Genomic DNA, 57,671 nt, shown 5'->3' with positions numbered 1-57,671 from the left:
AAAAAGATTAAAAAAACCGCTTCTAAGCCCATGGCTGCCAACCAGCCTATCTGTAAAAACCAAGCGATGGTCGGTATGCTAATGAAAATAAGTCCCCCTTCAAATCCAAAGGTATGCAGTATTCGGGTTTTTAAAGTGCGTTGCTCTCGATTTGCCCCAAATACTCTGTCGAATCCTAGGTTGTAGAAGTAGTTCCACACCACGGTATAAAGACTCAAAGCGATACCGACTATGACAAGCTCACTGGTTCCCTTGCCTGATATGAGGGCAGAAACCGGGATTATAATCGCGAGTGCAATCGCTTCAAAGAGTAAGGCGTTAAAGATACGTTCTGTCGTTTTCATGGCTAATCCCATTCATTCAATGTGACTATGGCCATATTTTTATCTAGTATAGGGATAAGTAATAGTTAGATAGTATCGGTAAAAGCGATATGTTTAGTCTCGAACAACTCGAAGCCTTTATGGAAACCGTAGAATCGGGTTCATTTTCGAATGCCGCAAGGCAACTTAAGAAAGCACAGTCCGTGATTAGCCAGCATGTGATGAATCTTGAAATTGACTGTGGGGTCGAGTTATTTGACCGTTCGGGTCGTTACCCAGTATTAACGGCTGAAGGCAGTAAATTATTGCCCTACGCAAGAGCGACGATTCTTCAACATAGAAGGCTTAAACATACCGCCTTATCGCTTTTTAGTCGTCAATCTTCAGAAGTGTGCCTTGCGATGGATGAAGGCATTCCTATACAGAGAATATCGGAAATTATTCAGTTGTTAGAAAGTGATTTCCCTAATATCGAACTCGAGTTTCTCAGTGCCTCAAGTATAGACATTATCGACATGGTGCATTCGGGAAGAGCATCTACAGGACTGATTTTTAGCGAATTATCTATGCCAAGTAGTATAGATTTTGAGAGTATTGGTGTGATTGAATTCGATCTGTATGTGGCGAGTTCGCATCCCTTAGCGAAATCAGTTGCACCGAACATGGACTCATTGCGACTGTATCGACAATTATGCATCCGCTCACGTAATACTAAAACCAGCAGTTTTCAGCAGGCGTTCAGTCCTGATGTTTGGTATGCCGATAACTATTACGTGTTATTGGAGCTCGCATTACAGGGCCATGGTTGGTGTCTGTTACCAGAGCACATGGCATCCAGCTCAGTTTTATCGGGCAACTTGACTCGGGTCCCTATAGAGTTTGAGCAGATAGGCTGGTATGCAAACGTCGATGTGATCCAGCATCAAGATAAAAGCAGCTTGCCATTATTGAAACGACTCAGGCAACTGTTTAGAGAACTCTTGGTTGTGCAGAAGTAAATGGTTGGACAGAAATAAATGGTTGGACGGAAATAAAGCAAAGCATAAATAAAACCCCAGTTAAGTGAGGACTCAACTGGGGTTTATTGTTTGTGCGCATTAGGATTTGTGCATTAGAGTTTATGGGTCAGGACTCATCATTGCGCGGAAAGTTAGCGAGCACTAGCTCGGCGACTTTGCGTAATTCATTCGGGCAAATCCCACTGGTCGCTTGTACGGCCATGCCTTGCAATACTGTGCCGACATAACGGGCAAGCAGTAACGGCTCGGCATCTGCTGGCAAATCCCCTTCATCTTTGGCGCGTTGCAATCTTTCGCACAGGGCGATTTCACCGTCGCGGCGACGATTAATCAAAGTGTCTTTAATCGCTTGCCCTGCTTCACTGCAGGTTAATGCCCCTTGAACAATCAAACATCCCTGCGGATGGCTTTTATCCACCAAAGAGCTCGCGGCCCCGAGCAGCATTGACTCGACCACTAGATAGGCGGTTTTCTGCTCCAGCGCGGGATAGAAAAACGCACAGGGGCGTTGTTCATATAATTCTATCGCTTTGAGAAATAACTGTTCTTTATTGCCGAAGGCGGCATAAAGGCTTGGCTTATTAATGCCCATAGCTTGGGTCAAATCGGTTAACGATGTACCTTCAAAACCTTTGCGCCAGAAGACCTCTAAGGCTTTGGCTAATGCATCGTCAGTGTCGAAGGCACGTGGGCGACCTACACAGGGCGTCTGGGTGACGGTTGACATCATTAGGCTCCTCAATTCTCAATTGCCCCTAGGATAGACATGGGTTTAGTCCGTGTCCAGCCACACTTGCTGACTGATGACCGACTAAGGGGATTTGTCTACTTAGTCATCCAAGGTGTCACCTAAGTTCAGCATTCAATCCGTGTCAGTCAGCGTTCGCCTCAATATTCAAAAAAATGCTTTGAAGATCAAATTAGTGGCTTTCCGCCTAAGGGCGCATTGCAAAGTAAAGATCAGTGCGCGCCTTTAATTTAATACCAATCGGTACATAAATTTGTTGACAGAGTCATTTTACGCTATATATTACCGTCCAGTACAGAATATTTTTTACCAGTCGGTATTTAAATGTGTGTGGTTCGAACAGCGTGACATGCCCGCCACTTTGAGGATAGTAATATGAAGAGCAATAAACCCTTACGAATAATGATGTTAACGGCTGTGGCCGCTTTCGTTCTGTCAGCTTGTGGTGAGCAAACAGCGCAGCAGGGACCAGCACCAAGTGCGCCTATGGTGGATGTAGCCCAAGTATTGCATGAGCGAGTGACCGAATGGGATGAGTTTACCGGCCGTTTACAGGCGCCAGAAAGTGTCACCCTTATCCCGCGTGTATCTGGATATATCGACTCAGTGAATTTTAAAGAAGGCGCCTTAGTGAAAAAAGGCGACGTGTTATTCCGCATCGACCCGAGCGTATTTGAAGTGGAAGTGGCCCGGTTAAAAGCAGATCTTGCTAGCGCACTCTCTGCTGAGCAACTGGCCACAAATGACTTTGAACGAGCCCATAAACTGTTTGACCAAAAAGCGGTGTCTGCCGAGTTACTCGATACCCGTGAGTCAAACAAACGCCAGACCGCGGCTGCAGTGGCCTCGGTGAAAGCGGCCCTGATGCGCGCCGAGCTTGATTTAGCTTATACCCAAGTGCAAGCACCAATTGATGGCCGCGTGTCCTACGCGAATGTCACCGCGGGCAATTATGTCACCGCAGGGCAGAGTGTGCTGACCAGCTTAGTCTCTACCGCCAGCATGTATGCCTATTTCGATGTGGATGAGCAAACCTATCTTAAATACGTGAAATTAACGGCCGAGAAGAAACGTAACGATCCCCGCGCTGGCGACAACCCTGTGTACATGGCTTTAGCTAATGAACGTGATTATCAACATATCGGTATGGTCGACTTTGTGGATAATGCGATGGATAAGCAAACCGGCACCATTCGCGTGAGAGCTTCTTTTGACAATGAAGACAATAGCTTATTGCCTGGCTTGTTTGCTCGCCTTCGCACTGCAGGTAGTGGCGCTTATGAAGGTATCTTGATTGACGATAAAGCCGTTGGCACAGATCTGAATAATAAGTTTGTGTTAGTGGTGGGCGCCGATGGTTTAGTTGAATATCGCGGCGTGACCTTAGGCGAGAAAGTCCAAGGACTGCGCATCGTGACCCAAGGTTTGAAGGCCGAAGACAAGATTGTAGTCAACGGTATGCAGCGTGTGCGGCCTAAGATGCAAATTGATCCGCACATGGTTGAAATGGTTGATAGCGACAAGCTTGAAGCATTACGCCAAGCCCAGTTATTGCTCGATAAAAACCAAGATACTTTGACGGCGCAAGCGGTCGAAACGGCTAGCCGCGGTTAAGGAATAGAACACCATGTTGTCGCAGTTTTTCATTAAAAGACCGATATTTGCAGCCGTACTCTCACTGCTGTTCTTTATCACAGGGGCGATTGCCGTTTGGCAACTGCCGATCACTGAATACCCTGAAGTTGTGCCGCCCACAGTCGTAGTTACCGCTAACTACCCAGGCGCTAACCCTAAAGTGATTGCCGAAACCGTGGCTTCGCCACTGGAGCAGGAAATCAACGGCGTCGAAGACATGTTGTACATGTCATCCCAAGCGACGTCCGATGGACGCATGACCTTGACCATCACCTTTGCCATTGGCACAGATGTAGACAGGGCGCAAACCCAAGTGCAGAGCCGAGTCGATCGCGCTATGCCGCGTCTGCCGCAGGAAGTGCAACGCTTAGGCATAGTCACCGAAAAGTCATCGCCAGACTTGACCATGGTGGTGCATTTGCTGTCACCGGATAACCGTTATGACATGTTGTATTTGTCTAACTATGCGGCGCTGAACGTTAAAGATGAGCTCGCACGGATTAAAGGTGTGGGCGCGGTACGCTTGTTTGGCGCTGGGGAATACAGCCTGCGTATTTGGCTCGACCCGAATAAAGTTTCTGCTCTGGGTTTATCACCTGCGGACATTATTGCTGCCGTGCGTGAGCAAAACCAACAGGCGGCAGCGGGCAGTTTAGGCGCTCAGCCAAGTGGTAGTGCTGACTTCCAACTCTTGATTAACGTGAAAGGCCGTTTAACTGAACTGTCTGAATTTGAAGATATCATCATCAAAGTCGGTCAAAACGGTGAAGTGAATCGTTTGAAGGATGTGGCTCGTATCGAGCTGGGTGCGACGAGTTATGCGCTGCGCTCTTTACTCGATAATAAGGATGCGGTCGCTATTCCTGTATTCCAAGCATCGGGCTCTAATGCGATTCAGATTTCCGACGATGTACGCGCCAAAATGGCAGAGCTGTCTAAAGGATTCCCTGAAGGACTCGAATACGAAATCGTATACGATCCAACCGTCTTCGTGCGTGGCTCGATTGAGGCTGTGGTAAAAACCTTGCTCGAAGCCGTGTTGTTGGTGGTGTTAGTGGTAGTGCTGTTTTTGCAAACCTGGCGCGCTTCAATTATTCCGCTGGTTGCTGTGCCTGTATCGTTAGTTGGTACCTTTGCCTTTATGCATTTGCTCGGCTTCTCACTTAACGCCCTGTCGCTGTTTGGACTCGTGCTCGCCATCGGGATTGTGGTGGACGATGCAATTGTGGTGGTCGAAAACGTCGAGCGTAATATTGCCGCTGGTTTAAGCCCAGTTGCGGCAACGCAAAAGGCGATGAAAGAAGTGACAGGCCCGATTGTGGCAACCACCTTAGTGCTTGCGGCGGTGTTTATTCCGACGGCGTTTATGAGTGGCTTAACTGGGCAGTTTTATAAACAGTTTGCCTTGACTATTACAATCTCGACTTTTATCTCGGCGATTAACTCACTGACTTTGAGCCCAGCGTTATCGGCGTTATTACTCAAGAGCCATGATGCGCCAAAGGATGGTTTAACTCGTCTAATGGACAAGTTGTTCGGTGCTTGGTTGTTCACGCCTTTTAACCGCTTATTTAGCCGAGCATCCGATGGCTATGGTTGGTTAGTGCGTAAAGTGATCCGTTTTGGCGGCATTATCGGCCTAGTGTATTTAGGCATGGTAGCGCTAACGGGCGTGCAATTTGCTCATACACCAACGGGTTATGTACCGGGTCAAGATAAACAGTATTTAGTGGCGTTTGCTCAGTTGCCCGATGCGGCATCCCTCGAACGTACCGATACCGTGATCAAAAAGATGTCTGAGATTGCCCTTAATCACCCTGGTGTGGCGCACTCGATTGCCTTCCCTGGCCTTAGCATCAACGGTTTTACTAATAGTCCTAACTCAGGCGTGGTGTTTGTCGCGCTTGATGATTTTGAATTGCGTAAGAGTCCAGAGCTGTCGGCGAATGCCATTGCTGGGCAATTGAATAAAGAGTTTGCTGGTATTCAAGACGCATTTATTGCCATCTTCCCGCCGCCACCTGTGCAAGGCCTCGGCACTATAGGAGGGTTCCGTCTGCAAATTCAAGACAGAGCCAACCTTGGTTATGAGGCCTTGTATCAGGTGACCCAACAAGTGATGTACAAGGCGTGGGCCGATCCTCAGTTAGCCGGAATTTTCTCTAGCTATCAGGTGAACGTGCCACAACTTGAACTAGATATTGATCGAACTAAAGCGAAACAGCAGGCAGTGTCGCTCGATCAAATCTTCCAGACATTACAAACCTATATGGGCTCGACCTATGTCAACGATTTCAATCGTTTCGGTCGAACCTATCAGGTGAACATGCAAGCCGATGAGGCGTTCCGTCAAAGCCCGCAGCAAATAAGTCAGCTGAAGGTGCCGAATCTGAATGGTGACATGATCCCGCTAGGGTCGTTCATCAACGTCAGCCAAAGCTCAGGCCCAGACAGAGTGATGCACTATAACGGCTTTACGACCGCTGAAATCAACGGTGGCCCAGCAGCTGGTGTGAGTACCGGCCAAGCGCAGGCAGCGATTGAGAAAATCCTCGCCGAGACGCTCCCAAATGGTATGACCTACGAGTGGACTGAGTTGACCTATCAGCAAATCTTAGCAGGCAATACGGGCTTGTTAGTCTTCCCGCTGGTGATCTTGCTGGTGTTCATGGTGCTCGCAGCCCAGTACGAGAGCTTAAGCTTGCCATTGGCGATTATCTTAATCATTCCAATGACCTTGCTCTCAGCCCTCAGTGGAGTGTTAATTTACGGTGGTGACAACAATATCTTCACCCAAATTGGCCTGATAGTGCTGGTGGGACTCGCGACTAAGAACGCGATTCTGATTGTGGAATTTGCCAAAGAAAAACAAGACCATGGTATGGAAGTCATGGAGTCGATTCTCGAGGCGGCGCGCTTACGTTTACGCCCCATCTTGATGACCTCTATCGCCTTTATCATGGGGGTGGTACCCATGGTGTTTTCAACAGGCGCGGGCGCCGAGATGCGTCAAGCCATGGGCGTGGCAGTATTCGCCGGTATGATTGGTGTGACAGTGTTCGGCCTTATCCTAACGCCTTTGTTCTACTACGCACTGGCAAAACGAGGCAGTAAAAAAGTCGAAGAGCATAAAGAGCTAACCATCAGTTAAGTTGGTTTCTCGCAATGGACTAATGCATAGAAAAGGCCTACATCATGTAGGCCTTTTGTTTGATCTCGGCGAAAATCAATAGTGTTGACTATAGTTTAATCAGAGTAAAAGGATGATTGGATAATTGCAATGGAAACTTTTCAACCCCATGAACTAAAAGTGAAAATTGATGTAAGACATGCTTTATTAGCCGTAGCTAAAGCATTAGATTTTGTGGGCGTTGATGACTTACACCATGGGCACAGAGTCGCGTATATGGCCTATGAATGTGCCTCGGTGTTAAATTGGCCCGATGATAAGAAGCAGTTTGCCTATTTTGCTGGGCTAATTCATGACTGTGGCGTGTCCTCATCGGAGGAACATTTGCGCCTACTCAAGCTGATGCAGCCCGAGGATGCCAACTCCCATTGCGAACGTGGCTATCAAGCTCTAGTAAAGTGTCCACTATTGGATAAGTTTGCAGCCTCTGTGCGCTATCATCATACCCCATGGATAGAGAATCAGAGCCTCGTGTTGCCAGCGTTTGAGCGAGATATTGCTGCACTGATTTTTCTGGCAGACCGTACAGACTTTTTACGCGCTCGATATACTCAAGGTTGTCATGAGGAGCTCATAACTTTGCATGAGAGCTTAGTGGCTGAAAATTTAAGAGTGCACAGTGGCAGTTTATTTGAACCGAATATGGTTGACGCTATGTGCCAACTGGTTAATAAAGATGGCTTTTGGTACAGCATGGACGTCAATAGCATAGAACAGATGGTTGTTGATTTTGAGATAAACCATTTTTATGACAAAGAGTTAGATCTCGACGGCGTTATTCAACTGGCTAGATTTCTTGCAAAAATAGTCGATGCTAAAAGTCCTTTCACTTTCCATCATTCCGATAAAGTGGCCTTGCTCGCAAAACTGGTAGCCCTCGATTGTGGCGTGCCAGCTCTCGATGCCGAGTTGTTATATGTCGCTGGTTTATTACACGATGTCGGCAAACTTAAAACCCCCGATGCGTTATTACACAAAGAAGGCAAGTTAACGAAAGAAGAATATTCCATCGTAAAACGTCACACAGTCGATACCGAAAACACCCTGAAATGTTTTTTCCCAAAATCTGTGATTGGTGAATGGGCTTCAAACCACCATGAACGTCTCGATGGTTCAGGTTATCCCTTTAGCAAGCGACAGGAAGAGTTAGATTTGCCATCACGAGTTTTGGCTATCGTTGATGTATTCCAAGCACTCACACAGAAACGGCCTTATCGGGGCTCATTGAAACTGACAGAAGTCTTTGAAATTATGACTCTTATGGTTGAGCAAGGTAAGTTGGACTCGTATGTCTATGGTGTGTTGCAAGCTGATGCTGATAATTTTTATCAGTTATCTACCCAAGAATATAATGAAACGGAAGTGCCAGCGTTGAGCCAGTATGGTTCGATTTAAACGTCGTGGTTATCCGTGCTTGAAATGTGTGTATGATGTTGTTTATCCATTATTTGTGGTCACTTTCGTGCGTAATGGCAGTTGGACGATTAGAATGATTACTGTTTTGGCGCTCTTCTATAGGTTCCAATGGAATATTCGATATATTAGTGATGTACAATGCTACACGAATAAAAATAGTTTGTTTTACGCCGTACTCAGCTAAGGTACTTGTTGACCTTGCATCACTATGCCCGAGGTAACTGATGATCTTAAATCGCGCTTTATTTGCTCTAGTTTTGAGTGTTTCTGCCTCTCTGACGCCTCAAATCATGGCTGCTGAGCTCAATATTAAGCTGGTGGATCTACAGCAGCAGGCGATTGCCGATACTGTCGTGGAGTTGATCCCGGCAGTGATGCCCGATAAGGCTATGCCTGTTGGACATTATGAAATGTCACAAAAAAATCGAACCTTTATCCCTTTTGTGTTGGCGGTCCCTAAGGGCGCCAAGGTGGATTTTCCTAACCTAGATCGCACTCGTCACCATGTGTATTCCTTTTCCGAGGCGAAACCTTTCGAACTTAAACTGTATGTGGGTCAAGCCGAAGCGCCGATCCTGTTCGATAAACCCGGCTTAGTCGCACTTGGCTGCAATATTCACGATTATATGCAGGCATTTATCTATGTGGCGGATAGCCCAATTGTTGCAGTGACGGACGAAAAAGGTGAGATCCAGTTTAAGGATCTTACGGCCGGTCAATATAAAGTCAAACTCTGGCATCCATGGCAGAAGGTGGCCTCAGAGCCGACTGAGCTAGTGTTAACCACTGGCGCGAATCAACTCAGTTTGTCCTTAGACATTGAGCGCCAAGCTAAACCGTCAGCCCCGCCAGCGGGATTTGGCCACTACGATGCTCAAGGCAAGCCATTACATGCTAAATAGTTTTCGCGCACGGCTGATTTTAGTTTTCTTTATTGTGCTGACTCTAGTGCAGTTTGCCACGGCATTTTCTGTATTGACGGCGACCGAAAGGGACAACTTTTTACAGCAACAAAAAAGTTTAGATATTGGTGCCAATGTGTTTCTCGAAGTCCTTTCGAATCGCGGTATTCAGCTCAGCCAAAGTTTGTCCGTGCTCAGTGCCGATTTTGGTTTTAAGCGCGCGATTGCCACCGGCGAGCAAGAAACCATTGAGTCAGTGTTATCCAATCACGGCTCTCGTATCGGCGCCGACGCTGCAGTATTGTTGTCTCCAAAAGGAGAGCTGTTGACCTCGAGTCTGCCCGGACTCACTCAGGATGACATTCAATCCTTATTCGATATGACCACCAGCAATAACAATGCTTTAGCTATCCTCAATTTTGATCATGCCAGCTATCAGTTTGTGTTGCAGCCCGTGAAGGCGCCGACCTTGATTGCTTGGGTCGGAATGGGGTTCCTATTGGATGAGAAAGTCGCCCAACAAGCTAAAGCCATTACCGGTATCGATGTCAGCTTTGTCAATCAAGCCACGGGTCGTACCGAAATCGCGTCAACTTTATCCGACGATGAAAAACGCAGTGTGGTAGAGCAGGCGAGCCTATTCCCCAGCCTACTGAAAATGCCCAGTGAGAACATTCCCGTGGATTATCTATCCATGGCGATCAAACTTTATGATCATAACGGCAGCCAATTAGCCCTACTGCATCAGTCAAACCTTAAGTGGCAGCAAAGTTATCAGCATCTACGCAATAATATGTTGCTGATTTTTGCTTTGACCTTAGCGCTGGCGATTGTAATTGCGATTTGGTTGTCGGGCAGTTTGACTGAGCCTGTGCATCAACTGGTGACCTATGCCCGTAAAATTGGTCAAGGTAAGCAGCCTGGCAATATTCAAGGTGCGCCAGCAGAACTGCGGGTGTTGGCCAAAAGTTTGTCCTTGATGCGCGACGATATTGAAGCGCGGGAAAAGGATTTAGTCTATCAATCCCACCACGACAGTTTGACGGGATTGCTCAATCGTTTTGCGGCTAAACAGTATTTAGCGGATCTTAAACATGAGCTAGCCGGCGCTATGGTATTGCTGGATATTAAACATTTTCGCCATATCAACGACATTATCGGTTTTGCTAACGCCGATACTTTATTGGTGCTTTTTGCCCGCCGTTTAGAGCAATTAGCCCCCACTCCAGATTTACTCGCGCGATTAGACGGCGACTCATTTTTACTCCTGTATAGCCAAGGTATTCGTCCCGAGCACTTGCTGAAATCATTGGATATGTTGGAGTCGCCATTTCCAATCCAAGGCTCAAATATCTCTCTTACCGTGCGGGCGGGATTACTTGAAATCGATGGCAACGGTGCCGATATCGATGTGTTAGTACGCCGCGCCGAAATTGCCCTCAATCAAGCCTGTCTCGAAGAGCAACGTATTGTCAGTTATCGTCAGGGCGCCGATGAAAAGTATCAGCGTGAGCTGACGATTATCCGTGATTTGCCTATAGGTTTAGCGCAAAACCAATTGTATTTAGTGTTCCAACCTAAAGTGGATTTACGCCTAAACCAGTGCACTGGCGCCGAGGCATTGATCCGCTGGCAACATCCTACGCTAGGGTTTATTCCGCCCGATGAGTTTATTCAACTCGCTGAAAACTCTGGCAACATTGATATAGTCAGCCAATGGGTGTTGCAGCAGGCGATTAAACAATTAGTCGCATGGCAGCAGCGGGGTATGCTGCTAAAACTGGCCATTAACCTGTCGGCCCATGATTTAGTCGATACCCGCTTGCCGAATCAAATTGCTAGTTTATTAAAAGACAATAATCTGCCAAGCGGCGCACTCTGCATCGAAGTCACCGAAGGCGCTGTGATGAAAGATGCACAGACAGTAGTGAGTGTGTTGCAGCGATTCCGTGACATGGGCGTGTCGGTCGCCATCGATGACTTTGGCACAGGGCATTCATCCTTAGCTTATTTGAAAATTTTGCCGGTCAATGAAGTGAAGATTGATCGTAGCTTTATCAAAGACATGCTCACGAATAGTCAAGATGTGATGATAGTGAACACGAGCATTCAGTTGATCCACGGCCTAGGGTTTACCGTTGTGGCCGAAGGGGTTGAGGAACCAGAAGGCGTTGAAATTCTGCGTAACCTCAATTGCGACATCATCCAAGGCTATGTGTTTTCAAAACCCTTAAAAGCGGCTGAATTTGATCTGTGGTTTGAAGCGTTTAACCATAAAAATCCCTCTGGCGCATAAGTTAATTTGCCCAAGAAAGCGCACAAAAAACCTTAGACTTAGTCGTGTTTGAAAGAATAAAGCGGAGTAGCGAGTGAACATTGCCATGAATGCATTGAAGTTGAATTCATTAGCTTGGAATTGTGCTAAGGCTTTGCCTTGTCTGTGTTTACTATTGGGCACAGTTCCTGCGTTTGCCGAAGGTAGCCGCGTGGTTGCGACTGGCGGCGGGACGACGATTGAGGGCAGTGCTGGCGGTGGCATAGTGCCGTGGGCGGTGATCAACGGTTATGGTAGTAGCGATGAATGGTCCGCTACGGCGATGGCGACAGGCGTTTATGTCGATGACTTTTCGCTGAAAGTGATTGGCGCTTCCTTGAGTTTTGATAATCGATTCGAGCTCAGCGTTGCGCGGCAAACCTTTGATTTAGATACTATGGGCGGCGAGTTAGGCCAAGATATCTTTGGGGTAAAATACAAGCTTGCCGGCGAGTTACTTTATACGGCTATGCCGCAAATCACCTTAGGTGCTCAGTATAAAAGAGTCGATGACTTTGCGATTCCTCAGGCGGTTGGGGCGCGGGATGATTGGGGGTTAGATGTGTATATTGCTGCCAGCAAAGTGTTTTTTGATGCGGTGGCGGGGCGCAATTTATTACTTAATGGTACCGTGCGCGCGACCAAGGCGAATCAAACGGGTTTATTGGGTTTTGGTACCCAAGCCAGTAATGATTATCAGTTTGTGCTCGAAGCGTCTGTGGCGGTATTACTAACGGATAATGTGGCGCTGGGTATCGAATATCGCCAGAAACCCAATGAGTTAGCTTTTGCCCGTGAAGATGATTGGCAGGATGTGTTTTTAGCGTGGTTTATCAATAAGCATCTTTCCGTGGTCACGGCTTATGCGAATTTAGGCAGTATTGCGGGTTTTGCCGATCAGCAAGGTTGGTATGTGTCGGTGGAGGGAGCACTATGAGTCGTTTATTGCTGAAGCTATTACCTGTCGCCGCTTTGTTTTTTTTCACTGGCTGCGCAGTGCAAACGGCTGAATCATCGGCGCCACAGGTTAACTCAAATAATGGCAACTCAAGCCAGCAAACCTTATATCAAGAGTTAGGTGGTGAAGCTGGTTTATCAGCGATTGTCGATGGCTTACTTGCCCGTATAGCAACCGATCCACGCATAGTGCATCACTTCCAAGAGACGGATATTGCGTTATTTCGTGAGCGCGCCATTGAGCATTTTTGTCTGATTGCTGATGGCGGTTGTGTGTATCACGGTGAAAATATGGCACTGAGTCACCAAGGGTTGAATATTACTCAGGCGGATTTTGATGCCTTAGTGGGCCATTTAATTGAATCGATGAAGGAGCAACACATACCATTATCGACCCGCAATGCCCTCCTAAAACGTCTCGCACCTATGTATTCGGACATTACCTATCATTAGATGTGTTGTAACTTTGATGGCTAAAATAGTGAATTTAAGATGCTGTTGCCGTGATCGATAGCAGCATTTTTTATGGGTACTAGAGCAAGAGTGCGGCATCTATGGGGTGAAATTGAGACGCTGCATCCCTTAAGGATTTAGCCGTCAGGGTAGGGACGCCATAGACTTGGGTTTCAACGCCATATTTTTGATGGATTTTTTGCAGCAATAAATCGAAATCGCCATCACCAGACAATAAGATCACAGTATCCACTTCACTCGCCGCTTCCATAATATCGATAGTGATCCCCACATCCCAGTCGCCTTTGGCCGAGCCATCGCTGCGCTGAATGAAAGGTTTTAACTTCACTTCAAAGCCTATGTGCTTTAACGCGTCCTGGAATTTTAACTGCCCATCGTCCCCCTTGTGGATGGCATAAGCTACGGCCAACGCTATGTCCCCCTCGTAACCTAAGTGTTGCCATAATTTACGGTAATTAAATTGGCGGCCATAGGCTTCACGGCAGGTGTAATAAATGTTTTGTACATCCACAAATAAAGCGATTTTTTTCAAGGGATTCGTATTTTTCGATCTGGGAAAAGACTTCTCGCACTATAACACAGCAAGTCGCCAACGGGCGCTAAATGGAAAGTACAGCTCTCGGTTGAGCGGGGAAATTGCCTCACCAGAGTTGTACTCGCGGGATTGGATATTTGGCTAAATGTTAGGGGATTTAAAATATTGCGCCGGAGTGGTGCCGGTATATTGCTTAAAAAAGCTGATAAAGGCACTGTCACTGGAAAATTGTAAATTAAAGCCCACCTGCGCCACCGATTTCCCCGCCGCCAATTGTTCAATGGCCGAGAGTAAACGCCATTGCTGGCGCCATGCTTGATAAGCCATTCCCGTCTGTGCGCTAAAAATACGGCTAATTGTGCGTTCACTGGCTCCGATTTCTACTGCCATATCCTTAAGATTGGCTGGCGGTTTTTGGTGTTGTTGCAGTTGCGCAAGCCAGGTTTTTAAACGTTTATCCTGTGGGAGGGGTAAAGCCAGATTTTCTTCCGCGGCATGGCCCAATTCTTCGCAGAGCAGCAAAAAGGCATTGTGTTGAGTGCTTCTTGGTTTGTCCCAAGGCCAAAACGACATAGTGTCGATTAACGCTTTGAGTAGCGGGTTTACATGGAAAATAGTGACTTTATCGGGCAATGAAGTGACGGTTTCTGGTTCAAAGTAGAGTGAGCGATAGGCAACCACATTACGCATGGTAACGCTGTGCTTAACGCTAGCTGGCAACCAAGCCGCACGCGTTGGCGGTAACACCATTTGAGTATCGGCTAGGGTGAATCTCATCACGCCTGTGGGAGCGTACAGCAGTTGTGCTTTTCTGTGGTAATGCACTCCCGAGTCGTGTTCGCCCATATCTGCGGCAATGCCAATGACCAGATTATCCAGCTGGTCTGGATTAAATTGCTGTTCAGGTAGAATAAAGGCCATTTTGTCCTATTTTTGATGTTTTTTGTCTAAGTGTTGCTAATGGACACATTTGGATTTTATCTATACTGCGCCATCTTTGACAAGTATGGAGCGACATTTCGGTAAACCAACTCATTTGGATGACTGAAATGGACTAAAAATCATGAATATAAAACCACCATTAGGGCTCGTTGTGCTGCTAATGATGTTTCCGCAAATTATGGAAACCATTTATAGCCCTGCTTTGCCTAATATTGCAGAAAACTTTGCGGTGTCGGTTGCCGCTGCATCGCAAACCTTATCTGTGTACTTTATGGCCTTTGCCATCGGCGTATTTTGCTGGGGCCGCTTAGCTGACATTATTGGTCGCCGTAAAGCTATGCTCGCGGGATTAGTCTGTTATGCCATTGGCTCAGCGTTAGCCTTGATGGTTAGTGACTTTAGCCTGTTGTTGATGGCCCGCATATTGTCGGCCTTTGGCGCGGCAGTGGGTTCTGTGATTACCCAAACTATGATGCGTGACAGTTATAGCGGCGAAGAATTAGCCAAAGTCTTTTCTGTGATGGGAATGTCACTTGGAATAAGCCCAGTTATCGGATTGCTATTGGGCAGTGTTCTCAGTGCGTATTGGGGATATCAAGGGGTGTTTGTCGCACTCATGGTCTCTGCAATCGTGTTGTTATTTTTGTCGGTAAGATCTTTACCCGAAACTAAACCCGTACATACTCAGAAAATCGCCATAGGCGAGTTAGCGATTAAGATGCTTAGTGACAGCGGGATTATTAAGAACACCTTGTTGGTGGCGGCGTTTAATCTGATGTGGTTTAGCTACTTTTCACTGGCGCCATTTATGTTTGAGGCGCAAGGGTTATCGACGCTTGCCTTTGGTACCAGTGGCTTACTGTTAGGCTTTGGTACATTCCTTGGCAGTTATGTTAATAAAATAATGCTGGGTCGAGGCCACACTGGTGCACGACTGATTCGCTTAGCCAGTGCTATTGCACTTGTCGGTGGACTAGGTATTTGGCTGATCCAATCGACCTTTATGGGGCTGAATAATGTTTACTTTTTAGCGCCTATGCTCTTGATCGTGATTGCTTACGGGATAGCGATTCCGAACATACTCAGCTCGGCTCTGGCAAACTACCGCGCCTATGCGGGCTCTGCTGGCGCACTCTTCGGACTGTTTTATTACATTTTGTTGGGACTAGGTTTAGGCGGCGCAGGAATCATTCACCATTTAGGTATAGTGATTACGTTAAGTGCACTGCTTTGTGTTGGATTAGGTGTAAATGTGGGCTTAGCCCATAAAGCAAAAAACGCTTAAATATAAATAGAAAAAGCCAAGGCACTGATTGCCTTGGCTTTTTGTTATGTGATTATTTACATTGATGAGTAGGCGTGAAGCGCTAGGCTTTAGGCGCAAGCTCCTGCTGCTTTGTCGCCGCCTCTTGTGCCGCTAACTCTTGTGCTTTAATTGCCGCTTCGAGCTTAGCTTCAACATATCCCGGTGAATGGGTCGCTGCCGAGATTAATCGATACATGGCAGGGATGACGAGTAGTGTCACAAAGGTGGCGAATGCCATACCGAAGAACACTACAGTACCCACAGCGATACGACTTTCTGAACCTGCGCCCGTCGAGAAAATTAACGGCACAGCGCCAACTAAAGTGGTGAAGGCTGTCATTAGGATTGGCCGCAAACGACGGGATGACGCATCGATAATAGCTTTATCGAGTTCAAAACCGCGGTCACGCAATTGGTTAGCAAACTCTACGATAAGGATACCGTTTTTGGTCACCATACCAATCAACATGATCATGCCGATCTGGCTGTAAATATTAATCCCTTGACTGGTGAGCAGTAGACCCAAGAAGCCACCAAATACACCCATAGGCACAGTAAACATCACCACTAACGGGTTGATAAAACTTTCAAACTGCGCGGCTAAGACTAAGTAAGCAACCAGTAAAGCTAAACCAAATACGATAAAGATACTGCTTTGGTTTTCCTTAAAGTCTTTGGATTCGCCGGTGTAACCAATGGAAATATCCTTAGGTAATAATTCAATGGCTTTAGCATCAAGAAACTTTAAGCCCTCACCTAAGGTGTAGCCTTCACTGACGTTTGCCTTAAGGGTGATCGATTTTTGCTTATTGGTGTGGCTTAATCTTTGTGCCGAGGCTATTTCTTCGATATGGGTCACGGTATCAAGCGTCACTAACTCGCCCTTACCGGAACGCATGTAGATTTGGCTAAGATCGCCAACGTTGTTAAAACTGTTCTCATCGCCGCGCAAGTACACATCGTATTCTTCGCCGCGATCCACATAGGTGGTTTCGGTGCGACCGCCGAGCATGACTTCTAAGGTTTGCGACACTTCATCGACACTGATACCCAATTCAGCTGCGCGTTCTTTATCAACAGTCACGATAAGCTCAGGCGTGGTTTCGGCGTAATCTAAGTCGGCGCCTTCCATCATAGGGCTGGCGTTGGCTTCTTCTTTGAGCACCTGCGCCCACTTAAACAGTTCGGCATAGTCCGAACCACCAAGCACAAATTGCACCGGTTCGCTCGATTGGCCCCTAAAGCCTGGCATCATAGGGCGAACCATCACATCGGGAATGTCTTTCAATGCTTTGCTAATAATCCCAAGCGCTTGCTGTGCGGATTCGGTGCGTGTGCCCCAATCTTCAAGCTGCATGATCACAAAGCCCGTTTGATCGCCCGCACGGCCACCAAACGCGGGGGCTTGCACGCTGAAGGAGCGCAGCACACCTTGACCCAGCAAGGGCATAAGTCTGTCTTCGACGATATCCATATTGGCTGTCATACGGTTATAACTGGTGCCTTCGGCGCCTTTAACAAAGGCGAACAACACACCGCGGTCTTCCTGCGGCGCCAGCTGTGACGGCACTTGTTGCATTAACCAAGCACTGCCGCCGATACAGGCGAGAATAACTAAGGGCGCGAGTAGACGAAGTTTAATCGCCCGAGTAACGGCGACGCGATAGACGCTTTCCATGCGGGCAAAACCGCGATCGACCCAACGATTAAAGCGATTCGGTTTGACGTTGGCTTTAAGTAACTTGCTGCTCAGCACGGGCGTAAGTGTCAGTGCTACTAAGGAGGAAAACAGCACCGACACCGCCAGCATCACGGAGAACTCGGTAAATAAGAGTCCGACCATACCCTCCATAAAGGAAATCGGCAGGAATACCATAACTAATACCGCCGTGGTGGCGACAACGGCAAAGCCCACTTCGCGGGTGCCTTTATAGGCGGCGAGTAAGGGCTCTTCGCCTTTTTCTATATGGTGGAAAATGTTCTCGACCACCACAATCGCATCATCGACCACTAGACCGATTGAGAGGATTAACGCCATCAATGTCAGTAGGTTAATCGAATAACCTAGCATGTTAGCGGCGATAAATGCCGAGATTAACGATACCGGAACCGTTACCGCAGGGATGAGTGTCGCCCGCGCTTGTCCGATGAAGATATACAGCACGAGTACCACTAAGGCGCCCGTGACATAAAGGGTGCTATACACCTCGTTAATCGAGCGGTCGATAAATACGGTAGAGTCGAAGTCGACCACTAGGCTAGTGCCTTCGGGCAGGAAGTCTTGTACGCGGTCGACTTCTTGGTGCACTTCTTTGGCAACGAGCAATGGGTTGGCATCGGACTGGGCAATAATGCCTAAGCTGATGTTAACGATACCGTCGCTTTTGAAGGTCGAGTTTTCATTTTGTGCACCGACAGCCACATCGGCCACATCTTTTAAGTAGATAGGCGTGCCATCGCTGGCGGTACGCACCACTAGGTAGTCAAAATCCTTTGGCGTGTAGTACAAGCGTTTGGTACGCACCGACATCACTGTGGTGTCGTTTCGCACTTGGCCGCCGGGTGTTTCGATGTTTTCTTTACGCAGCGCGTTCGTTATGTCTGTGACTGTGACATTGCGTCCCGCCATTTGCTCGGGTCTGAGCTTAACGTACATCACCTTGTACAAGCCGCCGGAAATACTGATAGAACTCACGCCGCTGATAAGGCTAAATCTGTCCTCTAACACGCGCTGGGCGTAATCCGTTAACTGAGTGCGGTCCATCACACTCGAACTTAAATTCACATAGACTGAGGGTTCGCCCGAGCCATTGTCTTTTGAGACGACAGGATCTTTCGCATCCTCAGGCAGCCTGCGTTGTGCGCGTGCCACCGCATCACGCACATCACTCACGCCTTCGGTTAAGTTCCACCCGAGGAGGAATTTCACTGTGATACGCGAGCTACCATTACGTGTGGTCGAAGTGATTTCGTCGATACCACTGATCCCCGTCAGTTCATCTTCTAGGGTTTTAGTGATCTGGCTTTCCATAATGGCCGCCGACGCACCCGAGTAACTGGTGCTAATGGTGACCACAGGGCTTTCGACGTCGGGCATTTCCCGTATCGACAATTTAGAGAAGGAGACTATGCCGAATACGCACAGCAGTAAGCTTAAAACGATGGCAACGACGGGGCGTTTAACCGAAACATCGGATAACCACATTATTTAGTCTCCGTAGCTTTTGGGCTTGAAAGCTCAGTCGCACGGGCTGATGCCTTGGCATCGAGCGTCACTTCATTGATTTGCAGGCCATCGCGCATATTCACTAAGCCTTGTACGACGACTTTGTCACCTATGCTCAAACCGTTTTCAATCAAGACTTGGTTATCGATACGGGCACCTAACTGCACTTCGGTGCGGTTGGCGATGTGATCGGCGTTAACTACGTATACGTAACGTTTAGTGCCTGAATATTCAAGGGCTTGTACTGGCACCATAGGTGCTGAAATCGCAGGAAAAGTGATAGTGGATGACATCATCATGCCGGGTTTTAAGCGATTTTTTGGGTTGTCGAATTGCACCCGCACTTTAAGGTTTAAGGTTTCTTCATTGACGCGGGGATCGATAGCGACAACTTTGCCGGTAAAGGTTTCATCCGGCCAAGCACGGCTGGTGGCCGCCACTTGCATACCTATGCTCAATTGCGACAGGAAATGCTCTGGCACTTGTAAGTCGAGGCGCATGCTAGATAAATCATCCAGCGACATTAATTCAGTGCCTATGCTGACCATCTTGCCTTCGCTGAAATTAATCAGTCCCGTATTGCCCGCAAACGGCGCAATCAGCGAGTGGTAATGTAAATCGGCTTGGGCTGAAGCTAAGCGTGCTTGGGCGATATCCACACTGGCTTTTTGTGCGTCAATCTCGGTTTGGGTGATGGCGTTACGGCTGATCAGTTTTTCAAATTCTTTGAGTTTACGTTTTTCATCGTTGAGAAACGCATTAGCCTCGGCGACGGCGGCTTGGGTTTTCATATCATCGAGTTCGATGAGCAACTGGCCTTTTTTCACCGCTTGGTTTGAGGTCACGGCGACTTGCTTAATCTTACCTGTGACTTGCGGCGCGATGATCACTGCGCGTTCGGCAGCGAGTTTGCCGATAAGCGAGATAGATTGTGCTAACGGATATTCAACGACTTCACCCGTGACCACTGGAACGGTACGCATAAGGTGGGGAGCGCTTTCGGGTTTGGCTGCTTGAAGGACATCACTAAAACTCACCGCTGTGGCGATAACCGCAAGCAGGGCAATGGCAATAATGGTTTTTTTCATTGTAATTATTATCTCGCGCAAAGGCAGTTGAAAAAGGTGATAGCTCTAATGGGGCTATTCTAGTGAATAACCTACCTGAGTTGGGTAAAAGTTTGTAAAGGTAAGCAAACGAAAATGAAAGAAATTGTGTTTTTTGAGCCTTGAACACAATTCAACGCGGCTTTTGCGGTTTTTTTGTGCAAAGGGCCAGTGCGAGAAGACTCTAGTGCCCTAGGGATGGATCTCAGTACGCGTTTTTTCGACTGGGGCTTGAGTCGTTTCAACCTGAGGATATTGGCTTAAAATGGAAGCTAATCGACCATCGCTGCGCATACTTTCTAAGCCTTGATTAAAATCCGTTACCAACTGCTGATGATCTGTCACGGCCAGAGACACCCCTAAGTGAAATACCTCAGTCGCTATGGGTTGACCGACTTGTTCAAAGGCATCGTCATATTCAGCTGGGCCTTTCTTGATTAAGTATCTGGCTAAGTTATGGCCAATCAAGACTAAATCGATACGCTTTAAAAAAAGCTTCTTGAGGTTCATTTCATCCGAATTACCTTCTTCGGTGGTGAGCCCTGCGGCGAAGATTTCGGGTGGATTAGCGTAACCGCGACCTATGCCAATCGTGTAGGGCTTGAGCTCAGAGAGCTGACTAAAGCTCAGCGGCGCATCTTTACGTTTATAAAACACGATTTGTACGGGTTGGATTGGCGCAGAATATTGAGCCCATTGCTCACGCTCTTTGCGATACCAGAGTCCAATAATGCCATCGGCTTGGCCCGTTTTAACGAGTAAGGCTGCGCGAGCGAAGGGATAAAACTTAAGGTTGGCATTGTAACCTTGGCGTTTAAAGGCTTCTTTGACCACTTGGGCGACGCCGCCCTGTTCGGGTAAAGCATCGGCATAAAAAGGAGGGTAGTTTGTGGCGACTAAATGGAGTTCTCGACCCGCAAATGCGGGGTGGATGAAGCCGAGCATAAACAAGCAAAAGCCAGATAATGTGAGTAATTTGTTCCCCATTTCTACTCCAGCACTGAGGTGAGTCGCACTTGGCTTGAGTATAGTCAGAGTTAATAAAAACTGGCGAACTTATGAATACTAAGATGCGTGCATGTTTGCCCTTACTCATTTACACATTCGCGCCCTAGCTTATTCATGCATTAGGGCGCTAGGGCATTCACATATTATGCTGAAGAGATTAGCGAGGTGTCTTATGTCTTATAGCGAAACCTGCTCACCCTGATACAGACCGCGGCTGAGTTTGCCTGCGTCGATAAGCAAGAGTTCACCGGATTGACCATTCTTAATACTGCTGTCTATCGCAATGATTTTATTGTGATAGAGGCCAAGCACTTGCTCCTGCGATGTGTGTCCAACGACAATATGCTCTACCTTGAAATAGTTCAGTATGCTATCGATATCCGACTCTTTCAGTTCATCTTTAAAGTATCCGCGATACCAAGTCGGGCCATTGGTAAAAAACAGAAAGTTGAGTAAATCATCCTTTTTCAAATCGGCTTTTTTATCATCTAAATGCTGACGAAAGAGTTGGTTAGCCTCGCCGATATGTAATTTACGCTCGATCCATTCAGGGCTGATGCCGCCGTGCATAAACAAGATATTATTGATTTTGACTAAGGTATGTTTGCTGCGAAGCCATTGGCCGATTTCGGTGTCTTTGTTGTAGAGCGCATCGTAGCTGCGTTTGAGTAAATCGGCCGCGACTTGATAGCGTTCGTTGACATAGCGTAAGTCGCCGCGAAACACCATTTGCTCGTGATTGCCCATGAGTAGATGTAAGCGTCCGCCCGCAGCTTGAGCTTCTTGGTCTAAGGTATATAAAAACCACAATACTTCATTGACTTGATGGCCACGGTCAAACATGTCGCCCGTCATCACCATATGGCCATCACCAAAGGCCCAGTGGTTATCTTTGTCGATAATCTTATGGGCTTTTAGTAAGTTAATCATCACATCAAATTGGCCGTGCACATCGCTAAGGGCGACAATTTTGCTGACATGAGTAAAGGTATCGGGCTCAACGGTGGCAGCTAGTGTGTGAAGATGGGGCTCTGGTAATTCACCGCAACTGGCAGGGCGAGTTAACTGCGCCTTCGCAATCGGCGTTTGTTTTAGCTCACTCTGGCAAATCCAATAGGCAGTGTCTTTTTGAGCATCGTTTAAAAACACATAAGGGCCATCGGTGACGCTGCTTTCTTGAATCTTTAGCTCTGGCTCGGCCTCACTGGTATTGGCCGCTAATGAGTTAAAGGAGAGTGTGACAAAAGGGAGTGCGGTGACAAACCATAACAGTGGCGTGAATTTTCTATGTCGCTTGAGTATCCATTGGCTGGCTCGACTCAGTCGGGTGATAGAGAGTGTGATTGGGTGAGCCCCGACTGGCATCGAATTGATTCGCATTAGACCGCATCCTTGTTCTTGTTTTAGTTATTCATTCTGTCATTTTAGACACTTGAGTTGAGGAGTATTCGAATGTGTAACTTTGCGAAGTTAATCTCAAGTGTTCAATTTCAAACGCTTAATCTTAAGTACTTAATGTCAAGTGCTCAACATATTGAAAACACTAAATCATACGGATAAGGCTTAGGGTCGACAAGTCACGAGGCGGGCTAAATGAAACTTGCCCGCCTCATTATTCAGTTATTTCACACTTGTATGTCTATAGCTGATGACTGTCGTTGCATGGTATTAAACGTTGCATGCATTGACACTTACATGGCATTGACGACGGTATGACTATCGACAAACTGTTCGAAACTGACGATTTTGCCGCTGTGTATCTTCCATAAATGGGCGACTCGGGCGCTAAAATACTTGCCCGTTTTGACATAGGTACCTGAATAAGTGCCGAAGGCAAAAACCTTATCGCCTTGGGCGACATAGTCTTCGATATCGACGCGATAGTTATCCCATTCAGTTTCGAGGCGAGCGAACACCTTGGTGGCTATCGCGCTAAAGCCTACGTAAGTGCCCGCATAGGGAAAACCTGCCGCCTCTGTCCAGCGTGCGTCACTCGCTAAGGCATGCTGAAGATTTTTGGCGTTCTCGGCTGAGCTACTTCCCTCATAGGTGCTTTTAACCAGTGCAAGATTCGCATCAGTCTGCCTTGCTGTTTCTATAAGACTTAACTGAGCTGGTTCACTCATTAATGAACCTGTTGAAACACCATTAAGCATTGGCATAATTATGACTCAAATTGCGCTTCAAGATGGCTTAACCACTGGGCAGGTTGGCCGTAGAAGCGGTTGATATTAATGGCGGTGATGTTGCCGTCATCATCCTCTATAGCCATCGAAGGGAAACCTTGGGCACCTATCAGATTCAATAATGCTCTGGATTCAACGATATGCTCATACAGCTTGTCTTCACCTTGGGCATAATGCTGCGCAAAGCTCATAGGGTCGAGCCCAAGTTCAGCGGCTAACCTTGCGAGATTACCTTCATCACTGGCGCTGTGACCATCGCGGTAATGGGCCAGTTGTACTGAGTGCAGATAGGCCAAACTGTCGCCGCCCATGGCCTCGACTGCGAGCATGGCTTTAATGGGGGGCGCTGAGTCGAGTACGACTGTGGTATCGCGCAGCAGACCATCAAAGTAGTTTTCACCAAAAGGCTGTCCGGTTAAATCGGCAATGCGCAGATCGTGGGGCATAACATAGTCGCGCCAGTTGGCATCGATTTGTTTGCGTCTTGGGCCTGTGAGCATACCGCCGCCGTGGAGCTTAATGGTAAAGCCTGCTTTGGCTGCAGCATCGAGTAACGGCGCTGCGGCATAACACCAACCACATAAAGGGTCGATAATCGCGTGCAGAGTACGCACTTTGGCCGCTGGTGTGCTGTTGGCCGTGCTAGCAGAATGAGTTGTTGGGTGAGTCATAGTATTAAACCTTTTGGCTTAAGTTCGTCGCTACATTAGCGACTTAAGCCCTTTGATATCATCGATTAAAATCGTTAGTTTGGTACCGTTATTTAGGTGCAGTCATTTAGCTAAAAAAATGGCACGCAATCGCTCACGTGCCTGTCTTTAACTGTTTGCACTTAACTATCTTTTACACCTAACTAGCTGTACCTCATCGCCGAGATAGGTATGGCTGGACTTACATAGGCCAGGTCATTTCGCCCATGTAAACTTTGGCGCTGATTTCAAGCCCTGCATCGGCTGGCATTTGTGGGTATAGCGCCAGCATCTTTTGGATTAATTCGGCTGAATCTTTCGAGGCTTTTGCTGCGACTTCAAAGGCTTTTACATAGTCACGGGTAAAACCGATGGCACGGGTATCAAATCGCACTTCGCCTAAATAGTGCCCTGGGATCACTGTGGTCGGCAGCAGTTTTTCCATCGCATCTAAATGAGTTAACCATTCCTGACGCTCTGCGGTAGTTTGAGTGTCAGCCATCCAAACATGCGTGTTATCAAATACTTCTACGCCACCTGTAATGGTTTTTGCCGATGGCACCCACAGGAAAGTGTGTTTAGGGTGTTTATCATTGAAACCTTCGATAATCACTTGCTCACCGTCGATGGTGAAAGTGTCGCTGTGAATCGCCTTAGGTAACACTAATTCACTTGGCGCATTGTCCTTTAAAATCGGACCCCAGTAGGCGAGCTTGCCTTCCATTGAGGCTTTAATGGCATCGACTGTGGTTTGAGTCGCGACAATTTGTGCATCGGGGAAATTCTTTTTAATCACGGCTAAGCCGAAATAAAAGTCAGGGTCACTATGGCTGATATATACCTGAGTCAGCTTTTTACCGCTGGCCTTAATCGTATCAACCAAGGTTTGGGCATCGTTATTTTGAAATTGCGCATCGACTAACATCATTTCGTGTTCGCCGCTGATAAAGCTCGATGACACGGCAAAGATGCTGTTTTCGCCCGGATTAAAATGGCTCACTTGCAATGGTGCCGCATTGACCGCGCCGAGTCCCGCTAGCAGTAAGGTAGCGGCTAGGCTGATTTTAGACGAGGCCTTCAATGTGGCGTTAACTGTGTTGCGTATAGCATAGGTCGATGTGTTCATTTTTGGCTCACTTATAGTCACAGGATGAAAGAGTAAAAAGGTTCGATTTAGCATTCATTGATTTGCAGCTGCTGCAAAAAGTGAGTTAAGTATAGGTTGCAATAATCAATAGATAAATGCGAGTATCTGCCCATATTTGTTGCATAAATCGGACGAATTACCGCGTGCGTCCTTGGACTCTGACTTACCTTGAACTCTGAGTTATTGTTATGCGGGTACGCGAAAATGTGAGTGGAGATAAATCATGGATAGACTCGAAGCGGCTAAAGTGTTCGTCACTATTGTCGAGCGCGGCAGCATGGTAAGCGCCGCTAATGCTTTAGATATGTCGCGTTCTATGGTGACCCGTTACTTGAGCGAAATGGAAGAATGGTCCGGTGCTAGATTGTTGCATCGTTCGACGCGCAGCCTCAGCTTAACGCCAGCGGGTGAGCAAGTGCTGGATTACTGCCATCGACTGCTCGAACTGGCGAACGAAGTGCCAGCGGTGAGTCATGCTTCGGTGGCGATTCCGCGCGGATTATTGCGCATTAGCTGCTCCCAGTTTTTGGCGCATCAGATTTTAGCGCCCATAGTGCACCAATACTTAGCCAGTTATCCGCAGGCGAGTGTGAATATCCACGTGAGTAGCCAAACTGTCGATCTGGTCGCCGAGCGGATTGATCTGGCGATTCGCATCACCAATGAACTCGATCCTAACCTTATCGCAAGGCGCTTGGGGGAATGTGAATCTGTGGTGTGCGCTGCACCGAGTTATCTTGCCGCGCGCGCCGCCGTGCTGCATCCCGAAGATTTGACCCAGCATAATTGCTTAACCTATTCCTACTTTGGCGATGTGATGTGGCGGTTTTATCAAAGCGATGTAGCAGATAAACTGGCTCAAGCGTTGAACTCCGAGCCTAAGTTAAACCAAGGTCAGGCTGCAAACCAAGTGTTGAACATGAGCCAAGGTCAGGCGTTTAATGTGCCTGTGAATGGGAATTTTAGTGCTAATGATTCCATGGTGGTGCTCAATGCCACGCTGGCAGGTGAGGGAATTGCTATGCAACCGCTATGGGCGGCGAAACCCTATTTAGATTCGGGTCAGTTAGTGCCTTTGTTAACTGAGTTCATGCCGCAGTCACTGGGTGTGTATGGCGTATATCAATCCCGCAAACACATGCAGCCTGCACTTAGGGTGATGATGGACATGCTGGTGGCTTATTTTGCCAGTTTGAAATAGTGCCAGTTTAAAATAGTGTTAGCTTGAAATAGTGCCAAAGCTTGCGGCACTTATAGCGTAAGGGGATGCCATAAAAAAGGAGCTTAACCCTTTCGAGTTAAACTCCTCAGATACATGCTTGACTAGATTCTAGATCTACTTAATCATGCGCTTGTATTTCAAGCGGTGTGGCTCAACCACATCGGCGCCATAGGTGTTCTTCAACCATGCCGAGTATTCTGTGTAGTTACCTTCGTAGAAGTTCACTTGGCCTTCGTCACGGTAATCCAGAATGTGGGTCGCGATACGGTCGAGGAACCAACGGTCATGCGAAATCACCATAGCGCAACCTGGGAATTCCAGAATCGCTTCTTCCAGTGCGCGCAGGGTTTCAACGTCTAAGTCGTTGGTGGGTTCGTCGAGTAATAAGACGTTACCGCCCGCTTGCAGCAGTTTGGCTAAATGCACGCGGTTACGTTCACCACCAGACAAGGTGCCGATAACTTTTTGCTGATCGCCACCACGGAAGTTGAAGCGGCCTACATAAGCGCGGCTCGGGATTTCCATGTTGTTGATACGCATGATGTCTTGACCACCGGAGATTTCTTCCCAAATGGTGTTCTTATCATTCATCGAATCGCGGAACTGCTCAACCGATGCCAATTGCACAGTATCACCCAGCTCAATGCTGCCGCTGTCTGGCGTTTCAGCGCCGGATAACATGCGGAACAGGGTCGATTTACCCGCGCCGTTGGCACCGATAATACCGACGATCGCGCCCTTAGGCACAGAGAACGACAGGTTGTCGATGAGTACGCGGTCACCGTAAGACTTGGTCAGGTTATTTACTTCAATAACCTTGTCACCTAAACGTGGTCCGGGCGGAATAAACAGCTCGTTGGTTTCGTTACGTTTTTGGTAATCGTTAGTGTTCAGTTCTTCAAAGCGTGCCATACGGGCTTTACCCTTAGACTGACGGCCTTTCGCACCTTGGCGTACCCATTCCAATTCCTTGGCAATGGTTTTTTGGCGAGCACTTTCGGTGGCAGATTCTTGTTTCAGACGGGCGTCTTTCTGCTCAAGCCATGAAGAATAGTTACCTTCCCACGGAATTCCTTCACCGCGGTCGAGTTCTAAAATCCAGCCAGCGGCATTGTCGAGGAAGTATCTGTCATGGGTAATCGCGACCACAGTACCAGCATATTCCTGCAGGAAGTGCTCAAGCCACGCCACAGATTCAGCATCCAAGTGGTTGGTGGGTTCGTCCAGTAACAGCATTTCTGGTTTTTCAAGCAGCAAGCGACAAATCGCCACGCGGCGACGTTCACCACCGGATAATACTTCGATTTTCTCATCCCAATCTGGCAGACGCAGGGCGTTGGCGGCGCGCTCAAGGACGTACTCTAAGTTATGGGCATCTTGGGCTTGAATAATGGCTTCGAGTTCGCCTTGCTCTTTTGCAAGGGCGTCGAAATCGGCGTCCGGCTCGGCGTAGGCAGCATAAACGGCATCGAGGCGAGTTAGGGCATTTTTTGCCTCTGCAACCGCTTCTTCAATCGCTTCACGCACGGTTTGATTCGGATCGAGTTTAGGTTCCTGCGGCAGGTAACCGATTTTCAATCCCGGCATGGGGCGCGCTTCACCTTCAATTTCGGTGTCGATACCCGCCATAATGCGCAGTAGTGTCGACTTACCTGAACCGTTGAGGCCGAGTACGCCAATTTTGGCGCCGGGGAAAAAGCTTAAAGAAATATCTTTAAGGATCTGCTTCTTAGGCGGAACAATTTTACCCACCCGCAGCATGCTGTAAACAAACTGAGCCATTTTTCTCTATCTTAAGTGACTAATGATGCGGCTAATTCTACTCGATTGCGCGCCGAACTCAACTCGACAATGAGCCAAGTTCAAGCACTATCCACAGGAATTTCATGTTTCAAATACTGGGATTGTGGTCGCGATCCGAGTAGAATACCGCGCAACCCTACCTATAAGAATTGGCAGCTGGAGTAAGCAATGCTGAAAAAAGATATGAATATCGCAGATTATGATCCGGAACTGTTTAAGGCAATTCAGAATGAAACTCTGCGTCAAGAAGAGCATATTGAGCTGATTGCTTCTGAAAACTACACCAGTCCACGCGTGATGGAAGCGCAAGGTTCACAGTTAACCAATAAGTACGCTGAAGGCTATCCAGGCAAGCGTTACTACGGTGGTTGTGAGTATGTGGACGTAGTTGAAACCTTAGCGATTGAACGTGCTAAAGAACTGTTTGGCGCAACTTACGCTAACGTACAACCTCATTCAGGTTCACAGGCAAACAGCGCTGTTTACATGGCATTGTTAAAACCTGGCGATACCGTACTGGGCATGAACTTAGCCCACGGTGGTCACTTGACCCACGGTTCACCCGTTAACTTCTCTGGCAAACTGTACAACATCATTCCTTACGGTATCGACGAGTCAGGTAAAATTGATTACGACGAAATGGAACGTCTGGCCGTAGAACATAAGCCTAAGATGATGATAGGCGGTTTCTCTGCCTATTCTGGTATCGTTGACTGGGCAAAAATGCGTGAAATCGCAGACAAAATAGGTGCTTACCTATTTGTCGACATGGCGCACGTTGCCGGTCTTATCGCTGCTGGCGTTTATCCAAACCCAGTACCACACGCACACGTTGTGACGTCAACGACTCACAAAACCTTAGCCGGTCCTCGTGGTGGCGTGATCCTGTCTGCTACTGATGATGAAGACTTGTATAAGAAGTTGAATTCTGCGGTATTCCCAGGCGGTCAAGGTGGCCCATTAATGCACGTTATCGCTGGTAAAGCGGTTGCGTTCAAAGAAGCCCTAGAGCCAGAATTTAAAGTGTACCAACAGCAAGTGGTTAATAACGCTAAAGCTATGGTTGAAGTGTTCCTTGAGCGCGGTTACAAAATCGTCTCTGGCGGAACCAGCAACCACTTAATGTTAGTTGACCTGATTGGTCGTGACTTAACGGGTAAAGAAGCCGATGCCGCCTTAGGTAGCGCTAACATTACCGTGAACAAAAACTCAGTACCAAACGATCCACGTTCACCTTTTGTGACCTCAGGTGTGCGTATCGGTACGCCAGCCATTACGCGCCGCGGCTTTAAAGAAGCGGAATCGAAAGAGCTGACTGGCTGGATTTGTGACATCCTTGATGATGCAAGCAATCCTGCTGTGATTGAGCGTGTGAAGGGCCAAGTATTGGCACTGTGTGAACGTTTCCCTGTTTACGGCTAATTTGCTGACGCATCTAGGTTTAAGTGCGTATGTGCTTAAGTAGATGATTGGCTGAGAGTGATCGCTTGCTGACTAGGTACTTACATGAGCTACTTACATCAGTTACTAACATCAGGTACTTAGCATCCGGTAGTTAACCTCAGCCCATAAATAGGATAAAATCCCATGGCCGCATTAAGCGGCCATTTTTATTGGTAAAATCTTAGGCTTAAATCCATTGCGTTTAGCTGAGATTTAACAGGTAAAGCCATCGCTTTACTCGCATTCACTGGCAGGAGGCTCAATGCATTGTCCATTTTGCAGCGCGACAGATACTAAAGTCATCGATTCTCGATTAGTGGCGGAAGGCCATCAAGTGCGCCGTCGCAGAGAATGCACCGAATGCCATGAAAGATTTACTACCTTCGAAGGCGCCGAATTAGTCATGCCTAGGGTGATTAAACGTGATGGTTCACGCCAACCCTTCGATGAAGAAAAACTCCAAGGTGGCATGTTGCGCGCCGTTGAAAAACGCCCCGTGTCTATGGATGAAATCGAGCAAGCGCTCAGCAAAATCAAATCTACCCTGCGCGCCACTGGCGAGCGGGAAGTGCCCTCAGAAATGGTCGGTAACTTGATGATGGAGCAATTGATGAGCCTAGATAAAGTCGCCTACATACGTTTTGCTTCTGTGTACCGCGCCTTTGAAGACGTGTCTGAATTTGGTGAAGCCATCGCTAAACTGCAAAAGTAGTTATTCGATTTTTGTGGCCTGTCGTTCAGTCTTCTGGTTGCGCTAGCTTTAATAGAGGCTTTGATTAATAGCTTCTGCAAGACAGGTTTTAAACACAGATTTACAAGACTGGTGAAAGCCGAAACCTTTAACAACAGGGTTGAACATGAGCTTGAACATAAGTTGGTCCGTACTCGATACCCAAATGATGAGCCGCGCTATTCAATTGGCGCGCAAAGGCTTTTACACCACGAGACCCAATCCCAGTGTGGGCTGCGTTATCGTTAAAGATAATCAGATTGTCGGCGAAGGTTATCATCAAAAAGCGGGTGAGCCCCACGCCGAAGTGCATGCGCTACGCATGGCTGGCGAACACGCCCGCGGCGCAACAGCCTATGTCACCTTAGAGCCATGCAGTCATTATGGCCGCACGCCGCCCTGCGCCTTGGCACTGATCAATATTGGCGTTAAGCGTGTGGTGGTGGCGGTTGAAGATCCTAATCCGCAAGTGGCTGGTCGCGGTATTCAAATGCTGCGCGACGCCGGTATTGAAGTGGATGTGGGGTTACACCGCGATGAAGCTTATGCCTTGAATTTAGGCTTTATGAAGCGCATGGAATCGGGTTTACCCAGAGTTACAGTCAAATTAGCTGCGAGTCTTGATGGTAAAACCGCGCTGTCTAACGGTGTGTCTAAATGGATTACCGGGCCTGAATCTCGCCGCGACGTTCAGCGCTTACGCTTACGTTCCTGCGCGTTGGTGACTGGAATTGAAACCATACTGGCTGACGATCCCTCGCTCAATGTGCGATATCAAGAACTTGGCGACATAAAAGACAGCGTAACCGAGGCGCAATTACTGCAGCCATTAAGAGTGATACTCGACAGTCGCGCCCGTTTGCCGTTATCGGCTGCCTGTTTGGCTATCGTATCGCCGATACTCTTGGTCTCGACCGTGGCTTATCCAGCAGAGTTTCAAGCACAATTGCCCTCCCATGTGAGTTGCCTCGTGTTACCTGCAATTGCAGGTCGCGTATCCTTAACTGAACTATTAAGCTATTTAGGTCAAAGTTGTAATCACGTGCTGGTGGAAGCGGGTGCAACCTTAGCGGGCGCTTTTTTAGCAGGGGGGCTGGCCGATGAGTTAGTGCTATACCAAGCGATGAAAATCCTCGGTGGGCAAGGGCGTAATCTATTGCAGCTACCCGATTATCAAACCATGGCGCAAATTCCTGCATTAATGTTGGTCGATGAGCGCAAATTAGGGCCAGATACCCGTTTAATCTTGAGCGTTAAGCTTGATACTTCTTTATTTAATTAAGTGAGTTAACCATGTTTACTGGGATTATTGAAGCCGTTGGCACCCTGCGCAAACTGGAGCGTAAAGGCGATGATATTCGTCTTACCGTGGCGAGCGGCAAACTGGATTTAAACGATGTGCGTTTAGGCGACAGTATTGCCACTAACGGTGTGTGCTTAACGGTTGTGCAGCAATTAGCCGACGGTTATGTGGCTGATGTCTCTGCCGAAACAGTGAGTCTCACCGGCTTTGCTCACTACAAAGTGGGCACTAAGGTGAATCTTGAAAAAGCCGTCACCCCAACGACACGCTTAGGCGGGCACATGGTCAGCGGCCATGTAGACGGCATTGCTATGGTTGAGCAACGCCTAGTGCGTGGTCAAGCCATCGAGTTTTGGTTAGCCTCACCTGCAGAACTTGGGCGTTACATTGCCCATAAAGGTTCCATTACCATTGATGGCGTGAGTTTGACGGTTAACGAAGTGGACGGCAGTCGATTCCGCCTTACCATAGTGCCGCATACCGCAGGGGAAACCACGTTAATCGACCTGCAAGCGGGCGATATGGTGAATATCGAAGTGGATTTGATCGCCCGTTATCTTGAACGCTTGATGAATTATGATGGCAAAGACAGTAAGAGCGGTGGCGTTACCATGGAAATGTTAGCCCGTGCCGGCTTTGTGCGTTAGTGCACAGGAGCAGATTATTTAATTTAAGCTTATCGGCAGCTTAGGTTATTTAGGTATAGAATTTCATAATAACAGCAAAATCATAAGGTCCTACAATGGCGCTGCACAGTATAGAAGAGATCATCGAAGATATTCGTCAAGGCAAAATGGTTATTTTGATGGATGACGAAGACAGAGAAAACGAAGGTGATTTGATCATGGCGGCCGAAATGGTAACGCCAGAAGCGATTAACTTTATGGCGAAATATGGCCGTGGGCTCATTTGCCAGACCATGACCAAAGCCCGTTGTCAGCAGTTAAATCTGCCCTTAATGGTGACGAATAACAACGCCCAGTTCTCGACTAACTTTACGGTTTCTATTGAAGCAGCCGAAGGCGTGACTACCGGTATTTCGGCCCACGACCGCGCGGTAACGGTAAAAGCGGCCGTGGCTAAAGAGGCTAAAGCGTCTGATTTAGTGCAACCTGGGCATATCTTCCCGTTAATGGCACAGGACGGCGGCGTATTAACCCGCGCAGGCCACACTGAAGCTGGTTGTGATTTAGCCCGTCTTGCGGGACTTGAGCCATCGGGCGTTATCGTTGAGATTTTGAACGAAGACGGCACTATGGCACGCCGCCCAGATTTAGAGATTTTCTCCGAGTTGCACGGTATCAAAATCGGCACTATCGCGGCATTGATCGAGTATCGCAACACCAAAGAAACCACGGTTGTGCGTGAAGCTAAATGCAAACTACCGACCCGTTTCGGCGAGTTCGACATGGTGACTTTCAGAGACACTATCGACAATCAACTGCATTTTGCCTTGGTCAAAGGTGAGGTGAAGAGCGATTGTTTGGTGCGCGTGCATCTGCAAAACACCTTCAACGATTTACTCCATTCAGAGCGCGATCAGCAACGCAGCTGGCCACTCGAAAAGGCGATGGAGCGTATTTCTGCAGAAGGTGGCGTATTGGTTTTACTAGGGAATCAAGAACATCCCTGTGAAATCCTCTCTAAGGTGAAAGCCTTTGAAGCTGAAGATCAAGGCCAAGCGCCTGCTTCTGCAAAATGGCAGGGGACGTCGCGCCGTGTGGGTGTGGGTTCGCAAATCCTCGCTAGCCTTGGCGTGACTAAGATGCGCCTGCTCAGCTCGCCTAAACGTTACCATTCACTTTCGGGCTTTGGCCTTGAAGTGACTGAGTATGTGGCGGACTAAAACCCAAAGTTACACTGAAGTAAAATTAACAATTTCTGATAATTTGCATAGGGCTCTGGGCAATTGGCTGTGATATCATGTCGCCACTTTTCGCCCCGAGCTGGGTGCTTTAGCTAAATTAGGTAAGATAATGAACGTAGTTCAAGGTAATATCGAAGCGAAAAATGCCAAAGTTGCGATTGTAATTTCGCGTTTCAACAGCTTTTTAGTTGAGAGCTTGCTTGAAGGTGCACTTGACACGCTGAAACGTTTTGGCCAAGTCAGCGACGACAATATCACTGTTGTCCGTGTACCAGGTGCGGTTGAGTTGCCGCTAGCTGCGCGTCGCGTAGCTGCCAGTGGTAAATTCGACGGTATTATCGCATTAGGTGCGGTGATCCGTGGTGGTACTCCTCATTTTGATTTTGTTGCAGGCGAATGTAATAAAGGTCTAGCTCAAGTTGCTTTAGAATTTGATCTGCCTGTTGCTTTCGGTGTTTTGACCACAGATACCATTGAACAAGCTATTGAACGTTCAGGTACCAAAGCGGGTAACAAAGGCGGCGAAGCTGCTTTAAGTCTGCTTGAAATGGTCAATGTTCTGCAAGAACTTGAACAACAGTTGTTATAGTAGGAAAAATAATGAAGCCTTCTGAGCGCCGCAAGGCCCGCCGTTTAGCCGTTCAAGCCATCTATTCATGGCAACTAAGCGGGAATAATATTGCCGATGTCGAGCATGAGTTTTTAACTGAACAAAGTCTCGACGGTGTTGATGTAGCTTATTTTCGTGAGCTATTTTCAGGCGTTGCAACGAAGAAAACCCAATTGGATGAGCTGATCATCCCGCATCTGGAACGCCCGATTGATGAAGTGTCTCCAGTAGAGAAAGCCATAGTTCGTTTAGCGACCTATGAGCTGACTTTCCGTAAAGATGTGCCATACAAGGTCGCGATTAACGAAGCGATTGAGTTGGCAAAAGCTTTCGGTGCGGACGAGAGTCATAAGTTTGTGAACGGACTGCTCGACAAACTGGTTGCACGCAAGTAATAAAGACAAACGGTATCTTAGGATACCGTTTTTCATTGCTAACAAAGGTGGCCGATGTAAGTCGTGCCAAACTGTACAGTGAAAGAATTCCAATTAATTGAATGTTATTTTAGCAACCGCGGCCCCACTCGCCGTGATGTGAAGCTTGGCATCGGTGACGATTGCGCTTTAGTGCAACCAGCAGAAAACAAGTCGATTGCTATCTCCTGTGACACCTTAGTCGAAAATGCCCATTTTTTCCCCGATATGCCTCCTGCTGCCTTAGGTTACAAAGCCTTAGCGGTAAATTTATCTGATCTGGCTGCCATGGGCGCTGAACCCGCGTGGATGACGCTTGCCTTAACGCTACCTGAAGTCGATGAAACTTGGCTCAGCGGTTTTAGCGAAGGTTTATTTGAAGCGGCCGATTACTATGGCATCGCCTTAATTGGCGGCGATACGACTCGTGGCCCACGGGCGATTAATATCACAGTGCACGGCCAAGTCCCACAGGGTAAAGCACTCACGCGTCATGGTGCTAAAGCTGGTGATTGGATTTATGTCACGGGCACGCTCGGAGATTCGGCCTTAGGTCTGGATATCATTCGCGGTGCGCAGCAAGCCAGAGCTGAGCATAAAGAATTCCTGATCAATCGCCATTATCGTCCAACACCAAGAGTCTTAGCGGGCCAAGCATTGCGTTCGCTTGCCTCCAGTGCTATCGACCTTTCCGACGGGTTTATCTCGGATATCGGTCATGTACTTAAGGCTTCTGCAGTTGGTGCGGTTGTAGATGTTAATTGCATCCCGCTTTCGCGCGCGATGCAAGATACCGTCAGCGAGGAGCATGCCTTAGGTTATGCGCTGACAGGCGGCGAAGATTACGAATTGCTGTTCACCGTTCCTGAGGCGCAAAAAGGCGCGCTTGAGACAGCGCTGAGCCATGCAGGGGCCAAGTTTGTTCGTGTTGGGCAAATTTGTGCGGGCAGTAAGCTCAAGTTACAACTCAATGGTGAGCCGTTTACGCCTCCGTATCACGGTTTCGAGCACTTCTAATGAAATGGTTGTCAAAGGATCAGGCGTTAACGCGCCTGTCATTAAAAAATCCTGTCCACTTTTTGGCACTCGGTTTCGGTAGCGGACTCGCCGCTAAAGCGCCCGGTACTTTCGGTACCATAGCTGCTATTCCCCTCTATTTACTGATGGCGCCATTACCGTTTGCTTGGTATCTCGGCTTAACTTTAGTCAGTGTATTTGCAGGATTTTATATCTGTGGTAAAGCGGCACATGACATGGGCGTACACGACCATGGCGCGATTGTGTGGGATGAAGTGGCTGGACTGTTGATCACTATGATAGCGGCACCAGCGGGCTGGATTTGGCTATTAGTGGGCTTTGGTTTATTTCGCTTTTTTGACATCATCAAACCTTGGCCAATCCGTTGGCTCGATGCCAAAGTCGAAGGTGGTTTTGGCATTATGATTGACGATGTTTTAGCGGGTGTATTTGCCTTTATCTGTCTGCAAGGGCTAGTCTGGTGTGTTAGCTAACATGATAGCTAAATTGGCATGATAGTTAACATGGCCAACAACTAACCCTTAGCTTTTGATTTCGCATTTTTCTGATTGAAGCTTGATTGAAGGGATGAAGGGATTAGCTGAATATCCCTTATCCCTTTTCTGCTTGATTCTACTATTGCAGCAGTTCCCTTGCGTTCGCTAGGGTATTGCTGGTGATAGTATCGCCACCTAACAGTCTTGCTAGTTCTTGAATGCGTTGCTCACGATCGAGCGACTTCATTGTAGTTTCTGTACTGCCCGCCTTATTAAACTTATCGACGAACATGTGTTGATGACCATTGCCCGCAACTTGCGGCAAGTGAGTCACGCACAGTACTTGGGTCGATTCCCCTAAGCTGCGTAACATGCGGCCAACCACTGCGGCGGTGGGGCCGGAAATCCCGACATCCACCTCATCGAAAATCAATGTTGGCGTGGCAACTTTCTTCGCGGTAATCACTTGGATCCCTAAGCCTATCCGTGAAAGCTCACCGCCAGACGCGACTTTCGAAATCGGTTGTAAGGGTTGGCCAGGGTTAGTGGTGACCATAAATTCGATGTTGTCACTGCCGTTGGCTGACATTTGCTCTGGGTGGAAATTGACTTCGATAGTAAATTTACCCTTAGGCATATTCAGTTCGTGGATTGACTGAGTCACGAGTTTGTCGAGTTCTTTGGCATATCTAGCGCGGCTTTGGCTGAGTTTTTGTGCGTTGCTAAGGTAAGCGGCTCTGCTGGCATCGACCTGTAGTTGAATTTCTTCGAGCTTACTTTCGTCACTGTCTAAGGTGCTCAGCTCTGCCTTTAATGCTAGATGATGTTCGGCCAGTTTATTTGGGCTGACATGGTGCTTACGCGCCAGTTGCATGGCTTTTGATAGCCGTTCTTCTAAATAGGCAAAGTGGGTTGGATCGAGTTCAAGCTTACTCAAATAGTGCTGTAATTCGCCTGCGCTTTCTTGCACTTGGATTAAGGCATCATTGAGCATAGTGTTGATATTGTTTAATGCAGGATCGTAGCTTTGCAGATCTTCGGCGAGGGAAACGACTCGATTAAGCAGCGACTCTATATTGTTCTCTTCGCCTTCAGTGAGTATATCTAGACTCGCCTGACAGGTATCAATCAACTCAGTGCCATTGGCCAGACGCTTGTGCTCTTGCTCAATTTCATCGAACTCATCGACTTTAAGATCAAACTCATCGAGTTCTTCTACTTGATATTGCACTAATTGCTTACGGGCAATACGTTCATGTTGGGAGGCTTCGAGGTGCTTTAGATCGGCCTCAATTTGTTTGCAGCGTTGAAAGCTGGCGGCAACCGTATCGATAAGTAATCTGTGGTTGGCATAACTGTCGAGCAGAGTGAGTTGGTGTTCACTCTTCAACATTGCATGGTGCGCATGTTGGCCGTGAATACCGATAAGCAACTGACCCAGTAATTTGAGCTGCGTCAGCGGTACTGGATTACCATTGATATAGGCGCGCGAGCGGCCATCGCTACCAATAGTTCGACGTAGGATGCACTCATCATCGAGTTCAAGATCGTTATCTTCTAACCAACGTTTTGCCAGTGGAATATCGTCCAAGGAAAAGCGGGCGCTGACCTCGGTTTTATTGGCTCCGGGGCGAACACTGCTGGCATCGGCACGATTGCCTAGGCACAGGCCTAGCGCATCGATGGCGATCGATTTACCCGCACCGGTTTCACCTGTGATGCTGGTCATACCGGGACGAAAATCCAGTTCTAAAAAACGGACGATTGCGAAGTTATTAATGCTGAGTTGGCAAAGCATAGTGAATTCCTGTCGAAAAACATACCAAACCACTGTATTGATAAACAGTATATACTGATTTTATATACAGTAAAGTGGCTTGGGTAAATAATCGGCATTATCGGCAGTAAATATTTTTAATTGACTGATTATGCATGGGTTCTTACTAAGCTTTCTAAGATAGGCAAACTAAAAAAAGTGACTAAGGTGCCAAATAGAATGCCCTGAGCACTGGTTGAAGCTTGAGTGTTATAGCGCTGGGCGAGCAAGTACACGCTAGCGGCTGTGGGCAGTGCGCTCAAGATCACGCCCATGATCAGGTAGTCGCCGCTCACGCCAAAACGGCTAAGCATAAAGTAGACGAGTGCCGGTTGGACAACTAGCTTGAAGAGGTTGATAAGGCTCAGTTCGATAAAATTCTTGGGGCTAAATACGCTGCTATCTTTCTGGTAGCGCATCGCTTTGGCGAGCACCATACCGATGGCAAACAGCGCGCACGGGCTTGAGGTATTGCCAATTTGCTGAATCATGAGCGCCAGCCCTGAGGGCAGTTTTATCTCTAGCGCCGAAATGCCGACGCCAATTAAGCTACCAATAACAATAGGGTTTTTACCGACTGCCATCATCATTATGACTAAGGCGTGGTGTTGTCTTTGGGTGTTAGTGGCCAGTTCCATCGAGACTAAGGCGACGGCAAACATCAGCACGGATAATAAGCTGGCAATCGCGGCAGCGACTAACGCACTTTGCTGCTGCGGAAAGAGGATTATGAGCAGTGGAATACCAATAAATGCCGTATTACCAAAGGTGGCATTGAGGGCTCGAATGGCGGCAACCGCATGCTGTTTAGGGTTAGCAAGCAGCGAGAGCCCAAGGCAGACAAGATAAGTAATCACCATAGCCGTGCTGTAGCCTGCAATAAATCCCCATTGCAAAATCTCGCCAATCGGCTGCTGGGCGAGGGCGATAAGCATGATCGCAGGGAACGCAATATAGTACACATATTGGTTTAGTACTTGATCCGTATCGACGGGCAAGAGTTTTAATTTTTGCACTAGTGTGCCGAGCAACATGATCCCGAAGACGGCAAACAGAGGGGTTAAAATGGTCATTTCCCTCACTCATCCTTACGATTAAATTTGAATAAACTCAGCCACCACCGTCATTTCTACTATCGCTCTGATTTTAGGTGGGCGCTTGCCTTTTTATGTCACGTTAGAACCAGAACTAGCGCCAGCGCAGTAAAACTCGCCACAAAATAACATATCATTTCAGTCTAAGGCTATTGCGCTATGGTCGTATAAGTGGATTAATTGATGTTTAAAACACAATGACTTAGCGTACGCTGTGATTGTTGATGACTTTATATAGTGCCTAAAGTGGGCAGCTAGAACAGAATTAGGACATGCAATGAGTGATGATTTAGGCGCTGAACTACAACTTGTCTACCTTTTTGTGCATTTAGTCAATGCGGGCAGTTTTTCACAGGCGGCGAAGGAGCTTGATATGCCCATTGCCACAGTGAGCCGCAAGTTAGCGAAGTTGGAAGAGAAGCTCGATAAGCAGCTTTTTATGCGCAGCACCCGCAAGTTACGATTGACGGAGGAAGGGTTGGCACTCTTTCAACGCTACCAGAGTGTGGTTGCCCAATTTGATGAACTGAGTGGTGCGGGCAGCGATAAACCCGAGGGCACCCTGCGCATCGCCGCGCCAATTTCGATTATTTCCATCGTGTTTATTCAAGCATTGAATGAATTTGGCCGCCTGTATCCCGATATCCGTTTACACATTTCCCAGAGCAATGAGTTAGTCGATTTGATCGACAAGGGCATAGATGTGGCGATTGTCGGCGGGGCTCAGCCTGATTCTTCTTGGGTGTCGAGTACCTTAGGTGAGCTGGATTATTGCCTGTTTGCCACACCAGAATATTTGGCTCAGGCACCTAAACTTGAGCATCCCGATGATCTCGAAGCCCATCAGCTGATAAAAGTCTGGCCGCTGTTTAATTGGCATTTAAAGCATCCGAGCGGCGAGTCTTTCTATTTTAATGGCCCAACTAAGTTGACCCTCACGGATTTACACGGTGCGATTCAGGCGACCTTAGGCCATGGCGGGATCTTGTATGGTCCCGAACTATTTGTAAAACAGCAGATTAAAGAAGGGAAACTTAAAGTATTATTGCCAGAATGGATTGGCGAGCAGAGGCGGATTTCGATTTTATATCATCAGCGCAGCCAGCAGCCGCTAAAGGTAAGAGTCTTTATTGAGTTTATGCAGTCAAAGGCGCCAGAGTTATTCTCTATGCGTTGATTTAACGAGGGGAACGGATGCTTAACGTCTTTTAGGTTTTACCGTGTTTTTGCTCATGGTATTTTGCGTTTGTTTCGCGTCCTGCAGGCTGGAGCGTGTCGCAGGTAATATGCCGAGTTCCAAGAAGTATCCCACTAAACGCCGCAGTTCGAATAAAGAGCCGATACGCTGTTGATCTTTGATGGTCAGTTTCCAACTGTCGGTTCGTCCTTCGCTATTGGTTAAGACAAATCCTTGATAAACAATCTTTTTCATTGGAATAACTCAATATTGGCTGATGGAACTTGCTAGCTTTGGTCTTACTCGTTTTGGGCTTGCTTGAAAGTGATTGCAGTCGAGACTAGAGGCTTATTGTTTAGAAACATTATTTAGAAACATTATTTAGAAACATTGTTTAGAAACATTGTTTAGAAACATTGTTTAGACATATTGTTTAGACATATTGTTTAGGAATAAGGGTGCTTGAGTTACCCCAAGCACCCCATCAATTAAGCGACGCTGATGCCGATATTTGATACGCCCGCTTCGATAATGTCTTTGCGTAAACCTTTGACCAGTTCCGCAGTGATCTTTGGATTTTCTTCGATAATTTCCAGCAGAGAATTTTGTAACTCTTTCTCTTCTTCCATAACTTCATGGGCAAAAACAAAATCATCTAATGCTTCATCGACTAAATCGACATCGCTGATGGCTTCGATATAGTTAGCCACTGTGCTCGATGACAGTTTGCTGATATTGACGATATCTTCTTCAATCTTGCCTTGAATCGCACCCAATAAGGTTGATATGGCGACCACAGCGTCCATGGCTGGATAGACGCCATAGGCTTCAAAATCAGCGGGTTCTGGGGTGTTATCTTCAAGACGTTGCAGATGCACATCGATATTGAATTTAAGCTTAGGATCGTACAGGGATTGCCACAGTAGCTCTAATGCAGTGCTCAACACAGCAGGGTCACCAAACTCACAGACTTCGGAAAACAGTTGATAGTTGGGCAACATGCGTTGGCAAAGTGCAGTGGCGAAGAGTTGTTTTTGTGGCAATGTTAACGCCTTAAGACGTTTAAAGAAGCCCGTTTTTTTGGTCATCTGTTATTTCCGCTGATAGCTGTGATATCACTTGATTTGCCGCAGATTCTACCTTAGTTAACTCATCAAGTAACTCTAGTATTTCGGGTTCGAGATCTTCGACCGCTGTTTCACGTTTTAGCGCCGATTCTATTTCTTGGCATAATCTTTGGGTTGTTGGCACGCCGCAGTAGCAGCTCGCACCATGCAGTTTATGGATAGTACTGAGCATGACGGGATGATCGTTTTGACTCAGCGCCGTCTGAATTGTCGTCACGGTTTGCGGCAAGGAGTCGAGCAACATTCTCAGCATGTCTAAGGCGAGGTCTGCCTTGTGATTAGCTTGGGTTAAGCATAAATCCCAGTTCAGCGTATGCAGGTCAAAATGGGTGAATTTAGGCCGAGTGATCCAGCGATGGATAACGTCTTTGAGCGCCGCTTCATCAATAGGTTTAGGCAAATATCCATCCATGCCACTGCCTAAAATCAACTCGCGTTCTTCGGCAATCGCATGGGCCGTCACGGCAATAATTGGCGTGTTACGGTTCATCGAGCCTTGGCGAATTTGCTTCGTGGCGCTGATTCCATCTGTGCCTGGCATCTGAATATCCATAAAAATCAAATCGAAGGTGCGCGTCTTCGCCTGTTTAACCGCTTCATCGCCACTGTTGACTGCAACTACCGTTGTCACTAACTCGCTGAGCAAGGTGTCGATTAGCTTTAAGTTGGCAAAGTTATCATCCACCGCCAGTACAGTTAATGATTGGCGCGCCGCCGGCGTGGCTATGGTCACTGGGGCTATGATGTCGTATTCCATCGGTGGATAGAGTAAGTTGCGGGCAAGCTGGTGCTCACTCACGGGCAGAGACAACACCACATCGGCATTCGGGCGGATAAATTGGGTCAAGGCGTCTTGTTCTTGGCAATCGTATAGCACTACAAGGCAATCGGTTTTGGTCTTTGCCAAGTTAAGTATGCTTACCAGTTGTCCTGCATCGCTAAACCCATGGCAACTCAAGAGAACATAGTCGTATGGCGCTTCAGTCGTGGTGAGCGTAGTCAACAAGCTTGGGATATGCTGATGGTGAGTCACTTTGGTATCCCATTGATTCAATTGGCGACTCAAGACTGCATGAGTTAACACGCGTGGCTCATAAAACAGTATGGTTTTGTCTTTGAGTTTTTCGAGCGGCAGTGAGTCACCGATTTGGAACTGACCTAAGCCGAGCGGCAAACTGAACCAGAAGTTTGAGCCTTTCTCCGGGGATGAGGTAAAGCCGATTTGGCCGCCCATTTGATTCACTAAACGCTTAGTGATCACTAAACCTAAGCCTGTGCCACCAAAGCGGCGGGAAATCGACGAATCGGCTTGGCCAAAGGCTTGGAATAAAAAGTCCTGCTGGCTTTCATCGATACCAATACCGGTATCGACCACATCACAACGCAGTACCACTTGTTCTTCCGACTGGCTTTGCAGTTCGATTTTGACCATCACGCTGCCAGAGTCGGTGAATTTAATCGCGTTACCGACCAAGTTATTGATGATTTGGCATACGCGCATGGCATCGCCATTCACATTGTCGGGCACGTTAGGAGCGATATCGACAACCAGTTCTAGGCCCTTCGCCTGAGCACTGCCCGAGATCAAGGTGATGGTATCGCCTATGGTTTCCCTTAGACCGAAGGGCATGTTTTCCAACACCATTTTACCGGCTTCGAGTTTAGAAAAATCGAGAATGTCGTTGATGATGCCCAGCAGGTTAGTGGCGCTGCGCTCAATGGTCTTGATGTAATCCACTTGGCTCGAATGCAAAGGGGTTTTCACCAATTGCCGCGCAAAACCAATAACCCCATTGAGCGGCGTACGTAACTCGTGTGACATGTTGGCTAAGAATTCAGATTTAATTCGGCTGGCTTCTAAGGCGCGTTTTTTGGCTAAATCTAACTCGACGTTTTGGATTTCAATCTGTTCTAAGGTTTCCCGCAGATCCGACGTGGCTTGGTCGATATTTTGCTGCATCTCATCATGGTATTCCGATAGCGATCCTGCCATGGCATTGATGCCGCGTTTGAGTAAGTCGAGCTCACCAATCAAGTTGCCATCTAAGCGGGCGTCCAATTTACCTTCACGGATTTTAGCGACGACGCGCACCATTTCAGTAATGGGCTGAGTGACGTTTTTCACCAGCCGGAAAGTGAACAGCAGGTTTAACTGTACCCCGATCAATACAATAATAAAGGCGGCGACGGCGGCTCTATGTTGCTCGAGTAAGGCACGTTCTTTATTGATTATGATGGAGATATAACCTAAGAGCTGACCTCCGTCTGTCTGAATATCGTAATTGGCGGGGGCAGCGCTGGGCCCGGTGGAGAAAATCGGTGTCCGTAAAATCAGACTGTCGCCCACATGCTCAATTTCGGTTTTATGCAGTGTGTTAAGCGCTTCTTTGTAGCGCATAATTTCAAAGTCTTTGTGGTAGTGCGAGGTCACAAAGAGCTGATTGTTGGCATCGAAAATCGCGATGGATTTCACTAAGGTGGACTTGTTGAGCTGCGCCGCGGCGAGTAAGCGTTTGGTCGCCTCGCGATCATTGGCCACTAAACCGATTTCACTGGCAATCGACAGCGGCTCGATAATATTGCTGCCCTGTTCGACGAGCGTATCTTCGAGCTCATAAAAACGGTTTATGGTAAAGTAGCTGCCCAGAAGGATACCGACCAAGATTGTTGGCGCGAGCGCCAGTACAAGAACCCAAGAACGTAGGCTGTATTTGGTCATGTTGTTGACTGGGTTCATAGCAGCGGCGGTGTTTCCTGTGACAGAGACTAAGATAATTTTATAAGACTGCCAGAAAGAGGGCGGTCTTTGCCAGTATTTTATTGATTTAGAGGCCGAAATGGCGCAATTTTTTAAAGTAAAACCAAATAGTTCCAAACAGTTGTCGGCTAAGTTATCGCTGAGTGTCAATCAGCTCGATCACTTAGGGGCAGGTATAGCACAACATCAGGGTAAAGTCGTGTTTATCCCCGGCGCACTGCCCGATGAAACCGTGACGGTACAGCTCACCGAGCAAAAGAAAAATTATGCCCGCGCCAAGTTAATTAAAGTCGATACACCTAGCTCTGAGCGCGTCGAGCCCGAGTGTCCACACTATCACACCTGCGGCGGCTGCGACTTACAGCATATGTCATTATCGGGCCAGCGTGAGCATAAAGAAGCGGCGCTGCTGGATATTATGGCTAAGTTTGCCGGCGCCGAAGGCGGCGCGTTATCGCCCGCATTAACGGGTGAAGGTTGGCATTATCGTCGCCGCGCCCGTCTTGCGACTTTATTTGATAAAAATACCAAACACTTAAGCTTAGGTTTTCGTGCCGCTAGTAGCAGCAATGTGGTGCCTATCAGCCAGTGTCAGGTGTTAGCTAAGCCGTTATCGGACTTAATCGTCCCCTTTGCTAAGTTGCTGAATCAATTGTCGGCTAAAGCCAGCTTAGGCCACCTTGAGTTGATTGCCGCCGATAATGGTCACTTTGCCGTGCTGCGTATCACTAAGGCGCTCAACGATAAAGATCTCGCTAAGCTGTCAGCCTTTGCCGAGCAGCATCAAATTCACATTTGTCTGCAGGACAACGAAGGCCAATTCCAAGGCGTTGGCGCTGAGTTAGTGTTACCGGTTTATCAGCTGTTAGGTGACAAAGCTGAGTCGGATGCGGTGAGTTTAAGCTTCACCCCTGGTAACTTTGTGCAAGTGAACGGACAGATTAATAAGGCCATGGTCGCTCAAGCGATGGATTGGTTAGCGCCTGCTCCAGATGAGCGCATTTTGGATTTGTTCTGCGGCATGGGGAATTTCAGTTTGCCCTTAGCGAAAATGGGCGCTGATGTGATTGGCGTCGAAGGGGTTGCCGAGATGGTAACTCAGGCACGGGTGAACGCGAAAGCCAACAATCTTGATAAACTGACCTTTTACCATGGCGACTTAAGCGCGGATTTATCCCTTGAGCCTTGGATGGGCAAAATTGATAAATTACTGCTCGATCCTGCCCGTGCTGGGGCATTTGAAAGCTTGCAATGGCTGAAGAAAATGAAGCCGCGCAAAGTCGTGTATGTTTCGTGTAATCCTGCGAGCTTGGCCCGCGATAGCGCTGTACTGTTAGAGCGCGGTTACCGCTTACAGCAATTGGGACTTATCGACATGTTCCCACAAACACACCATATCGAAGCCATGGCACTGTTTGAATTAACCAAGTAATTTGCGCTGGCAAAGTAAGCAAAGCGTTTGAATAACGTAAAAAATGTGATTATTACGTCGGTTGGGTTTGACAAGTTCGCGCCAATGCTGAAGATAGGAGAGCTGAAGTGGTGCCCACTTTCTCTCTGAGCACGGATAAGGAAATAAATTAGATGGTCTCTGTTCGCGAAGCGCACTTTAATGATCCCGATTTTCAGTTAGAAGATTGGGTGGCTCGCTATGTCGGTCATGCCGATGAAGCGCAGATGCTGCTCTCCTTGATAGGGCAGATTGACGCCTTACCAGCCAAGAGTCCTGCGGCGAAGAGAGAACTGCTCGAACGTGCTCGAGAGATGATCGAAATCCTCGCACCGCTGAACATGGACATTGAAACTCTGCAAGCGGCGATTCTGTTTGTGGTGTTCGATGCTGGGTTACTGACCGAAGACGCCATCAAAGAAAAATTTGGTGAGTCGCTGGCGCGTTTAGTGGCGAGTGTCGTGACCATGAATGCGATTGGCGCCTTAAAAATCAATCCCAACAGTCGCTCCACCGAGCCGCAAATCGACAACATCCGCCGCATGTTATTGGCGATGGTTGAAGATGTGCGCGCTGTGGTGATTAAGCTGGCTGAGCGTGTGTGTTTGCTGCGGGCGGTGAAAAATGCCGATGAAGAAACTCGCGTACTACTGGCCCGCGAAATTGCCGATATTTATGCGCCGCTGGCCAACCGTTTAGGTATAGGTCAATTAAAGTGGGAGCTGGAAGACATTTCTTTTCGCTACCTGCATCCAGATACCTATAAAGACATCGCTAAGCAATTAGATGGTAAACGACTGGATCGTGAAGTCTTTATCGACAAGTTTGTCAGTCAGTTACAACAAAGATTAGATGAAGACCAAATTCGCGCTAAGGTCTACGGCCGGCCGAAACATATCTACAGTATCTGGCGCAAGATGAAGGGCAAACACCTTAAATTTGATGAGTTGTTTGACGTGCGCGCCGTGCGTATCGTGACTGAGCGTTTGCAGGATTGTTATGGTGCATTAGGCGTAGTGCATACGCTTTGGCACCATATTCCGCGGGAATTTGACGACTATGTCGCTAACCCTAAACCTAACGGTTATCAATCGATTCATACGGTTGTTGTGGGGCCTGAGGGCAAAACCGTTGAAATTCAAATTCGTACCCAAGACATGCATGAAGATGCAGAGCTGGGTGTGGCTGCGCATTGGAAATACAAAGAAGGAAATAATCAATCCGGTAAGCAAAGCGGCTACGAAGAAAAAATTAACTGGCTGCGTAAAATTCTGCAATGGCAGGAAGACGTGGTCGAAAGTGGCAACTTGGTCGAAGAAGTGCGCAGCCAAGTGTTTGAGGATAGAGTGTATGTGTTCACCCCAAGCGGTGAAGTCGTCGACTTGCCACTGGGCTCAACCGTGCTCGACTTTGCCTATTACATTCACTCCCAAGTGGGACATAAATGTATTGGTGCTAAGGTCGATGGCCGTATTGTGCCGTTTACTTATCAGGTCGAAACGGGCGAGCGTATCGAGATCATCACCTCGAAACAGCCCAATCCTAAGCGCGACTGGCTTAACCCTAACTTAGGTTATATCCGTACCTCGCGGGCGCGTTCGAAAATCCAGCATTGGTTTAAGCAGCAGGACAGAGACAAGAATATTGTCGCTGGCAAAGAAATGCTTGAATCAGAACTCGCGCGGGTGAGCCTTAAAATTAAAGACGCGGCCATCGCGGTCGAGCGCTTTAATATGGCGAGCATGGATGACTTACTGGCGGCCATTGGCGGCGGTGATGTGCGTCTGCATCAAGTGGTTAACCATATTCAAAGCCGTCTGCGACTCGACGAAGTGTCAGAAGAAGATGCCGTCGAAGAATTAGTTAAGAAAGGCCAGCATAAGCCGACCTCCAGTGGCCGTGGTCAGGTTGAAGTCAACGGTGTGGGTAACTTGCTTAACCATATCGCCCGTTGTTGTCAGCCAGTTCCCGGTGATGAAATCTTAGGTTTTATTACTAAAGGCCGTGGCATTTCTGTGCATCGCGCTGATTGTGAACAAGTTAAAGAGTTAATGCGGGTTCACCCAGAGCGCGGTGTCGATGTGGTCTGGGGCGAAAATTACTCCGGCGGTTATCGCATGCGTCTGCGGGTATTAGCCCACGATCGCAGTGGCTTATTGCGTGACTTAACCTCAGTGCTGGCGGCCGAAAAATCCAATGTACTGGCCATGAGTTCGTCATCGGACACTAAAAATCAGACCGCCGCGATTGAGTTGGAACTGGAGCTTTATAACCTCGATGGTTTATCGCGAGTGTTATCTAAACTGACTCAAGTCGATAGTGTGATAGAGGCAAGACGGCTTTAGGGTTCGCAATGCTTTTCGAAGCGATTAGCCTCGAAATTACTAGCAATATAAAAGATATAGAGAAGTCATCTAGAGGCTAGAAATAAAGTCATCAAGGATTAGGGCGGCAGGATGAATTTCACCTGCCGCCTTTTTTATTTGGTTTTTTATGTGCGAAGTTGCCAACGCTCTAATGCCTTAGCTTCATGCTCTTGGATGAAATCATTTTTTCCATCACAATAAACGCTAATATCGTTATTACATTCCCGTGCAACTCTTCTTTTGAGTTCTTCGTACTCAGTAAGCACCTCTGGATTAGCTTTTAAGTATTCCCGAAAAGCAATATGTCGGTGTACATTTTTGTCATCTGTAACAAAGGCATGAATTTGATAAGTTCTTTGTTCTCCACCTTTGCGATAGTAGCGTCTACCTGACATACCGAACTCACCTAAAGCTTCATAACCTAATAATTCAAATTGATCTTTGCAGCTATCTAGAATGTCTAGTGATGGGCTTTCAATTATGATGTCGATGATTGGCTTTGCTGCTAACCCTTCGATTGATGTGCTACCAATATGATGAATATTATCAATAGCATTTCCAACTACGCTAAGCAGGAGCTTCTTTTCACTTTCATACTTCTGTGGCCATACACTATTGTAATCAACAATTTCAACTTTCATTTTGAATATCTCAAATATAACAAGCTCGAACGGCGAGTAACTTGTTGCGAGTCTAGTGGCCGCAGGCCACGATGTTTAAGGCGCTTGTTAGTTTTCAAGTTCTACGACCTCAATACCAAAAGGCGATATTAGCACCAAAGTTTTTACTTTCGAGCCTAAATCAAGATTTGCATAAATGGATGCTGATAAACAGATAGGGTCGTTGATGAAAAATAGCACCTCTTGTGCAAGGATTCTTTGAATACATCTGCCTTTAAAACGGCACTTTCCATTTCAATAACCGTTAACTCAATTGTGCCGTTACTTGCATAAAATAATGCAAAAAAATGGGAAGGGCACCGAATGTAGCTGTCGCAAACCAGCCAGAAAATACTATTGGCAGAATTACAAAATGTTTGCATTTCTAGTTTTTAGAACTTCAGTAAGTGGCTTTGTTCAAAAAATAAATACGACTAACGAAAGATGTGTTAGTCCCAGCTTTTTTCTCTTTTTCCCGTTTTTGAACATTATCTGCCCGAACTTTTCTTAGTGGTGAAACTAACATTCTTCTACTACATTTGTTTCTCTTATAGGTGATCCAGACTACCTATATGATTGTGTAAACCAAATCGATGAAACATCTACCAAAAGGAAAGGGTAATGAAAACACAGATCGAGTCTAAAAATCTCACACTACGTCAGATAAATTTTATAAGTAGGGCATACAGAAACTTAGCGGTATTGGTTTTTACCCTAATTGCCTTATTTTCACCCTTCGCCATCGCGGCAACCTATCAAATGTCGACCCCTGCAAATGATGATGGTCAAGGAAACTTCCTATTCCTTGATAGGCACCATGTCGATTGCGGCGTTAATGCAATGAGTTCACTTCACTTGTTCAGACCTTCATTAACCGAAATTGCTTATGAATATCAGTGCACCGAAATGGGCAATGACAACAGCACTAACGTCTTTACTACTGACAATGATGATGGTGGGGGCAATGTTATTTACTTGGATCGACACACTATAAATTGTGAGAATAAAGGGCTTCAATATCTGCATTTAGAACGTCCGACCGCAAGCACAGCTCGTTATAATTACCGCTGTGGCAATCAAACGCTGAGTAATGTGACGGATTATTTTACTGCTGCAGATGACGATGGTGCTGGTAACGCAGTTTTTCTCGATAGACACAATGTGAGTTGTCCAAACAATAAGGTACTGAGCTACCTTCGACTGGAAAGACCCACCAGTAATACTATTCGGTATCATTACAAGTGCGGAACTTATAGTGATGCAACGGTTCATGGGTTTACAGGAGCCTTTGCCCCGGCTCATTGGAGCATATCGGGTGTTGCAGCTTCAAGCATGAGCAGCTCGGCATTGACAGCAGTAGTCAATTCCGGTGGAGGTGGTGTAACGGCATCAATCACCATACCCGTAAAGGGAACCATCAACTTTGACTGGATGATATCCATCTACTCTGCTGGTCAATATGGAGATGTCATCAAGTACCTGATAAATGGCGTGTCTTACAATCTCTCTACAGCCGGCAGTGCTTCTGGTTCAGCTCAGGGTATCGAAGTTAATACCGGTGATTTATTTGAACTTCTGACATGGGGGACTACGCGGTCTTCCAGTTATAGCGCCAAGTTCGATAATTTCAGCTTTGTACCATTAGCAGCAATTACTCCCCAATGTGCCTTTGCAGGTGACAACCAAGGTCGTAACGATGCAGGCTTTACTGGACAAACTTTTGTTTACAGTAACACAAGTTACGGTACCAACAGATTTATGTGGGACGGCATTAACAAAGGTGAAGTGCCTATAGGTACAGGCTCAGTAACCGATGAGAATGGCAACGTATTTACTTTAGGGGCGCAAGTATCACATCCATACGCAGACCTGTGGTATTACGAAATTTGCGTAAACATGCCCTGAGCCCTGCTAATTTAACCTGAACTCAGGATTAGAAAGTTAGAACTAGAGGCCCTCTTAGTGCTCGGATCTTTCGACTAAGAATCATCCAACCACAACAAAGAGGGCCTATATGCAAGTTAAAGGAAGTATTTTACGATGTCGGTATTTTCTATGAAAATAGGGCTGTCCAAGTTCTATTTTTTATGGAAATTGAGCGGGATGACCAGCCCATTTAGTCTTTGTAAGCTTCGCTGTTGCTGAAAACCTCTCATAATGGTTTGCCATGGCACTTGCTCCCCGACGCGGTGAATTGAAACCTAGGGTTTCTGAGCTTATGAACGAGAGCCATGGACGGCGAATTGGCAGTTAAACTTGGATGTTGTTCAAGTCAGCCCGTGGTGGTCGACCGCCCCGTACATGGGGCGATCATCTCGTTAATTTCTTGATTGGCAGCCTATTCCCATTCGATGTCTTGCAATAAAAAGTGTTACGGGTGTTCCCACTTTTCTCTAATTGATGTTTTATCTTTTTTCAGGGCAACGAAGGCTTGGCTATTGATATTTTCAACCGCTCATTCTCACAAACCAGCACATTTTTATCACACTGAATCTGTGCCAACTTGCTCATTCGCTCAGCTGCCTGAGCTGTTGCCCGTTGAAAGCCCAATAGGCCCAGAGCTGCAGAAGCTGCATCCGTCACGCTAATGGCATGGGCGTCTTGCACTGTCAGCAATAAGGCGTTGGTGAGCTCGGCATCACAGACGTTTTCCAGCTTACGGGTCGCGGTGTCGACGCTGTTCCAGTTTCTTAACTTGACTGTACTGCGGCCATGCGGCCATAACACTTCATCGCTATCTAGCTGGATTAATCCTTTGGCAACAGCGCCTGTAATGGCCTGGTCTACAGTGCGTTTAATTTTGGCGCCAACCCTTGTCAAGCCAGCAGCATTAGCTAAACGAGTAGCAACTAGGCTGGCGAATATTGGGTATTCGGTTTCAACAATACGCTCCACTGCATACACCAACATACTTAAAGGGATGGCGCTGAAATCATCGACATGCGGAATATTGAGCTTAGACACATCAGCTTTTTTATAGGGCGTAGTGCAGGCTTCAAATTCTGGTTGTTCTTCTTCTACCCGCATTATTGGCGTTGCAATGGCCTCTGGCACAGCTACTTTGTGTTTCACTTGTCTGGTGCTAGTGGCTTGTGCTGCCATTGTTACCATCAGTTCGTCATGTTGGGTTATGGCTTTGTCTATGAGTACTTTCAGGCGATGTAACTCTGCCTCTGGATCTCGAAACCAGTCAGTGGACCAAATGCGTTCAAAGCTCCAGCCAAGGCCTTCCAGTACACTTTGCCGCAACCTTTCGCGGTCGCGTGCCGAAGTTGCTCCATAATAGCCAGCGCCGTCATATTCCAGCGCCAATACAAATTTACTGGGGTCTTCAGGATGCTTGATGGCTAAATCGATGTAATAACCTTGACTGCCGACTCGGGTGGCTACCTGATACCCTAAACGCTGGATTGCCTGATGCAGTAGGGCGCCAAAAGCAAAGTTTTGTTCCTGCTGTTTTTCATAGGCTTTGTTCAATTGGCCTGATTCGGCAAACTGCAAAAAGATTTGCAGTGAACGCACACCAAAAGGGCTGTCTGCGCCAACTTTCAGTTCATCACCTTTGAAGTTGGCAAACACTTCCATTGCCAATCGCGCACGTGAAATCAGTACGTTTAACCGCCGTTCGCCGCCTGGTTTGTTCAGAAGGCCAAAATTCTGGCTCAGCTGGCCTGTGCTGGTTTTGCCGTAACAAATGCTGATCAAAATAACGTCGCGTTCGTCACCCTGCACGTTCTCCAGGTTCTTTACAAAAAACTCATCACCACCTGCATGTTGTACAAAGAATTCGTCAGTTTCTGGCTGTAAGCGGCGCTCTTTTTCCAGCTCAAGCAAGATAGCATCTCGCTGCGAAAGGCTAAACGCAACCACGCCTAACGATAGGTGAGGTTTAGTTAAAGCGTGATTCAGTACTGCTGCAACCACAGCTTTTACTTCGCCTGTATTAGTGCGAGAGCTGCCTTTGTCGTAATGCGTTTCAGGTAAATAATGAAACTTCAGCCCTGTTGCATCGGGGTGAAAGCCTGGGCTTGGAAAGGCCACTAACTTGTTTTTATAAAACTGGTCGTTGGACACTGCGATCAGTGAATCGTGGCGAGAGCGGTAGTGCCAGCGCAGCATTTTGCTTGCCGCACCACGGGCTTCCATTAATGCCAGAATACTTTCCATTTCTGCGGTGGCGCTGCTTTCCAGTTCCTCCTCTTCCAGTTCAACGGCTTTACCAAACAGGTTGCTTGGTGGCATTTGCTTACTGTCACCTACCACAATTACTTGCTGCCCGCGCAGCATTGCGCCTAAGGCATCGGGTGCTGGAATTTGACTCGCTTCGTCAAAAATCACCAGGTCAAAATCTAACGCACCTTGTTTTAGGTAGGTGGCGATGGACATAGGGCTCATCATAAAAATAGGTTTTACTTGCTGGATCACGTTACCTGCTTCAGCCAGCAATTTCCTAATAGGAATATGACGTTTTTTCTTACCTAGCTCACGCAGTACTAATTCCATTTCACCTTTAGCTGTTTTCTTCGGCAAGCGCTCGTACAGACTATTTACTAAAAACTCTTGGGCGAAAAATAAACTGTTACCATCAATACGTTTAAAGTCGCGTAGGCTTTGTTCATGTTTATTGCGGTCAAATTGCCGTATTGCTTCTGAGCTGTCATAGGCATTGTTAACCAGACCAGAATAATAGCTAAGTTCGAATACCGTCATTAGCATGTCAGGGGCTGCATGCCATGAGTACGCCAGTTTAGTGAAGTCCTTGATGTTATAAGGCTCAAACGCCTTAATAATCTGGTTGTAGCGCGCAAAATCGTAAAATAAGGCTGAGTTTTTCCAGCCCTCTAACAAAGCATTTAGCTGCGCAAATTGCATTACAGCTAAATCATGGTTTGGATTGCTGTCGGGGATTTGTATCAGCTCTTGCAGCGTTTGTGCCTGCACTGCAATAGCGTTACAAAGCGCTGTCAGTGAGTTTGTCTGGTCACGCAGCAGCTTTTTATCAACGCCTTTATCAATCAGTTCAGCCAATGACTGCGACAATTCAACACGGTTTACCTTTGCATAAAAGGTGTTTATCCAGCTGTGAATTTGCGTTAATTCATTATGCTCCGAAAATTCGCCTTGCCACTGCGCGCCAAAAGCTTCAGATAACAGGGAGTGGTAGCTAGTTAGCTCTTTTTTCGTGCTTTGGTAAGTTAAAGCAGTATCTAATGCAGTAAGCCAGTCGGTAGACGAAGCGGGCAGAACGCCAAGCCAAAGCCCTGCTAGCTGTGCTTTGGCTTGGCGATAGCTGGACGATAGGAAACGCCACCATTTATCTGTTTTGCCAATCAAGCCTTGGCGGATACTCAGCAAATCGGCATCCAGCGCCTGCGTGATAAAGTGCTGTTCGCAGCTGGCTTTGAGTGATAAGAAATTAGCTAGGCAGGTCAGGCCGTTATCGATCCGCTTTTTTTCTAAAGCCCATATGGGGTTATTTACTTTAACGCTTTTAAGATCTGGCACTTCGGATAGCCAGCTCGTTGTTGAAATCAGCGGTGCGACTTGTTGCAAGCTTTGTGGTTTATCAAGCTGCAGAAAAACACTGACGGTTTGAGTTTGCGTATCAAGTTGGCTAAGCAACTGGCTTATTTCTACCAAAGTAGAGGTTAGTACCTGCTGCAATGCAGGTGAAAAGTCAGTGCGACCAGACATCGCAAATGGATGCGCTGCAGGTATGCCAATGCGTGCTAGTTGCTGTACTAATTCCGTAACCAGTTTCCTCGCATTACTGTATTCCTCAGCTATCCATTGTTCGAAGTAGCTAAAGGGGAGGGCTGGTAAGGAGTTGTCGGGATCCTTTGTCTTCAATTGCAGCAATGAGCCCAACGCTTCAATGTAATTGATACCGCTGCGCAGAATAGGGGCTCGGATGGCATGCACATAAGCATCCAGCGAGGCTTTTGATTCCGCTAAATCTGAAAACTCTTGCTCCCGGTTTGCTGTTTGTGGCCGACCTTGCTCAAGTGACTCAGCAATAGAACCAAGCACAGATTTCTTGGTACTTTTGTGACTATGTAGTTCGAGTACGGCGTAGCCCATATGAGTTTCATCAAGGCGTTTTTTTACCACCTCAAGTGCTGCCATTTTTTGTGCAACAAACAGCACCTTTTTACCGAGCGCAACCGCTTCGGCAATAATGTTGGTGATAGTTTGGGATTTACCTGTACCTGGCGGACCTTGAATGATCAGGTCTGCGCCAGACTTCATCGCCAAGATTGCTTCAATCTGGCTGGAATCGGCGTCTTTTACCAAGTGGAGTTTTTCTGGATGATTCAGATCTGCTGGATTGATCTCTGCATCGTGGGGAAAGCCATCACGAAATAAGCGGCCAATCAAAGGTAACTGTGATGGTTTTTTTCCTTCCGGCCAGCCTGTAGGGTCCAAGTCCATGTACATTTGAAACTTGCCAAAAGAGAACAGCCCTAAACCAATTTTATCTTGATGCACCCGCCATGAAGGTTGCGCTGTAATCGCATCAGCTACCTCCTGATAATAATCTGTGATGACCATCTCATCAGAATAGGCGGGAAGCATTAACTTAAACTCAGTCCTTAGTTTTGCTGCTAAGGTCAGGTTTGAACCCAGCTCTTCGCCTGTGTAGCGTAATTTGAAGCTATCTCTGGCTGATGAGCGCATTAGTTGAACAGGGATCAGAATTAAAGGCGCATATCTTGAAACCGATGAGTTTGTTGGCTCATTCCACTGTAAAAAACCAAGTGCTAAATACAGAACCTCGACACCTTGCTCTTGCAGCATGGTATGGGCTTCGGTTTCCAGTTTCAGCAGGGCTTTATCCAGCTTGGCGGGCACTAATCCGGTTTGTAGGTATTTGTCGGTGAAGCGGGCCGCTCCCTTTTTCTGTTCGAGGTATAAATCAAGAGGTGGCAATTCCGATTCATCGTCGGTCTGAAAGAATGATCCTTCATCTTCGCTGTCGGCAATTTTTTGTTGATAAGCTTCTGGCAATGGTAAAAAGCTGAGTGTGTTTTCTTGCTCAACCAGCATTTCAAATATCTTGGCAGATTGCTCATCAATAATGTCGAGGGCTTTGCTACCGCTGCGGTAATTCAGCTGAGGATTGGATCGAAGACCCATATCAAGTAATTCAAGACGCGCACGTTCCAGTTGCTGCTCAACAACCATAAAAATCCATCTCCGAGATATGCTGAACAGCAATAGTTTTCACTAGGTTTTTGCTGGTGGCGTTGGTTAAAAATCTACCATATCAATGGTTGTTTCTAAAAGCAATCTTGCGGATTATTAGAGTGATAAGAACAAGTCGTGCAGGAAGTGAGTGGCTGGATATTAGTGTTAGGGGCCGTTAATAAATTTAACGATATTAGCTAAAGTTGATGGTGCTATTTGCCATGAGATTACTGCTCACCTCATTCCTAATTAAGAAAAATGTGTCCCAGCATTTCTGAGTATGCCCTTTTGCCTGCAAATTACTTAATCGGCCAGTCTCCTTGGGGCTATTACGCTCTATGGAATTATTTAATCAACAACGCCATGCTAATCGATCATGAATATGGCTCATGTTCTATGTGAAATAAAACCGTTTTTGTTCATGTGCCGAACCACGTATAAATGACTCCAAGCGAAATATTAGACAAGCTTGAAGTTTCACCCTAGCTAAGCCATCAGAACTTAAGCTATTGGCACTTAAGTTAAATATAACCTCAGACAGAACACGAATAATGTCTATCAGAGTCGGGTCTAGAAGCTAGAAGCGCAGGGCATAAACTCAGGTTTGAAATCAGACAATGGGATACTGGATCACTATGAATAAGCATTTTACATTTACGATTAACAGCATTTGTCTTGATGAAAATTATCATCCCTCAGACAAGACGCGTATCACGACCAACTTTGCTAATTTGGCCAGAGGAAGCCATCGCCAAGCGAACTTACGCAACGCGTTAAAGATGATTGATAACAGTTTTAATGCCTTAGCGCATTGGGATAACCCTAAAGGCGATCGTTATACTGTCGAACTTGAAATTATCTCCGTTAATTTGGATATTGACGGCAGCGGTCAAACCTTCCCATCAATTGAAGTTTTGAAAACCAATATTGTTGATCATAAAACCAATAAACGTATTGAAGGTATTGTCGGCAATAACTTTTCATCTTACGTACGCGATTATGACTTTAGCGTATTACTGGCAGAGCATAATAAGGGCCAAGCCAAATTTAGTATTCCAGATGATTTTGGTGGTCTACATGGCAAGCTATTTCAGTCTTTTGTTAATTCTGATGCTTATAAACAGAATTTTAATAAGCCACCGGTTATCTGTCTCAGTGTTTCGGATAATAAAACCTACCATAGAATTGAGAATCAGCATCCCGTATTAGGGGTTGAATATCAGCCAAATGAATCGTCTTTAACAGAGCAATATTTCAAAAAAATGGGCTTACAGGTGCGCTATTTTATGCCGCCCAATAGTGTGGCGCCGTTAGCTTTTTATTTCTTTGGTGATTTACTCAATGATTACACCCATCTTGAGTTGATAAGCACCATCAGCACTATGGGAACTTTTCAAAAAATCTATCGCCCTGAGATTTATAACGCCAATGCTGTTGCAGGTAAATGCTATCAACCCAATTTGAAAAATCTGGATCATTCACTGACTCAAATTGTTTATGATCGAGCAGAACGTAGCCAATTGGCGAATGAGCAAGGCAAATTTGCCGCTGAGTACTTTATCAAACCCTACCAAAAGTTTTTTGAACAATGGTCTGCTAATTTCGTTTAGTCGCTCTGCACTTAATCGTCACGCTCAATAATTAACCCAATACGGCATCAATATCATGACAACACTACTTAATAAAACACCGCTTAACAAAACATTGCTTAACCAAACCCTGTTACCGACTTCAACGGCAGGTAGTTTGCCTAAACCTGTGTGGCTGGCAGAGCCTCAAACACTTTGGTCTCCTTGGAAATTACAAGGTGAGGAATTAATTGCCGGTAAACACGATGCACTGCGTTTGTCATTACAGGATCAACTACACGCAGGGATTGATATTGTCAGTGATGGCGAGCAAACGCGGCAACATTTTGTCACTACCTTTATTGAGCACCTCAACGGCGTTGATTTTTCAAAACGTAAAAACGTGAAAATTCGCGATCGTTATGATGCGAGTGTACCCA

At 47.1% G+C, this 57,671-nt stretch carries 44 protein-coding genes (2 of these 44 only partly in view); 25 read left to right on the top strand and 19 right to left on the bottom strand.

From position 1 onward, the window contains the following. A protein-coding gene (locus Q4Q50_RS01405) for a PACE efflux transporter (protein WP_012089847.1) crosses the window boundary here: on the bottom strand, window positions 1-344 show its 5' portion. 91 nt of this gene lie to the left of the window's left edge; 344 of the gene's 435 nt are visible here — the first part of the coding sequence; it begins with the start codon at window positions 342-344; the stop codon falls past the left edge of the window. 89 nt (window positions 345-433) lie between these two features. Here Q4Q50_RS01405 and Q4Q50_RS01400 point away from each other — a divergent pair, with 89 nt between their 5' ends. After that, on the top strand, window positions 434-1,321 hold the full coding sequence (locus Q4Q50_RS01400; protein WP_006086898.1) for a LysR family transcriptional regulator: 888 nt from the start codon (window positions 434-436) through the stop codon (window positions 1,319-1,321). A gap of 127 nt (window positions 1,322-1,448) precedes the next feature. Here Q4Q50_RS01400 and Q4Q50_RS01395 read toward each other — a convergent pair whose 3' ends face one another. Then, window positions 1,449-2,072 (bottom strand): TetR/AcrR family transcriptional regulator, encoded by a 624-nt coding sequence (locus Q4Q50_RS01395; protein ID WP_011847480.1) that lies wholly within the window; start codon window positions 2,070-2,072, stop codon window positions 1,449-1,451. Window positions 2,073-2,465: 393 nt separating this feature from the next. Here Q4Q50_RS01395 and Q4Q50_RS01390 point away from each other — a divergent pair, with 393 nt between their 5' ends. The 7 genes from Q4Q50_RS01390 to Q4Q50_RS01360 all read left to right on the top strand — a co-directional run bounded on the left by Q4Q50_RS01390 (window position 2,466) and on the right by Q4Q50_RS01360 (window position 12,957). Further along, window positions 2,466-3,704: an efflux RND transporter periplasmic adaptor subunit gene (locus tag Q4Q50_RS01390; RefSeq protein ID WP_311898007.1), complete on the top strand. Its 1,239-nt coding sequence runs from the start codon at window positions 2,466-2,468 to the stop codon at window positions 3,702-3,704. A 13-nt stretch (window positions 3,705-3,717) separates the two neighbouring features. Continuing rightward, window positions 3,718-6,876: an efflux RND transporter permease subunit gene (locus tag Q4Q50_RS01385; protein WP_311898006.1), complete on the top strand. Its 3,159-nt coding sequence runs from the start codon at window positions 3,718-3,720 to the stop codon at window positions 6,874-6,876. 129 nt (window positions 6,877-7,005) lie between these two features. Continuing rightward, window positions 7,006-8,310 carry an HD-GYP domain-containing protein gene (locus Q4Q50_RS01380; RefSeq protein WP_311898004.1) on the top strand — a complete coding sequence of 435 codons (1,305 nt, stop codon included), beginning with the start codon at window positions 7,006-7,008 and terminating at the stop codon, window positions 8,308-8,310. A 245-nt stretch (window positions 8,311-8,555) separates the two neighbouring features. Further along, on the top strand, window positions 8,556-9,233 hold the full coding sequence (locus tag Q4Q50_RS01375; RefSeq protein WP_311898002.1) for a methylamine utilization protein: 678 nt from the start codon (window positions 8,556-8,558) through the stop codon (window positions 9,231-9,233). Beyond that, on the top strand, window positions 9,223-11,529 hold the full coding sequence (locus Q4Q50_RS01370) for a bifunctional diguanylate cyclase/phosphodiesterase (protein ID WP_311898001.1): 2,307 nt from the start codon (window positions 9,223-9,225) through the stop codon (window positions 11,527-11,529). Before Q4Q50_RS01375 ends, Q4Q50_RS01370 begins: the two co-directional genes overlap by 11 nt. Window positions 11,530-11,614: 85 nt before the next feature. Then, the gene (locus tag Q4Q50_RS01365; RefSeq protein ID WP_311898027.1) at window positions 11,615-12,484 is read left to right on the top strand and encodes a DUF3034 family protein; all 870 of its coding nucleotides are present in this window, start codon (window positions 11,615-11,617) and stop codon (window positions 12,482-12,484) included. Further along, on the top strand, window positions 12,481-12,957 hold the full coding sequence (locus Q4Q50_RS01360) for a group I truncated hemoglobin (protein ID WP_006086891.1): 477 nt from the start codon (window positions 12,481-12,483) through the stop codon (window positions 12,955-12,957). The genes Q4Q50_RS01365 and Q4Q50_RS01360 overlap by 4 nt, the downstream gene beginning before the upstream one ends. A gap of 79 nt (window positions 12,958-13,036) precedes the next feature. On the opposite strand, the gene Q4Q50_RS01355 is transcribed toward Q4Q50_RS01360, so the two are convergent. Further along, a complete protein-coding gene (locus tag Q4Q50_RS01355; protein ID WP_012089839.1) occupies window positions 13,037-13,510 on the bottom strand; it encodes a LabA-like NYN domain-containing protein in 474 nt (157 codons plus the stop codon). Between the two features lie 144 nt (window positions 13,511-13,654). Next, window positions 13,655-14,434 carry an AraC family transcriptional regulator gene (locus Q4Q50_RS01350; protein WP_311897998.1) on the bottom strand — a complete coding sequence of 260 codons (780 nt, stop codon included), beginning with the start codon at window positions 14,432-14,434 and terminating at the stop codon, window positions 13,655-13,657. Between the two features lie 142 nt (window positions 14,435-14,576). Between Q4Q50_RS01350 and Q4Q50_RS01345 the strand changes: the two genes are divergently transcribed. Continuing rightward, window positions 14,577-15,740: a multidrug effflux MFS transporter gene (locus Q4Q50_RS01345; RefSeq protein ID WP_311897996.1), complete on the top strand. Its 1,164-nt coding sequence runs from the start codon at window positions 14,577-14,579 to the stop codon at window positions 15,738-15,740. A gap of 82 nt (window positions 15,741-15,822) precedes the next feature. Here Q4Q50_RS01345 and Q4Q50_RS01340 read toward each other — a convergent pair whose 3' ends face one another. The 7 genes from Q4Q50_RS01340 to Q4Q50_RS01310 form a co-directional block, all read right to left on the bottom strand. Beyond that, window positions 15,823-18,966, bottom strand: a complete 3,144-nt coding sequence (locus Q4Q50_RS01340; protein ID WP_311897995.1) for a multidrug efflux RND transporter permease subunit — start codon at window positions 18,964-18,966, stop codon at window positions 15,823-15,825. Next, a complete protein-coding gene (locus tag Q4Q50_RS01335; protein ID WP_259540969.1) occupies window positions 18,966-20,075 on the bottom strand; it encodes an efflux RND transporter periplasmic adaptor subunit in 1,110 nt (369 codons plus the stop codon). Before Q4Q50_RS01335 ends, Q4Q50_RS01340 begins: the two co-directional genes overlap by 1 nt. Window positions 20,076-20,285: 210 nt before the next feature. Next, a complete protein-coding gene (locus Q4Q50_RS01330; protein ID WP_311897993.1) occupies window positions 20,286-21,080 on the bottom strand; it encodes a substrate-binding periplasmic protein in 795 nt (264 codons plus the stop codon). A gap of 198 nt (window positions 21,081-21,278) precedes the next feature. Next, complete coding sequence (locus tag Q4Q50_RS01325; protein ID WP_311897992.1) at window positions 21,279-22,481, bottom strand: metallophosphoesterase; 1,203 nt, start codon at window positions 22,479-22,481, stop codon at window positions 21,279-21,281. A gap of 311 nt (window positions 22,482-22,792) precedes the next feature. Next, the gene (locus tag Q4Q50_RS01320) at window positions 22,793-23,263 is read right to left on the bottom strand and encodes a nuclear transport factor 2 family protein (protein ID WP_212669159.1); all 471 of its coding nucleotides are present in this window, start codon (window positions 23,261-23,263) and stop codon (window positions 22,793-22,795) included. A gap of 2 nt (window positions 23,264-23,265) precedes the next feature. Then, entirely contained in the window at window positions 23,266-23,958 is a 693-nt protein-coding gene (locus Q4Q50_RS01315) for a DsbA family protein (RefSeq protein WP_063882568.1), read from the bottom strand. 220 nt (window positions 23,959-24,178) lie between these two features. Next, complete coding sequence (locus tag Q4Q50_RS01310) at window positions 24,179-25,102, bottom strand: MBL fold metallo-hydrolase (protein WP_063882566.1); 924 nt, start codon at window positions 25,100-25,102, stop codon at window positions 24,179-24,181. A gap of 244 nt (window positions 25,103-25,346) precedes the next feature. On the opposite strand from Q4Q50_RS01310, the gene Q4Q50_RS01305 reads away from it, so the two are divergent. After that, window positions 25,347-26,324 (top strand): LysR family transcriptional regulator, encoded by a 978-nt coding sequence (locus tag Q4Q50_RS01305; protein WP_311897991.1) that lies wholly within the window; start codon window positions 25,347-25,349, stop codon window positions 26,322-26,324. A 135-nt stretch (window positions 26,325-26,459) separates the two neighbouring features. Here the strand turns inward: Q4Q50_RS01305 and ettA are convergent, their stop codons facing one another. After that, the gene (ettA, locus tag Q4Q50_RS01300) at window positions 26,460-28,127 is read right to left on the bottom strand and encodes an energy-dependent translational throttle protein EttA (RefSeq protein ID WP_006086878.1); all 1,668 of its coding nucleotides are present in this window, start codon (window positions 28,125-28,127) and stop codon (window positions 26,460-26,462) included. A gap of 189 nt (window positions 28,128-28,316) precedes the next feature. On the opposite strand from ettA, the gene glyA reads away from it, so the two are divergent. The 9 genes from glyA (at window position 28,317) to Q4Q50_RS01255 (ending at window position 36,025) form a co-directional block, all read left to right on the top strand. Next, complete coding sequence (gene glyA / locus Q4Q50_RS01295) at window positions 28,317-29,570, top strand: serine hydroxymethyltransferase (protein WP_311897989.1); 1,254 nt, start codon at window positions 28,317-28,319, stop codon at window positions 29,568-29,570. Window positions 29,571-29,853: 283 nt separating this feature from the next. After that, window positions 29,854-30,303: a transcriptional regulator NrdR gene (gene nrdR / locus Q4Q50_RS01290; RefSeq protein WP_006082643.1), complete on the top strand. Its 450-nt coding sequence runs from the start codon at window positions 29,854-29,856 to the stop codon at window positions 30,301-30,303. 145 nt (window positions 30,304-30,448) lie between these two features. Continuing rightward, window positions 30,449-31,603: a bifunctional diaminohydroxyphosphoribosylaminopyrimidine deaminase/5-amino-6-(5-phosphoribosylamino)uracil reductase RibD gene (gene ribD, locus Q4Q50_RS01285; RefSeq protein ID WP_311897987.1), complete on the top strand. Its 1,155-nt coding sequence runs from the start codon at window positions 30,449-30,451 to the stop codon at window positions 31,601-31,603. A gap of 11 nt (window positions 31,604-31,614) precedes the next feature. Further along, the gene (locus Q4Q50_RS01280; protein ID WP_311897985.1) at window positions 31,615-32,271 is read left to right on the top strand and encodes a riboflavin synthase; all 657 of its coding nucleotides are present in this window, start codon (window positions 31,615-31,617) and stop codon (window positions 32,269-32,271) included. Window positions 32,272-32,366: 95 nt separating this feature from the next. Further along, window positions 32,367-33,470, top strand: a complete 1,104-nt coding sequence (gene ribBA, locus Q4Q50_RS01275; protein ID WP_006082640.1) for a bifunctional 3,4-dihydroxy-2-butanone-4-phosphate synthase/GTP cyclohydrolase II — start codon at window positions 32,367-32,369, stop codon at window positions 33,468-33,470. Between the two features lie 130 nt (window positions 33,471-33,600). Beyond that, window positions 33,601-34,080 (top strand): 6,7-dimethyl-8-ribityllumazine synthase, encoded by a 480-nt coding sequence (gene ribH / locus Q4Q50_RS01270; RefSeq protein WP_006082639.1) that lies wholly within the window; start codon window positions 33,601-33,603, stop codon window positions 34,078-34,080. 11 nt (window positions 34,081-34,091) lie between these two features. Further along, on the top strand, window positions 34,092-34,496 hold the full coding sequence (gene nusB / locus Q4Q50_RS01265; protein WP_006082638.1) for a transcription antitermination factor NusB: 405 nt from the start codon (window positions 34,092-34,094) through the stop codon (window positions 34,494-34,496). A 78-nt stretch (window positions 34,497-34,574) separates the two neighbouring features. Next, window positions 34,575-35,531, top strand: coding sequence for a thiamine-phosphate kinase (gene thiL, locus Q4Q50_RS01260; RefSeq protein ID WP_311898026.1), 957 nt, complete (start codon window positions 34,575-34,577; stop codon window positions 35,529-35,531). Further along, entirely contained in the window at window positions 35,531-36,025 is a 495-nt protein-coding gene (locus tag Q4Q50_RS01255) for a phosphatidylglycerophosphatase A family protein (protein WP_311897984.1), read from the top strand. Before thiL ends, Q4Q50_RS01255 begins: the two co-directional genes overlap by 1 nt. Before the next feature lie 142 nt (window positions 36,026-36,167). Here the strand turns inward: Q4Q50_RS01255 and recN are convergent, their stop codons facing one another. Next, window positions 36,168-37,826, bottom strand: coding sequence for a DNA repair protein RecN (recN, locus tag Q4Q50_RS01250; protein WP_311897983.1), 1,659 nt, complete (start codon window positions 37,824-37,826; stop codon window positions 36,168-36,170). 128 nt (window positions 37,827-37,954) lie between these two features. After that, window positions 37,955-38,917, bottom strand: coding sequence for an AEC family transporter (locus Q4Q50_RS01245; protein ID WP_311897981.1), 963 nt, complete (start codon window positions 38,915-38,917; stop codon window positions 37,955-37,957). A gap of 298 nt (window positions 38,918-39,215) precedes the next feature. Here Q4Q50_RS01245 and lldR point away from each other — a divergent pair, with 298 nt between their 5' ends. Beyond that, window positions 39,216-40,115, top strand: coding sequence for a LysR family transcriptional regulator LldR (gene lldR, locus Q4Q50_RS01240; RefSeq protein WP_006082633.1), 900 nt, complete (start codon window positions 39,216-39,218; stop codon window positions 40,113-40,115). Window positions 40,116-40,136: 21 nt separating this feature from the next. Here lldR and Q4Q50_RS01235 read toward each other — a convergent pair whose 3' ends face one another. The 3 genes from Q4Q50_RS01235 to barA form a co-directional block, all read right to left on the bottom strand. Further along, complete coding sequence (locus Q4Q50_RS01235; RefSeq protein WP_006082632.1) at window positions 40,137-40,370, bottom strand: DUF3319 domain-containing protein; 234 nt, start codon at window positions 40,368-40,370, stop codon at window positions 40,137-40,139. Between the two features lie 233 nt (window positions 40,371-40,603). Beyond that, entirely contained in the window at window positions 40,604-41,203 is a 600-nt protein-coding gene (locus Q4Q50_RS01230) for a YjaG family protein (protein ID WP_006082631.1), read from the bottom strand. Continuing rightward, window positions 41,178-43,979: a two-component sensor histidine kinase BarA gene (barA, locus tag Q4Q50_RS01225; RefSeq protein WP_311897979.1), complete on the bottom strand. Its 2,802-nt coding sequence runs from the start codon at window positions 43,977-43,979 to the stop codon at window positions 41,178-41,180. The genes Q4Q50_RS01230 and barA overlap by 26 nt, the downstream gene beginning before the upstream one ends. Before the next feature lie 100 nt (window positions 43,980-44,079). On the opposite strand from barA, the gene rlmD reads away from it, so the two are divergent. Beyond that, window positions 44,080-45,432: a 23S rRNA (uracil(1939)-C(5))-methyltransferase RlmD gene (gene rlmD / locus Q4Q50_RS01220; RefSeq protein WP_311897977.1), complete on the top strand. Its 1,353-nt coding sequence runs from the start codon at window positions 44,080-44,082 to the stop codon at window positions 45,430-45,432. 152 nt (window positions 45,433-45,584) lie between these two features. Continuing rightward, complete coding sequence (gene relA / locus Q4Q50_RS01215) at window positions 45,585-47,795, top strand: GTP diphosphokinase (RefSeq protein ID WP_311897976.1); 2,211 nt, start codon at window positions 45,585-45,587, stop codon at window positions 47,793-47,795. Window positions 47,796-47,941: 146 nt separating this feature from the next. Here the strand turns inward: relA and Q4Q50_RS01210 are convergent, their stop codons facing one another. Further along, window positions 47,942-48,457, bottom strand: a complete 516-nt coding sequence (locus Q4Q50_RS01210; protein ID WP_011847448.1) for a GrpB family protein — start codon at window positions 48,455-48,457, stop codon at window positions 47,942-47,944. Between the two features lie 639 nt (window positions 48,458-49,096). Here Q4Q50_RS01210 and Q4Q50_RS01205 point away from each other — a divergent pair. Beyond that, window positions 49,097-50,380, top strand: coding sequence for a hypothetical protein (locus tag Q4Q50_RS01205; protein WP_311897974.1), 1,284 nt, complete (start codon window positions 49,097-49,099; stop codon window positions 50,378-50,380). Window positions 50,381-50,890: 510 nt separating this feature from the next. On the opposite strand, the gene Q4Q50_RS01200 is transcribed toward Q4Q50_RS01205, so the two are convergent. Continuing rightward, window positions 50,891-55,660, bottom strand: a complete 4,770-nt coding sequence (locus Q4Q50_RS01200; protein WP_311897973.1) for a DUF3320 domain-containing protein — start codon at window positions 55,658-55,660, stop codon at window positions 50,891-50,893. Between the two features lie 638 nt (window positions 55,661-56,298). Here Q4Q50_RS01200 and Q4Q50_RS01195 point away from each other — a divergent pair. After that, window positions 56,299-57,273 carry a DUF1852 domain-containing protein gene (locus Q4Q50_RS01195; RefSeq protein ID WP_071938340.1) on the top strand — a complete coding sequence of 325 codons (975 nt, stop codon included), beginning with the start codon at window positions 56,299-56,301 and terminating at the stop codon, window positions 57,271-57,273. A gap of 55 nt (window positions 57,274-57,328) precedes the next feature. Continuing rightward, window positions 57,329-57,671 carry the 5' portion of a methionine synthase gene (locus tag Q4Q50_RS01190; RefSeq protein WP_259582897.1) on the top strand. 737 nt of this gene lie beyond the right edge of the window, so the window shows 343 of its 1,080 coding nt (coding positions 1-343); the start codon lies at window positions 57,329-57,331; its stop codon lies beyond the right edge, outside the window.

This window comes from Shewanella scandinavica (assembly GCF_031932065.1).
In the GTDB taxonomy this organism is placed as follows: domain Bacteria; phylum Pseudomonadota; class Gammaproteobacteria; order Enterobacterales; family Shewanellaceae; genus Shewanella; species Shewanella baltica.
The sequence above is the reverse complement of the archived record's forward strand: the minus strand, read 5'-3'. Positions and strand labels throughout refer to the sequence as shown.

Coding starts and splice junctions, on each gene's coding strand:
- Q4Q50_RS01335 (WP_259540969.1), bottom strand. CDS start 20,075: ATGAAAAAAACCATTATTGCCATTGCCCTGCTTGCGGTTATCGCCACA.
- Q4Q50_RS01280 (WP_311897985.1), top strand. CDS start 31,615: ATGTTTACTGGGATTATTGAAGCCGTTGGCACCCTGCGCAAACTGGAG.
- Q4Q50_RS01205 (WP_311897974.1), top strand. CDS start 49,097: ATGAAAACACAGATCGAGTCTAAAAATCTCACACTACGTCAGATAAAT.
- Q4Q50_RS01340 (WP_311897995.1), bottom strand. CDS start 18,966: ATGTGGTTATCCGATGTTTCGGTTAAACGCCCCGTCGTTGCCATCGTT.
- Q4Q50_RS01255 (WP_311897984.1), top strand. CDS start 35,531: ATGAAATGGTTGTCAAAGGATCAGGCGTTAACGCGCCTGTCATTAAAA.
- Q4Q50_RS01350 (WP_311897998.1), bottom strand. CDS start 14,434: ATGGCCTTTATTCTACCTGAACAGCAATTTAATCCAGACCAGCTGGAT.
- barA (WP_311897979.1), bottom strand. CDS start 43,979: ATGAACCCAGTCAACAACATGACCAAATACAGCCTACGTTCTTGGGTT.
- Q4Q50_RS01395 (WP_011847480.1), bottom strand. CDS start 2,072: ATGATGTCAACCGTCACCCAGACGCCCTGTGTAGGTCGCCCACGTGCC.
- Q4Q50_RS01365 (WP_311898027.1), top strand. CDS start 11,615: ATGAATGCATTGAAGTTGAATTCATTAGCTTGGAATTGTGCTAAGGCT.
- Q4Q50_RS01315 (WP_063882568.1), bottom strand. CDS start 23,958: ATGACTCACCCAACAACTCATTCTGCTAGCACGGCCAACAGCACACCA.
- Q4Q50_RS01305 (WP_311897991.1), top strand. CDS start 25,347: ATGGATAGACTCGAAGCGGCTAAAGTGTTCGTCACTATTGTCGAGCGC.
- Q4Q50_RS01360 (WP_006086891.1), top strand. CDS start 12,481: ATGAGTCGTTTATTGCTGAAGCTATTACCTGTCGCCGCTTTGTTTTTT.
- ettA (WP_006086878.1), bottom strand. CDS start 28,127: ATGGCTCAGTTTGTTTACAGCATGCTGCGGGTGGGTAAAATTGTTCCG.
- ribBA (WP_006082640.1), top strand. CDS start 32,367: ATGGCGCTGCACAGTATAGAAGAGATCATCGAAGATATTCGTCAAGGC.
- lldR (WP_006082633.1), top strand. CDS start 39,216: ATGAGTGATGATTTAGGCGCTGAACTACAACTTGTCTACCTTTTTGTG.
- nusB (WP_006082638.1), top strand. CDS start 34,092: ATGAAGCCTTCTGAGCGCCGCAAGGCCCGCCGTTTAGCCGTTCAAGCC.
- Q4Q50_RS01325 (WP_311897992.1), bottom strand. CDS start 22,481: ATGCGAATCAATTCGATGCCAGTCGGGGCTCACCCAATCACACTCTCT.
- Q4Q50_RS01380 (WP_311898004.1), top strand. CDS start 7,006: ATGGAAACTTTTCAACCCCATGAACTAAAAGTGAAAATTGATGTAAGA.
- Q4Q50_RS01370 (WP_311898001.1), top strand. CDS start 9,223: ATGCTAAATAGTTTTCGCGCACGGCTGATTTTAGTTTTCTTTATTGTG.
- Q4Q50_RS01400 (WP_006086898.1), top strand. CDS start 434: ATGTTTAGTCTCGAACAACTCGAAGCCTTTATGGAAACCGTAGAATCG.
- Q4Q50_RS01310 (WP_063882566.1), bottom strand. CDS start 25,102: ATGAACACATCGACCTATGCTATACGCAACACAGTTAACGCCACATTG.
- Q4Q50_RS01195 (WP_071938340.1), top strand. CDS start 56,299: ATGAATAAGCATTTTACATTTACGATTAACAGCATTTGTCTTGATGAA.
- Q4Q50_RS01375 (WP_311898002.1), top strand. CDS start 8,556: ATGATCTTAAATCGCGCTTTATTTGCTCTAGTTTTGAGTGTTTCTGCC.
- relA (WP_311897976.1), top strand. CDS start 45,585: ATGGTCTCTGTTCGCGAAGCGCACTTTAATGATCCCGATTTTCAGTTA.
- Q4Q50_RS01385 (WP_311898006.1), top strand. CDS start 3,718: ATGTTGTCGCAGTTTTTCATTAAAAGACCGATATTTGCAGCCGTACTC.
- Q4Q50_RS01390 (WP_311898007.1), top strand. CDS start 2,466: ATGAAGAGCAATAAACCCTTACGAATAATGATGTTAACGGCTGTGGCC.
- glyA (WP_311897989.1), top strand. CDS start 28,317: ATGCTGAAAAAAGATATGAATATCGCAGATTATGATCCGGAACTGTTT.
- Q4Q50_RS01345 (WP_311897996.1), top strand. CDS start 14,577: ATGAATATAAAACCACCATTAGGGCTCGTTGTGCTGCTAATGATGTTT.
- Q4Q50_RS01210 (WP_011847448.1), bottom strand. CDS start 48,457: ATGAAAGTTGAAATTGTTGATTACAATAGTGTATGGCCACAGAAGTAT.
- recN (WP_311897983.1), bottom strand. CDS start 37,826: ATGCTTTGCCAACTCAGCATTAATAACTTCGCAATCGTCCGTTTTTTA.
- rlmD (WP_311897977.1), top strand. CDS start 44,080: ATGGCGCAATTTTTTAAAGTAAAACCAAATAGTTCCAAACAGTTGTCG.
- nrdR (WP_006082643.1), top strand. CDS start 29,854: ATGCATTGTCCATTTTGCAGCGCGACAGATACTAAAGTCATCGATTCT.
- Q4Q50_RS01245 (WP_311897981.1), bottom strand. CDS start 38,917: ATGACCATTTTAACCCCTCTGTTTGCCGTCTTCGGGATCATGTTGCTC.
- ribD (WP_311897987.1), top strand. CDS start 30,449: ATGAGCTTGAACATAAGTTGGTCCGTACTCGATACCCAAATGATGAGC.
- Q4Q50_RS01200 (WP_311897973.1), bottom strand. CDS start 55,660: ATGGTTGTTGAGCAGCAACTGGAACGTGCGCGTCTTGAATTACTTGAT.
- Q4Q50_RS01230 (WP_006082631.1), bottom strand. CDS start 41,203: ATGACCAAAAAAACGGGCTTCTTTAAACGTCTTAAGGCGTTAACATTG.
- Q4Q50_RS01320 (WP_212669159.1), bottom strand. CDS start 23,263: ATGCCAATGCTTAATGGTGTTTCAACAGGTTCATTAATGAGTGAACCA.
- Q4Q50_RS01235 (WP_006082632.1), bottom strand. CDS start 40,370: ATGAAAAAGATTGTTTATCAAGGATTTGTCTTAACCAATAGCGAAGGA.
- ribH (WP_006082639.1), top strand. CDS start 33,601: ATGAACGTAGTTCAAGGTAATATCGAAGCGAAAAATGCCAAAGTTGCG.
- Q4Q50_RS01330 (WP_311897993.1), bottom strand. CDS start 21,080: ATGGGGAACAAATTACTCACATTATCTGGCTTTTGCTTGTTTATGCTC.